At 46.3% G+C, this 57,671-nt stretch carries 30 protein-coding genes and 2 tRNA genes (2 of these 32 cut by a window edge); 11 read left to right on the top strand and 21 right to left on the bottom strand.

Annotated features, from left to right (window positions below; genetic code table 11):
* On the top strand, positions 1-1,609 hold the 3' portion of the coding sequence (locus C7460_RS07475) for a sensor histidine kinase (RefSeq protein WP_115867473.1). 1,502 nt of this gene lie to the left of the window's left edge; only the last 1,609 of its 3,111 coding nucleotides appear in the window; its start codon lies off the left edge, out of view; it ends in the stop codon at positions 1,607-1,609.
* Positions 1,610-1,670: 61 nt separating this feature from the next.
* Here C7460_RS07475 and C7460_RS07470 read toward each other — a convergent pair.
* The 3 genes from C7460_RS07470 to C7460_RS07460 form a co-directional block, all read right to left on the bottom strand.
* Positions 1,671-1,755 (bottom strand) — tRNA-Leu (locus tag C7460_RS07470).
* A gap of 106 nt (positions 1,756-1,861) precedes the next feature.
* Positions 1,862-1,934, bottom strand: a tRNA-Gly gene (locus tag C7460_RS07465).
* Between the two features lie 141 nt (positions 1,935-2,075).
* Complete coding sequence (locus C7460_RS07460; protein WP_115867472.1) at positions 2,076-2,783, bottom strand: DUF3667 domain-containing protein; 708 nt, start codon at positions 2,781-2,783, stop codon at positions 2,076-2,078.
* 148 nt (positions 2,784-2,931) lie between these two features.
* On the opposite strand from C7460_RS07460, the gene C7460_RS07455 reads away from it, so the two are divergent.
* The 3 genes from C7460_RS07455 (at position 2,932) to C7460_RS07445 (ending at position 8,852) form a co-directional block, all read left to right on the top strand.
* Complete coding sequence (locus C7460_RS07455) at positions 2,932-4,629, top strand: tetratricopeptide repeat protein (protein WP_115867471.1); 1,698 nt, start codon at positions 2,932-2,934, stop codon at positions 4,627-4,629.
* A gap of 174 nt (positions 4,630-4,803) precedes the next feature.
* Entirely contained in the window at positions 4,804-7,611 is a 2,808-nt protein-coding gene (locus C7460_RS07450) for a TonB-dependent receptor (protein ID WP_115867470.1), read from the top strand.
* Positions 7,612-7,808: 197 nt separating this feature from the next.
* Positions 7,809-8,852: a phytase gene (locus C7460_RS07445; RefSeq protein ID WP_115867469.1), complete on the top strand. Its 1,044-nt coding sequence runs from the start codon at positions 7,809-7,811 to the stop codon at positions 8,850-8,852.
* Positions 8,853-8,920: 68 nt separating this feature from the next.
* Here the strand turns inward: C7460_RS07445 and C7460_RS23685 are convergent, their stop codons facing one another.
* From C7460_RS23685 to C7460_RS07430, 4 genes are all read right to left on the bottom strand, one after another.
* Positions 8,921-9,094: a PID-CTERM protein-sorting domain-containing protein gene (locus tag C7460_RS23685; protein WP_170147925.1), complete on the bottom strand. Its 174-nt coding sequence runs from the start codon at positions 9,092-9,094 to the stop codon at positions 8,921-8,923.
* A 12-nt stretch (positions 9,095-9,106) separates the two neighbouring features.
* The gene (locus C7460_RS07440; RefSeq protein WP_115867468.1) at positions 9,107-20,428 is read right to left on the bottom strand and encodes a LamG domain-containing protein; all 11,322 of its coding nucleotides are present in this window, start codon (positions 20,426-20,428) and stop codon (positions 9,107-9,109) included.
* A gap of 403 nt (positions 20,429-20,831) precedes the next feature.
* Complete coding sequence (locus C7460_RS07435) at positions 20,832-21,575, bottom strand: copper homeostasis protein CutC (RefSeq protein ID WP_115867467.1); 744 nt, start codon at positions 21,573-21,575, stop codon at positions 20,832-20,834.
* Positions 21,576-21,735: 160 nt separating this feature from the next.
* Positions 21,736-28,596 carry an Ig-like domain-containing protein gene (locus tag C7460_RS07430; protein WP_115867466.1) on the bottom strand — a complete coding sequence of 2,287 codons (6,861 nt, stop codon included), beginning with the start codon at positions 28,594-28,596 and terminating at the stop codon, positions 21,736-21,738.
* 215 nt (positions 28,597-28,811) lie between these two features.
* Here C7460_RS07430 and C7460_RS07425 point away from each other — a divergent pair, with 215 nt between their 5' ends.
* The 3 genes from C7460_RS07425 to C7460_RS07415 all read left to right on the top strand — a co-directional run bounded on the left by C7460_RS07425 (position 28,812) and on the right by C7460_RS07415 (position 33,406).
* Positions 28,812-31,937: a histidine kinase dimerization/phosphoacceptor domain -containing protein gene (locus C7460_RS07425; RefSeq protein ID WP_115867465.1), complete on the top strand. Its 3,126-nt coding sequence runs from the start codon at positions 28,812-28,814 to the stop codon at positions 31,935-31,937.
* Positions 31,934-32,635: a LytR/AlgR family response regulator transcription factor gene (locus C7460_RS07420; protein WP_115867464.1), complete on the top strand. Its 702-nt coding sequence runs from the start codon at positions 31,934-31,936 to the stop codon at positions 32,633-32,635. Before C7460_RS07425 ends, C7460_RS07420 begins: the two co-directional genes overlap by 4 nt.
* Before the next feature lie 81 nt (positions 32,636-32,716).
* Positions 32,717-33,406, top strand: a complete 690-nt coding sequence (locus C7460_RS07415) for a LytR/AlgR family response regulator transcription factor (protein WP_115867463.1) — start codon at positions 32,717-32,719, stop codon at positions 33,404-33,406.
* Here the strand turns inward: C7460_RS07415 and C7460_RS07410 are convergent.
* Positions 33,399-36,956 (bottom strand): ligand-binding sensor domain-containing protein, encoded by a 3,558-nt coding sequence (locus C7460_RS07410; RefSeq protein ID WP_115867462.1) that lies wholly within the window; start codon positions 36,954-36,956, stop codon positions 33,399-33,401. The two genes, C7460_RS07415 and C7460_RS07410, sit on opposite strands and share 8 nt — an antisense overlap.
* Positions 36,957-37,255: 299 nt before the next feature.
* Here C7460_RS07410 and C7460_RS07405 point away from each other — a divergent pair, with 299 nt between their 5' ends.
* The 3 genes from C7460_RS07405 to C7460_RS07395 all read left to right on the top strand — a co-directional run bounded on the left by C7460_RS07405 (position 37,256) and on the right by C7460_RS07395 (position 39,525).
* Positions 37,256-37,480 carry a hypothetical protein gene (locus tag C7460_RS07405; protein ID WP_115867461.1) on the top strand — a complete coding sequence of 75 codons (225 nt, stop codon included), beginning with the start codon at positions 37,256-37,258 and terminating at the stop codon, positions 37,478-37,480.
* A gap of 99 nt (positions 37,481-37,579) precedes the next feature.
* On the top strand, positions 37,580-37,825 hold the full coding sequence (locus C7460_RS07400) for a hypothetical protein (RefSeq protein WP_147302878.1): 246 nt from the start codon (positions 37,580-37,582) through the stop codon (positions 37,823-37,825).
* Positions 37,826-37,887: 62 nt separating this feature from the next.
* Positions 37,888-39,525, top strand: coding sequence for an ABC1 kinase family protein (locus tag C7460_RS07395; RefSeq protein WP_170147923.1), 1,638 nt, complete (start codon positions 37,888-37,890; stop codon positions 39,523-39,525).
* Here the strand turns inward: C7460_RS07395 and mutS are convergent.
* The gene (gene mutS / locus C7460_RS07390; RefSeq protein ID WP_115867458.1) at positions 39,522-42,131 is read right to left on the bottom strand and encodes a DNA mismatch repair protein MutS; all 2,610 of its coding nucleotides are present in this window, start codon (positions 42,129-42,131) and stop codon (positions 39,522-39,524) included. The genes C7460_RS07395 and mutS overlap by 4 nt on opposite strands.
* Positions 42,132-42,194: 63 nt before the next feature.
* Here mutS and C7460_RS07385 point away from each other — a divergent pair, with 63 nt between their 5' ends.
* On the top strand, positions 42,195-42,728 hold the full coding sequence (locus C7460_RS07385; RefSeq protein ID WP_115867457.1) for an RNA methyltransferase: 534 nt from the start codon (positions 42,195-42,197) through the stop codon (positions 42,726-42,728).
* Between the two features lie 6 nt (positions 42,729-42,734).
* Here C7460_RS07385 and C7460_RS07380 read toward each other — a convergent pair whose 3' ends face one another.
* The 12 genes from C7460_RS07380 to C7460_RS07325 form a co-directional block, all read right to left on the bottom strand.
* On the bottom strand, positions 42,735-43,316 hold the full coding sequence (locus tag C7460_RS07380) for a hypothetical protein (RefSeq protein WP_147302877.1): 582 nt from the start codon (positions 43,314-43,316) through the stop codon (positions 42,735-42,737).
* 111 nt (positions 43,317-43,427) lie between these two features.
* On the bottom strand, positions 43,428-46,553 hold the full coding sequence (locus C7460_RS07375) for a glycoside hydrolase family 2 TIM barrel-domain containing protein (protein WP_115867455.1): 3,126 nt from the start codon (positions 46,551-46,553) through the stop codon (positions 43,428-43,430).
* Positions 46,554-46,765: 212 nt separating this feature from the next.
* Positions 46,766-49,213 carry a TonB-dependent receptor domain-containing protein gene (locus tag C7460_RS07370; RefSeq protein ID WP_245986234.1) on the bottom strand — a complete coding sequence of 816 codons (2,448 nt, stop codon included), beginning with the start codon at positions 49,211-49,213 and terminating at the stop codon, positions 46,766-46,768.
* The gene (locus C7460_RS07365) at positions 49,206-50,531 is read right to left on the bottom strand and encodes an HTTM domain-containing protein (protein WP_245986232.1); all 1,326 of its coding nucleotides are present in this window, start codon (positions 50,529-50,531) and stop codon (positions 49,206-49,208) included. Before C7460_RS07365 ends, C7460_RS07370 begins: the two co-directional genes overlap by 8 nt.
* Positions 50,532-50,542: 11 nt before the next feature.
* Positions 50,543-51,637: an imelysin family protein gene (locus C7460_RS07360; RefSeq protein WP_115867453.1), complete on the bottom strand. Its 1,095-nt coding sequence runs from the start codon at positions 51,635-51,637 to the stop codon at positions 50,543-50,545.
* 65 nt (positions 51,638-51,702) lie between these two features.
* Positions 51,703-52,833 (bottom strand): DUF4856 domain-containing protein, encoded by a 1,131-nt coding sequence (locus C7460_RS07355; protein WP_115867452.1) that lies wholly within the window; start codon positions 52,831-52,833, stop codon positions 51,703-51,705.
* A 147-nt stretch (positions 52,834-52,980) separates the two neighbouring features.
* On the bottom strand, positions 52,981-54,570 hold the full coding sequence (locus tag C7460_RS07350; protein ID WP_115867451.1) for a PepSY-associated TM helix domain-containing protein: 1,590 nt from the start codon (positions 54,568-54,570) through the stop codon (positions 52,981-52,983).
* 9 nt (positions 54,571-54,579) lie between these two features.
* Complete coding sequence (locus C7460_RS07345) at positions 54,580-54,861, bottom strand: hypothetical protein (RefSeq protein WP_115867450.1); 282 nt, start codon at positions 54,859-54,861, stop codon at positions 54,580-54,582.
* Positions 54,862-54,863: 2 nt separating this feature from the next.
* Positions 54,864-55,196 (bottom strand): hypothetical protein, encoded by a 333-nt coding sequence (locus tag C7460_RS07340; protein WP_115867449.1) that lies wholly within the window; start codon positions 55,194-55,196, stop codon positions 54,864-54,866.
* Position 55,197: 1 nt separating this feature from the next.
* Positions 55,198-55,932, bottom strand: a complete 735-nt coding sequence (locus C7460_RS07335) for a DUF4198 domain-containing protein (protein WP_115867448.1) — start codon at positions 55,930-55,932, stop codon at positions 55,198-55,200.
* A gap of 67 nt (positions 55,933-55,999) precedes the next feature.
* Positions 56,000-57,235: a DUF4374 domain-containing protein gene (locus tag C7460_RS07330; RefSeq protein ID WP_115867447.1), complete on the bottom strand. Its 1,236-nt coding sequence runs from the start codon at positions 57,233-57,235 to the stop codon at positions 56,000-56,002.
* A gap of 8 nt (positions 57,236-57,243) precedes the next feature.
* Positions 57,244-57,671 carry the end of a TonB-dependent receptor gene (locus C7460_RS07325; RefSeq protein WP_115867446.1) on the bottom strand. It continues 1,933 nt past the right edge of the window, so only the last 428 of its 2,361 coding nucleotides appear in the window; its start codon lies off the right edge, out of view; its stop codon occupies positions 57,244-57,246.

Raw genomic sequence — 57,671 nt, 5'->3', positions numbered from 1 at the left:
TTACAACGAAATCTTCTATCAGGGTAAAACCTTACTAGGCACCACAGATGGGATTCGTGAAATCGCCGGGGATCAACTCACTGCTTCGAAAACCTATAAGCTACCCGCATCCTGTGCAGTATATGCCTTTTTGGAAGATCGAGATGGCAAACTCTGGGCAGGCACTAATCAGGGAATTTTTCACCTGGACGAGAATGGATATCAACAAATGTCTACTAAACACGGACTTGTGGGCAATGAAATCAATCGCAATGCCTTTCGGCTACTTTCTAATGGGCAGATGGCCATCGGCACAGATCAGGGGGTTTCCTTTTTCGACCCTGTCACTCCCAAGGTGCCAACACCTCAGGTGACCATATCGCATTATCAGGTAAACGGAACAAATTCAGACCAAAACTCGCTTGGGTACGACCAAAACAATATTCGATTTCACTACAAAGCTGTTTCGTATTATGACGAATTTCGCATAGAGTATCGATTCAGACTATTGGGGCTAGAAACTGAGTGGCAGCGAGTCCCATACCACAGCCAGCGTAGCGTACTCTACGGTAAACTAGAGCCGGGGTCTTACCAACTCGAAGTTCAGGCTCGCATCAAAGGCCAGGAGTGGGGTGCATCAGCATATAGCCAAACACTAACGATCGCACCAGCCTTTTGGGATACCATTTGGTTTGAGGTGCTGCTAGGTGTGGTGGCCGCCCTGATCCTTTATATGTTCATCAGGTTTAGGAGCAAACAACTCAAACTGAGAAACAAGCTACTCCGAACTAAGGTAGAAGAAAAAACCAGCGAACTACATCGCCAAAACCAGGAACTTGTACAGGCCATCCAGGAGCTAAAAGCAGCTCAGGGGCAGCTCATTCAGTCAGAAAAGCTAGCCTCTATGGGACACCTTACCGCTGGAATCGCCCACGAACTCAACAACCCCCTCAACTACATCAGAGGCGGAGCAGAATGCATTCTAAAAAACCTGGAAGAACTGAACGGGCTAGCCAATGGATTGTCTGCAAATGGTCAGCTCGAAGAATATCGTGAAATATTGGATGAAAGCCGGGAGCTAGCACATGCTATCGTCTCGGGAGCTAATAAGAGTACAAGCATTGTAAAAAGCCTGAGTGCCTTTTCGGCTGACTCACAAAACTTTTATTCGTTTATAGTACTGGAAAAAGAAATCGAAAATGCCCTGACACTCCTCAATAACCAAATAGGGTTTCGGGTAACCGTCAATAAAATGCTGGCCAACATACCTCCAGTAGAATGCTATCAGGCCAAAATCAACCAAACCATTGTCAACGTCCTACTCAACGCACTGCAGGCCATCGAAGACAAGGGTGAAATTACCATAAGACTTTTTCGAAAAGACCTACATCACATTTCCCTGGAAATCACCGATAATGGAGAAGGCTTGAATGCCTCAGATGCTGAGAAAGTGTTTGAACCCTTTTTTACCACCAAAGACAACAACCCCGGGCTTGGACTTACCATTGCCCGGTCTATAGTACAGGAGCATAAGGGGGAGATCACCTTTGAGTCAACTCCTAATGTGGCAACAAAAGTGTGTATCACACTGCCTATCAATCAAACCTTTCATCCGGAATTGGAGGAATAAGGTTTTTAATAATAAACTGCTACAAACAAAAAAAGCAGCTCAAAAATGAACTGCTTTTCTGTACCTCGGATGGGACTTGAACCCATACGACCGCAATGGTCACAGGATTTTAAGTCCTGCGTGTCTACCAATTCCACCACCGAGGCATTCATCTGCATTGCAGATGTTGGCTATTGGTAAGCCAAATTTTTAAGACACAAGTGCCTTTAAACAAATAAGTCCTGCTGCGACAGCTGTCGGGCAGGACTTCTGAGCGGGAGACGGGATTCGAACCCGCGACCCCAACCTTGGCAAGGTTGTGCTCTACCAGCTGAGCTACTCTCGCTTGTAATTTGTAAAACCATATTTTCAAGTTTTACTCCCTTCCGTTTGAATGGGACTGCAAATCTAAATGAACCCTTTTATTTTACAAGAACTGTGCTAAGATTTTTTTATTTTTTTAAATGCCTCCAAGTACAATGGTGGTCTACGAACTTATACCACTATATATCCCAGCTGCTACCATAGACATTAGCACAATATAAACCAGAGTAGCTAACAGGTATGAGGTAATATATTTCAAAAAAGCTATTACAGTGTATTGACCTATCCATGTGGCCACCAGCCAGATGTAATAACTCATAGAGAAGCCAAAAAGAAGCCCCAGCATCCAATTAGCACCAAAAGTACTCGCCAGCCAAAGCCAAAAAAGTGTTAGCAGATTCGCCGCACAGATGTTAAACGTCTGCATCACGATATGCTCCGCATAATTGTATCCAGCCTTTCGGTGAAAGAGGTATGAAAAAAGCGCGTAGACCGGAATGCCTGCCCAAAGAAACAGATTGTACCAATCGATCACCAGGCGCTGGACCTTCTCTACAGCCTCCTCATTGCCCGTATCCAGGCTAGCACTTATCCAAAAATCCTCCAGGCCAGTGATCCCCATTAGAAACAAGCATACCGCCGTAGTGACCAACAACAACCTAAAGACATTGAACACTTTCACTCTACCCTCACCCAAATAAAAGCTGACCAGATATCCGGGCCTGGTGAAAAGCAGCCTAAGTGTGAATAGTAGTCCATGATCCAAATCAAATGCACTGATCATGTCTCTGATGGTTGAGGCAAAAGTGATCCGCTTTACCTCCCGCTCTTGCTTGATGGTGATGGGGTATACAGGACGTTGCTTATTCATCCGTCAAAAATAGAAGAAAACAACTTTTCTGAAGCTTCAACCCTCTCAATTTAAACTCAGCATTAAATTCTGATTATCCTTTTAGAATATCATTACGGCAGTCAAAGCGTCGAGCTATTTTCGATGATTTAAGCACTATCAGACGAACATGTCACTTCTGGAAAAATACCGCTTATCCTGGCCCATCTTACTATTAATGGCATGGGGGATGATGCGCTGCGGATCAAAAACTTCAGATCAAGACTCATTTTCTAATAGGCCAGATATAGAAAGCTTATTACTTATTGCCGGACAAAACCAGAGCCTCCACCCGGACACTGCATTACTACTTGCCAGGCATGCGCACACCCTTTCAGTAAATGAAAAGTACGAACCCGGCATTGCCAGGTCCAGCTTGCTACTGGGAAACCTGCTCTATGAAATGGGCCGACTAAGCCTGTCTACCAGGCATTTGAAAAAAGCTTCGAGGATTTTTGAAAAATATCAGCTTAACCCTGAGTTGGCAAAGACCGAAAAGCTACTTGGCAGAGTGTACCAGCGCTCCGGAAACTATGCTACAGCACATCAATACTTACTCAAAGCTCATGGGCGATATACAGAACTGCATGACCAGCCGGGTATGGCTGCTATGGAAGGCGAGCTAGGCCACTACTACGAAAAGATTCAATTGTATGATAGTGCGCTTTACTTTCAGCAACGAGCTCTAAAAAGCTACCTCACATTAGGGGATTCTGCAGGCATTGCTCAGATTCATGACCACATTGGTAGTATCTACGAAGACCTCACAAACTTCGACCTTGCACTTACTCATTTTGAAATAGCTCACCTTCTCAATACAAAGTCAGGAAACCAATCTGCTGCTCTAGCTAACCTCAACAATATTGGAGACTGCTATCGCAAAATGAATGAACATGAAACGGCACTTAGGTATGCACAAAAAACATTGCAACAGGCTGAACGCCTCCATCTGGATTATCAAATAAAAAGTGCATGTCGTGACCTGTCTAAAATCTATGCAGCAATAGGCTACCACAAAGAAGCACTACACTACCTCAACCGTAGTTATGAACTAACAAGTAAGCTGTTTACCCAGGAAATAGCCCAAGAAATAGCCAATACTGAATCCATCTATGAACTTGACCAAAAACAGCAGCGCATACATCTGCTTGAAAAGGAGCGCCAGTTTAACAGACTTCTTACATTCTTAACCACTATTGGCGCGATAGGCTTTGGACTGTTGGGGTCACTAATATTTTATCAGCAGCGGACCAAAAATGAGAAAAAACGCAAACTGCTGGAAACTGCCAATGAGCTAAACGCCGCGGAGGTAAAAAACTTTCAGCTTACAGAACAAAAGCTCCGCGCAGACCTGGAAAATCAACGCCTACAAGAAGAACGTTTGCAAAGAGAACTGGAACTCAAAAGCAAGTCGCTCACCAAAAGCGCCTTGCACATGATTCAAAAGAACGAGTTTTTGCAGGAAATGCGCCAGAAACTAAAGGACGTCCGAAAGACTCCTCCTGAAAACATGGATCTAAAGCTTAAAAAGCTCATCAAGTCCATAGATTACAACTTTACAATGGATGATGATTGGCAGGAGTTCGAAATGGTATTTCAGCAGGTACATTCAGCGTTTTTTGTGAGGCTAAAACAGCTCTACCCAAACCTCAGTCCCGCAGAAGTAAGACTCTGCGCCATGATTAGACTAAACCTTCACTCCAAAGACATGGCTGCCATCATGGGCATCTCACCAGACAGTCTGCGAATAGCCCGGTATCGCCTCCGAAAATCCCTGGGACTAAAAAAAGGAGCCAACCTCTACGCCTTCATTATCAATATAGGCTAATTAACTCTTTAGTAACACACAACCAATTGATTTTAAGAAGCTTACAATCTCTTGTTGCTTTTTTGTTGATCTATAAACCACAACATGTTGACGTTTTGCTGAGGGTCATTTCACACCCACTTAACATGCCACCACTAACCTTGGGTCATCAAACAAACCAATTGATCACTTCTTATGAAAAAACTATTACTTCTTACATTGATTCTCTCATCATTGGTATTTGTGGCAAAGGCACAAAATACCCTGAAAGGAAGAGTATTGGATGAAAACGGACTGGGTCTTCCCGGTGCTACCATCCAGTTAGCAGATCTGGAAAACACGGGAACCGTTTCGGACGCAGACGGGTACTACTTACTCAGCAATGTACCAGAAGGTACCCATCAGCTCAAAGTATCGTTTATCGGCTATGGCCCTGTGACTCGACCTGTTACTTTAAATCAGGAAATAACTTCTGTAGAGCTGACCATGCAGCCAGGAGTGGTACTGGAAGAAGGCGTATTGGTCTTGGGAGACAGACTAAAAGGCCAGGCCAAAGCACTCAATCAACAACGCACCAACCAAAACATTACCAATGTAGTCGCGGCTGATCAAATCGGGAGGTTTCCAGATGCTAACATCGGTGACGCCATGAAACGAATACCCGGCATCACCATGCAAGGAGATCAGGGAGAAGCACGAAACATCGTCATCAGAGGCCTGGCACCACAGCTCAACTCTGTAATGATCAATGGAAACAGGATACCTTCTGCCGAGGGTGACAACCGCAACATTCAGATGGACCTCATACCTGCAGATATGATTCAGACTATAGAGGTCAACAAAGCTATCACTCCAGATATGGATGCAGACGCTATCGGCGGTTCTGTAAATCTGGTTACCCGATCTAACCCGTCTGGTGAGCGAATTTCCGCTACGTTGGCCAGTGGTTACAATGCACTATCTGAAAAGCCAATCTGGACAGGAGGGCTGATCTACGGCAATCGTTTCTTTAACGACAGACTCGGGGCTGTTGTGAACGTATCTTATAACGACCACAAATTTGGCTCTGACAATATAGAGGCTGAATGGACGGAAGGTGATGAGGTAGACGCCTACATAGAAGAGTTTCAAATTCGTACTTATGAAGTACAGCGTACCCGTCGCAGTGCGTCTATCAACCTGGATTACAAACTCAATGATCGCCACAGCGTATTTTTCAATAGTATGTACAACTGGCGGGACGACTGGGAAAACCGCTATGTACTTGTACTCGCCGACATAGAAGAGCCCGATGCTAATGGTGTATCCTTTGTGCCAACACTCGAGCGCGAAACGAAAGGTGGCCTGGGCAGTAACCGCATCGACAATCGAAGACTGGAAGATCAGCGTGTGCGCACATTTTCTGTGGGTGGAAATCACCTGCTCGGTAACGCCTCGCTTACCTGGATGGGAGCATGGTCTCAGGCATCAGAAAAGCGCCCAAATGAACGATATGCTGTATTTGTAGCAGAGCCCGAAATAGAAGTGGATGGTGAAGATGAACCTCAGGGAATGCTTTTCTATCAAGACCTGTCAAATCCTCGTAAACCAAAATTCACTGTTGCACCAGCCAGCGGATCGGCCCTGAGCGGCAATGACCCACAGATCCAAAGCTTGGAGTTGTTTGAACTCGATGAACTAACCGAAGAACATCAGTTTACTCAGGAAACCGACATTAATGGACGTATAGATCTGAAGATACCTATTCCTAAAAAAGGATATATCAAAGTTGGAACACGCCTGCGTCATAAAGAAAAGGAGCGCGACAACCAGTTTTATGAATACAGCTTTTTCAATGATGAATTTGAAACGCTGAACAGCGTGCCATTACTCCAAAAAACAGATGATAATTTCTTGCCAGGTGATTATGCGGCTGGTTCATACGCCTCGAACAAATGGCTGGGTGGACTGGATCTAACCAACACTGCCAGATTTGAAGAAGAAGATAAACCCGATGAATACCTGGCTGAAAACTACACCGCTCAGGAGTCCATCATAGCTGGCTATGTAATGAGTGAATATGCCCTCAGCCCTTCTCTAACAGCTACCGCAGGTGTACGTCTGGAAGCTACCTCGCTCAAATACACGGGCAACGAAGTAGAAAACGAAGAAGATTTTGTGCAGTCTATTTCCAATTCGGATAGCTATGTAAATCTACTGCCAGGGGTACATTTCAAATATGACGCCAACGAAAACCTAATCGTGCGTGCTGCCTGGACCAACTCTCTGGCAAGGCCTAACTACTTTGACCTGGTACCTTATGTAGACAACAGGGTGGAGGACGAAGAGCTTTTCCTGGGCAACCCGGAGCTACAGCCCACCACGTCTATGAACTTTGACCTGATGGTGGAAAACTACTACAAAAGTGTAGGCCTCATCTCTGCAGGATATTTTCACAAGCAAGTTGATGGATTCATCTACACCTCCTATTCTGAAAACAATGATGGTTTTGAGGTATATCAACCTAAAAATGGTGGTACCGGCACCATCCACGGAGTGGAAGCATCTGTTCAGCGACAGTTAGACTTTTTACCAGGCGCACTCAAAGGTCTCGGCGTATACATCAACTATACCTATACCTCCTCCACTGCGGATGGAGTGGCCAATGAAGACGGTGAACTTCGTGATGATTTGGGCCTTCCAGGCACTGCAAAACACCTATTTAATACTTCATTGTCGTTTGAAAACAAAAACCTGATCGTGCGAGCGTCACTCAACTACTCGGGTGACTATGTAGACGAAGTGGGTGGTGAAGCCTTTAGTGACAGGTATTACGACAAGCAAATGTTTCTGGATGTAAACGCTTCCTATGCGTTCACCAAAAACTGGAGAGTGTTTGCAGAGGCGAACAACCTGACAAACCAGCCTCTACGGTATTACCAGGGATCCAGAGATCGTACCATGCAGCTGGAGTACTACAATATGCGCTTCAATGCTGGTTTAAAATTTGATTTGTTCAATTAATCAATTGGGGCACGGTAGCGGCCATGCCTCCATTTTTTTATTCTATCAGGTACTGCGCCTGTTATAAATCACATTGCAATCACACATGAAATGAGCATGTTGCTCAACCCAAATATTGATCGGACCGCCGAAGCGGAAACACCAACCTCAATGATCAAACCTGGGAGACCAACCGTTCGTTTCACAACTTTGAACACATGAAAATATATCCAATTTTTGCGCTAGCTTTAGCAACTTTATCCTGCTCAGCTCCTGCTCATAAGCAAGATGAAATCAAGCCTCAATACATCACTGATCAGGTACTACACGATAGTGACGACCCAGCCATTTGGGTACACCCGACGGACCCCTCTCAGAGCCTCATTCTGGGTACTGATAAGCACGAAACGGAAGGTGGACTTTACGCTTTTGACCTGAAGGGAAAAATGAACCCCGAATGGAAAGCCTTTCCACTCAAAAGACCGAATAATGTAGACATTGCGTATGGGTTCCAATTGGACTCAACAAATAGAATAGACGTGGCAGTGTGCTCCGAACGCGGAGCAGGGGGTATCAGAGTATTTAAACTTCCTGAACTCACTCCTATAGATGGAGGAGGACTGTCGGTGTTTGAAGACACCCCTGAATACAATCAGGTAATGGGTGTGGCTCTATATAAAAACCCTCAGACTGAAGAGCTTTTTGCTATTGCCAGCCGCAAAGCAGCACCTGAAGGTGAACCTTACCTCTACCAATACCAGCTCATAGCAGATAGTGGAAAAGTTCGTCATGAGCTAGTACGAAAGTTTGGTGCCTACAGTGGAACCAAAGAAATTGAAGCTATTGCTGTGGACGCAGCCTTAGGTTATATATACTATTCTGACGAGCACTTTGGTGTGCGAAAATACTATGCAGACCCTGAGCGTGGTAATGAAGAGTTGAGTGTTTTTGGTACGGAAGGTTTTGCAGATGACCGGGAAGGTATTTCCATATACAAAACAGGGCCTGATACTGGTTATCTATTGGTTTCGGACCAGGGAGCTCATCAGTTTAGAGTATACAGCCGCTCAGGAACTACAGAAAACCCCCATTTGCATACTGAGGTGGCAATATTGCCTGTCACAGCACAGTCTAGTGACGGATCAGAAGTGGTGGCAGATAGCTTAAACCCGGACTTCCCAAAAGGACTTTTTGTGGCCATGTCTGATAATAAAACCTTTGAAATTTACGATTGGCGAGACCTGGCTGAGCGATTAAAATAGTCTTGCCAACAATACGAAAACAAAAAACCCACGACCGATGGTCGTGGGTTTTGCTTTTACACCTGTTTTTAATTTCTGCTTTTTAGCACCTTCCGTATGCCATAGGCTCCTCCAGCTGCTAGCAGCAAGCTCAGCCCACCATCTATCGGAGTTTTAGGTGGTGCACCCTGCGCCATCAGCGGCAGGGTACATAGCACCATCAGCATTATCAGTATTCCTGTTGGTTTTACTATTGTCTTCATCTTTCTAGGCGTTTAGTCAATGATTAGTTTGCGGGTATGCGTAGAGCCATCCACTAGCTGAATATGAACGAGGTAGACCCCTTCCACTTTCGGCGCAGCAAACGAATACTCCGTATGATCGATGTGATTCATCTCCGTAGATTTACCCATCAGATCGATCAGCGTGATGGAAGTAATGTATTTACGAGATGATACCCGGATGTCCGATGCCTCGCGGCTGACCACTACTTTGTTGAGTAGGGTAGCTGTGTGCAACACATCCAGTTTGCGTAATGCCAGGCTAAACCTACGATCATTGGCATTGTCATCGAGGTACACATATACTGACTGACTCTGGATCGGATATTCCGTATTTTTAGCCTTATCTACCAGTATCACTTCATACCCGTCTGGCACCTGCGATTCGGCTTTCAGCTCCAGGGTCACATAGCCACTACCATCGCGCTTATACCCCACCGGAATGATCACCTCGTCGGCCAGGGGAACTCCCTGAATGGCGTACGGCACCTTCTCAAGTACAGAATAGAACTGATGCCCTGTTGCCGTCATGATCTTAGGTGCGTCATAGAAATGATCCCGACCCAAGGTGGCGTCTTCAGGGAAACCAATGAGTGTTTCGCTGTAGCGACCTGCTCCATCCGTCATCCCTACCCAGACTTTAGCCATTTGCTTTTTGTCCTGTCTGAAATAGGAAGCGTCCTGATTGTATCCGGTATTTCGCATGGCTTCAGTAAAGACCACATTGGCAGGTGTAGTGGCATTCGCCAAACGCTTCGCAAAGAAGCCTTGCCCAGTCAATACGTGCCCATTGAAACGATTGCCACGTGGATTGTTTGAAATCTCACCTACAGCGTTCATGGTCATGTAGTCAGAGTTGCTTCCACGCTCTCCGGTATTTGGGTCGTCCCAAAGGCTAATGTGGCCCTCGATGACTGTCTGGTTGGCGGTTAAGAATGCATCCACATCTATGGACGTACCATATGGGTTGGCCAATAAATGCCAGCCCGCATTGGTGCTATCTGCAGCCTCCGGTGTGTAGGTCAGGTTTTCCACCGTGATGGTACCCACATTTGGATTCCCTTCGAATACCAGCTGCTGTGTATTAGCCGATGCATACCCATGTCCTGGCACGAGTTCTTTATCCGCATAGTTGATCCAGCGCTTGAGCCCTTCGGTATTGCCAGCCTCATATGGGTTCACTTCTTTGTACCCCCAGGTGATGCCTGCAATGGACCCTTTGATATCCGCTGACTGCTGTACCGGGCTACCCATCATCGAATAAGCGGCCGTTTCGTGACGCATATTTCGCTGGAAGGTAATGTCATTACCCGTGTAGGTTTGTCCTTCATAGCTAAGGAAATCTGACCCTGACTGAAGCGTGATAGAGCCATTGTTGCTGATGTTACCCGCGATTTCCAGTACGCCATTTTCTGGCACCGTAATCACGCCTCCATCGGCTATTTTCAAGTCTTTCACGCGAAGCTCGGTAGTCACTTCATAGCTTCCTGCAATCACCACATCATCGGTAGTGCCAGGAGCACCATTGACCCATTCACCATTTTTGTAACATTTGCCTTCCAGCAAAGTAAGGTTGAGCGTCACAATGCTGTCGCATCCCATGGTATTTTGGTAAGTAACCTGATAGCTTCCGCTAGTGGTAAATTCCGTGCCATCGAACGTATAACTATGACACGTTTCTACATCAAACGAGCTGTACTCCGGATCGCTCTCCGGATTGACTGTCAGGTGAAGATTGATGGTGGAATCACATCCCGCTGTGTTTTCAATCACACGCTGATAGTCTCCACTCGTCTCATAGGTAGATCCATACCAGGTAAACGGACCACACGAAACCGCTGTGGTATCTGACGAAGTAGGCTCGTTGATCGTCAGGTGAAGCGTGACGGTAGAGTCACAGCCTGCCGAATTGGTGAGCAAATGCTCATAATCTCCACTTGCGGTGTATTCCGTACCGTACCAGTCGAAGCTGCTACATGCTACCGCCGTAGTATCTCCAAATGTAGCCTCATTGATGGTGAGGTGTAGCGTGATGGTAGAATCACAACCCGCACTATTGGTGATGATACGATTGTATTCTCCTGAGGCGGAATAGGTATTTCCATACCAGTCAAAAGACTTACAAGCCACAGCGGTGGTATCGCTTACAGAAGACTCCAGTATCGTCAACTGCACGGTGACCGTAGAGTCACAACCCGCAGCTGAAGAAAGTGTCTGCATATACGATCCACTAGATGTGTAGCTGGACGCATTCCATTCATAAGCATCACATGCTGTGATGGCTGTATCATACGTCACACTGTGGTGGATGGTAAGATCCAAAGTCACCAGCGAGTCACAACCGTACAATGTCTTTCCAGTCCAGGTTGGTGTATTGGTAGATGCTGTGTAGGTCGTACCTTTCCAGGTATAGCTGTCACATGCTTCTACCACATGAGTATGCTCCGGCTCTGGGAAGATGGTCAGGTTGAGCCTGGCTACTGAATCACAGCCCAAACTGGAGGTCAGTGTATCGTAATAGGTCCCGGTCTCAAAATAGGTGTTTCCATTCCAAAGGTAATCTCCACAACGTGCCACCGTACGTGATGAGGTCGTTTGGCCAATGTTGACAGTTATGGCATCCCCCACCTGCACATCGCAGGTGTTGGACGCACTGCCTACAGTCTGGGACTTATTACCTATTATTCTAAACACCTCGGTATGTGCTAATCCGCCTGTGGTCATCGTCAGCTCAGATCCAGTACCACTGGTAGGCCCGGCGAAGACCGAGTCTTCATTGTTTACCAATCGGTAATCCACTCCAGATTCGGTAGTAGCTAAACTGAAGGTAATCTCCTCACCAGGGCAAGTGTTGGTGGTACTTACAGAGATGTCTGAGTCTGCCACATCAATGATTGTGAGGTTTAGGTAAATGGCACTATCACAGTACACTCCACTTTCCTTATTAAACAGAATGGCTGGATCACTTTCCGTATAAGTCATGCCATCGATCCAGGTATATGAACCACAGGTCACCACAGTATCATATCGGGATGGTGCGGCTTCTACCGTGACAGTGACATACTCGCGTGCAGAGGAGCACCCTTCACCTTCACCCTCAATAGCCGCTCGTACTTCAAATTGGTGTGTACCCACTTCAAGCTCTCCAGTGTACGCGACTGTATCGCGAGATATGGTACTGTAAGTGGTTGAATTCATCCAGAGAATGTCATTGCCGATGAATTTGCCAGTCAAGCGAACGTTCTGTGGACCGCAGACTGTGGTGTCCGGCGTAATGGATACTACCTTAGGAACAATGGCTGGAATTATGATTTGCACACGTTCTTCCGATTCGCAATTGCTGCTGTACGCCGAAGCATAGAGTGTATCGGTACCTGTAAATGCAAAATCAGACAATCCACCGTATCGATTTATAGGCTCACCTCCAGTAGGTGTCTCGTACAAATAATAGTCATCCGCTTCAGGGTTAAGGTCGATATTAAAGTTGATATCGCTATAGCTCGCGTCACCTCCTGCACATGTAGTATCCGCAGATGCAGACAAGATTTTAGGTGCTCCATTGACGTCAATTTCTACCGGATATCGGTCACAGCTACCACCGACTCCTGCATAGAGCACAGTATCGTTTGGCAGGAAGATGGTAAAAGGACTTCCTGAACCGATGGTGTCTCCATCCATTTCCGAAGCATACCAATAGACCGTACCATATGAAACCTCAGCATTTAGGGTAACTGTATCGCCAATGCATGAAACTTGCGGAGATCCACCTCCACCTGGTTCACCAAATCCTCCTTCACCAGGGAAAAATCCACCTTCTTCTTCACCTCCACCAGAACTGGTAGGCCATTCCTCATCCATACTGACGATGTATGGCATGTCCTCTCTTACATGAATAGTAAAAGGCTCCAGGAAGTTTATGGTAGAGTCCCGCTCCACACAATAGCCAGTCCTTAATAGCTGAGGTTTGATGTTCGCAGCCTGGTTTTTGATGATAGCATTTGGTCCACGTTGGGAAGTAAATTCGCGTGTTTGCAAATCCATCTCCTCAAAATTGGTATAAACCAGAAGCCCTTGCTCATCGCCTGTCAAACACTGATCATGTAACGAATCAATTTCTGTGGCAGAGCGCTCGTGATCCCAGATTCTAAATTCGTCCAGGCCAGCAAAGCCAGACACCTCACTCAACGTACGTGTCAACCCAACCCGGAGGCTAGATCTTTCATTGTTGATGTTTCCGGTGACAGCAGAATCCAAAGAGGCAGCAAGGACACCATTGTAGTAAATCTTAAGCCCTTGTGGACTGGCTGTAGCCGCCACGTGTACCCATGGAGAGTGCGTGGTAGGGAATGCAGGGAAGGTAAGCTGGCGGGCTGTGTCTCCATTAGCCACCAGGAAGTAGCCATTGTTCCACTCAAAATTCCGCTCATTAGCTGGCTCGTATCCTCCGGTAGCATTGTTGTACTGCATACCCAGTGTACTAGAAGGATTAAAACTATAACTACCGCGTACCCAGGCTTCTACAGTAAATTCATCTGTATAATTCAGTTGAACTGTGTCGTAGCTCAGGTGTTCTCTGGTATCATGACCTCCAATTGCAAAATTTGCCGCATCCAATACTTCATCCACAACCTTAATCTTGTAGGTTTTGGTCTCAGTTGGATACATGTAAAAGTCTGTTCCCGCGTAAAAATTCGAGTACCTGCTTGAGGGAGCAAAATGACCATCTTCACCTTTTTCAAAAAGTCGATGTTTCACTCCATAAAGAGCCGAATCGATTGAAATTAATGCCTGGTCCATGTAACAGACCGTATCCGGATAGCTTACCGTATAATTGTAGAAATCTTCATCATTGACAAAAACGTGGGAAATCAACGTATCTGAGAAACATCCCTCGTTTTCAGCATAGGTGAAATAATAGTCATCTCGAGCTGCATATTCCAGCTCAAACTGAGCTCCTAGCCCTAAAAATGTGCTGTCAAGTGAGTTTAACCAGTATACCTGACCTGCTGTCGTTTCTGCCTGTAGTGTTAAAGTTCCTGCGCCATTTTTGGCCTGATCAACAGTGCTCACTTTAGGTACTTCGTGGACAGTCACGGTCTTCGTACCTGAAGCAATAAAATCGCATCCTTGCTCTATGCCCACACTTCGGTAGATCTTTTCGGAAGGCACACTGGTATCCGGGGTATAAGTAGCCGCATTAGCAGCCCCCTGAATATTCTTCCAGTTGGTTTTTCTAAACAGTCTGTCATTACCGTTTTTGATTACCAACTCACCTGAAAGTGAGTACAAAGAAACAGCAAACGTATTGGCTAATGTACCTTCATCTTCCCATACCGATCCATTGAAACTGTAAACTTTCATTTCAGTATTTGAAGACGCCACAGCGTAAAGCTTACTTCCTACTGATTTGATGTCCAACACATTGATTGCTTCTGTACCCAGACCTGAGCTCACGTCTGACCAGGAATCATTTCCAAGGTATTTGGAAACCTTCATATTTCCAGAAGCCGCTTTGAAAGCCACATAAATGTCTCCATTCCAGGATGCCAGCATAAAAGTGGAACTGTTGGATGTAGGATCAGTATTTAGCGTATCTACCGAAGTGATGTACCCCTCACTATCATGGTTTACCCACCTCAGCTGGTTCTGTGATTCATGCCGGATGATCAGTAAGTTTTTACTACTCTTGATGGTCAGATCATTTCCATTGGTAGCTTTATGAATTCTCTCTTCAGCTTCAAATAGGAAGTTGACATTTAATCCTTGACGTGCTGCATAGATTCCACCATCATACCTTGCACCAAACAAGAATCCATCATTCAAAGAAATGGAGTTGAAGTAATTGTCTCCATGGGATTGGAATGGATCATATTCTGCTGTAGGCACATGCCAGTCATTTGTATGTTTGGCCCATTTGTAGGCTTTGAGCTGGTCTCCTGTAGAAAAAACAATGTATAAATCACCATCAGGATAGGCATCCAATTGATATAACTGATCTCGCGGAGACCATGCATTTGGAGTAACAGACAGGCGCTTCAGTGCGGGTTCCCATTTGTCGGTGATGGTATTGAGCTTTGCAAAAAACAAATCTGAAGTGCCAGATTTTTTGTAGACGGTGTAAAGTCCTTCGAGATCGCCAGTCTTTACCAGAAAGAGTCTATGCCCATACGAACCTTTGATCATCTCTACACCGGAAGTACAGCTGTAGTAATCCCAGATACCAATGGAGTCATTGACATCTTTCATCTGCCAGATAAAATCGACCGGATTATCCGGGTCGCTGAATGGAGAAGTAAGCTGTAGTGGCTCACCGGCACACACCTCAAACGTTTCATTTAAGTCGTTAAACTTCAGTGCCGATGACTTAATCTTGGCCAGCACCTTCACACTGATTTCGTTTCCTGAGGTATCCGAAGCGGTGAGGGAGAGTTCTCTGGTGCCTACATCTTCGCAATCGAATGTAGTTTGTGAAGCAGTAACAGACTGAACTTTACAGTTATCCACAAAATAGCTTGTCAGCACTGAATCTGACAGGGTTACCGTATTCGAAGCAGGTAAGTCGATGTAAACGACCTGATTTAACAGTCTGGGAGCTATTTGATCAATGATGGTAATATTTGCCGTACAGGAAATCGTATCACCCGCTGAATTGACACTTGAAATCGTCACCTGGTTCACGCCCAGGTCCGAACAATCAAATTCAGTTTGACTCAACGTAATGTTCGAAACAGAGAAGCATGAGTTGATGATGTCATCAGCAATCAGCTGGGCTTTGCCATAGGCGTTGAGCGCCAACGTGGTGTCCATACATGCTAGCTCGGTTTCAAAGTCATCGATCACCACGAGCTGCTGCGTACAGGACACCTCATTCCCGTTGTTGAGGTTTTTCAGTGTGTACATCACCTCATGGGTGCCCACCGGATACGAAGTGAATGCATTGGTACTAAAGTACAAAGAAGGGTTCTCGGTGAATACAGGCTGCTCTATTACTGCACTGAGGTCTGCATTTGGTGCTGAGAAATTCTTTATCGTAAAATAGCCTTCGGCCACACCACCTTCTGTCAGCCCGATGAAAATTCGGTCCCCCTCAACTACCGTTTGCGAAAAGCTTCCAGTTTGAATCGCCTTACTCGCTACATCAAACCCTGCGGGTGTGTTCTGAGAGTACTTGAACCTATCGTAATCGTTTTTGATGATAAAAGGCCTGAAATACTCTCCACTTTGGCTTTGGTATTGCCAATCGAATGATACCGTACCGTCGCAATTGATAGGAATCTCCACGTACATATCATTGAAGGAAATACCCCTGCTTATGGAGACAAAAGTGATAGAGTCTGGAGCGAGCTCTTTTCGCAATCTAATTTTATCATTTATGCCTTTTACATTAAGCTTAGATACGCCGAATGGACCGGTAAAACCAGTAACAGTAGTGCACGCACCTGCTACATCTACCAGACATGAAGCTACATCCGAGCGATGCAGTGTATCTGCCGGAGGACAAGTCATCACCGGAGTGGTGGCATCCTGTACTTCTACCACAAAGACACATTCTGACATATTGCCACTGGTCTCCACATAGGTCAAGGTGATGTAATTCACGCCGTTATTGAGATTAAGCGTGACTGAGTCATCATATGCTAAGCTCGGGTAACCCTCCAGTGCCACCTCTCCAAGCGCAATGGTCTGGTTAGAATTATAGGTGACCGACTGAGAAGCTTCCGATGATAAAAACGTGGCGCCTTTCACAACATATCCCCAATACCCACCGGCTGCCAAAGCTTTCTTCGGAGCCAGGGTGTATTGGTAGGTATAGTTTATGTCATCGGTGTTTTCCACAACCACACTTTTAGGACACGCTATTTTTGTCACAGAGTCTCTTACCTGTACCGTATGATGGTAGGTGTAGGTCTTGGTTCCATAGTCTTTTTCATGGTAGCCCAAATGCACCGTTCTGAAATAGGTTTGATTGGTGGCAGGACCTACCTTCAATGGGATATTAGCTCCTGAGTTTTGAGAAATAGAGTCTTGCTCATAAAGAATAGTACCCTGATAGGCATCACGTACTTCGTAGTACCACATGTAATCAACCTGATCACAAACAACACTCACAGGACTTTCAATTGGAAACTCCAGCACTTCTCCATCAAAGTTTCCTTCGATCACACTTACGTTTAGCTCTTCTGCCACCACTGAAGGAGCCGGGGAGCTTTGTACATAAAGATCCACCTTATAAGACACCTCATTGGTGTTGCCTGATTTGTCAACAGACCAGATTCTCACATTGGTGATGCCGGGATTGAAGAATTCGGTCTCATTCCACACATTGGCATCAAAAGCCGGGCGCCCCTGCAGCGTAACAGTGCGCTCTGTGGCACCTGTAAGCTCGTATGTCCAAGTAGTGTGGGTTCCGTTTTTGAATGGATTGGTGATCTCAAAATCCCTGGTACACGCACCATTCAGTGATGGTAAAGCCAACTGCACGTCTGAAGGTGTGGATATCAATACCGGAGGAATAGTATCTACCACTACCAATACCTGCTCACAAGTGTAGGTCTGCCCCAGGTACTCTGTAGTTCGGTTGATTTGGCTGATACCAGGCGCAAAATCTCTAAGTATTGACCCGCCAGATACCGCATTGTCATTGTATGCTGAAGAACCTGCGGACTTGAAAGACCAGGTGAGTTGGTCGCTACAGACTGAGGACAATACTGGGTCTACCTGATATTTGAAATCAAGCGCGTCTGCTGGTACAGATAAATAAACGGTATCCTCGCATACAGCCGGTTGTGAATATTCATTGACCGTAACCGTGCCTACTGCAAAGCGTTCAGCTCCATCAAGCGTGTAATACACCGTATCTGCTATGGTTTGATTTACATCCTCACAAGAAAATGCGTATTTGGTCACATAGGCATTGCTTATGCTACAAATGCCGTCTGCACCATTCTCCAATAAATCCTCTGGAGTCACATACGCCACTCCTTTTTTCGGATCCAAATCCACACGTATGTCTCGTGCTACTGGCTCGTCAGGAGAAGCAAATTTTATGGTCCGTTCGAAATCCGTGTAATTTCCTGAGATATCGTATATCCGCACAGTGACCGGGTGCTCCTGTCCAGCATCAGCACAATCAAAAGGTATTTTTCTCACCCAAGCTCCATTCTGATAAAAAGGAGTGGAGTATTCATAATGACTGATTTTGACGTTATCCTTTCCTTTGGCTAATAAATGGTCAGAGCCCTCGATATGGGTTTTTATGAAAGAACCTTCAGCTCCCGGAACCTTGAAAGTGAAAGGGATCAGAATAGGATTTCCTCGAAATACCCAGTCAGGGTCAAGTTCTGGTTTTATAGTATCTATTACATGCAAGGTAGATTTCCCATGAGCCGGAATGTCAGCCAAGCCAGCAGATGTCCACTCCAGCTCGTAAGTACCTACACCGCCGACTCCATTGGTAAAGTCAAACACCTTTCCGTAGGGCGTCTTATACGAAGATAAAACCACCTCCGGGTTGCAAGTTCCGGTAATCCCTGGTTTGGTCAGCTCCTCCAGGGGGACTGCCCGTTCATGGGGCTTGAGGTAGTAAGTCTGCTCATGTCCTTCGGCTATTTCAGGGGTAGGTATCGAGATTTTGATTTTGACCTCCCCTTGGTCATAACTATTCGTTTCCTGATCGTAGACCCGAAAGTTCCACATGTATTCTCCCACGTCAGCGCAGATGAATCTCCCACTAGAGTGACCTTCTCTGCGATTTGGCCGGGACAGGCTAAAACTGAGCCCTTCTGGTCCACCACAATAATTTTCAGAGCCAGCATCAAATACTTCTTTGAGGTCTACATCTAAAAAGCCGTTTTCATTCAACTGAAAAGACTGAGGCCAATTTTTGTATTTCAACTTAACAGGCTTGGGTTTATCCCTTGTGTATTCAATATAAACTCGATCCCATACAGGAGAACCATTTATAGGATATTTACGGAATGCCACGACTCCTCTATACGTGCCCAAAGACATAGCAGAATCATTAGGAGTAAGCCTGACGGACATTGCCTCTCCCGGAAGCAGGATGTTGTCATTGTCACGATCCCCCACGGTCATTATGAGATCTTTATCAGGGTATGAGTCGTCTGAAACATGAATTCGCTGCAGTTCTGGGTGAAGTTCAATAGACTCATTGCTTTCGTTAATTACTTCAAGCAGTTTCGATTTGGGATAAGGCAAATCTGAGGGACACTCCATGCTGCCCTGAAATCCAAACTTCGCCGTTCGGCCCATTCCATCTCCAGGATAATGCACATAATTGGGACCTCCAAATAGATACCCATCCTCAATTATGTAAATATTTGAACCGGATACCACTTGGACATCATCTATACCTATAAAAGACCCATTCCAACCAACCTGATTTTGTGTAGCAACCTCATAGGCATCAAGCCCCAGTGTAGCAGCCTGGTAAATTTTGCCGATAGGAGCTTTTTTCATCTGGCTCTCCAATCCATCAATCGCTATATCCTTGGCTTTTTCCAGTGCCGCCATTGCCAGTGCCTCTTCCAGTGGAGGCAATTTCTTCCTCACACGACAGTTTGCATAGCCTCCATTGTCGTATCGATACCAGAAGGCAATATGAACGTTGTGCAGCTGGCCTTTAGGCAGCCCCACAATGGGAACTTCGATATTAGTCCAGTTGGTAGGATAACCATCTACCGTCAAGCCATCATTGATTACCTTCAGTAGAATCCCAAAATCACCAGTAGCATCCACGGCTCTGCCCAAGGTTGGCCCATCGTCATCGGCTATGGCTAGTCTAATCTCTAGTCTGTTGGGACGATTGCAGCTGGTTACACCTTGTAGGTTGAAGTCTGCAAGGTCTGCGATACGATTTTTCATACTCACACTGAGTGCCTTCGTTCGAAATTTTAGAACATCACCATGTTTGACATCCTTTATCACTGGTGACACCAACCATTTACTGATTTGCGCACCGTCCCTGTCAGCTTCCGTATAGCCAACAGACGCATAGTTATAGTCCCATTGAAAATACCCCATCAGGTATTCCGAAAAGGGCAGAAATCGCATGAGAAGATTGTAAGCAAAAAATTGAGCCAACTCTCCAGGGATATCACTATCGCTTTCTGGTCCAATATACCCTTCCGCGAGCCCGGAAGTGGCCCAGTGGTTGTTATAAGCGGCAGGGGGATAGGTATTGTTCTGGATATACCATCCTCTCATATCGTTGCGGGTGAACGTCTCGTGAAATTTTTGAGCAGACAACCCAATGGTAGTGGCTATCAGTAAACAGGTCAGGATAAATTTTTTCATGGCAGTAATATGTCTAGCGGTTGTAAAAGAAAAGCACCCTGCCGGCTGATCGCAGCGGCAGGGAAATATCCAACATAGTGGATAATTGAGCGGTTGAGTGATTAAAACAGTTAATCATTATCATAATAGAACTATTCCAAGGTGGAATTACACTCAGGAAATATAGTTGGGAAATGGTGCCGAGACTAAAAAATGTTGAGTTTGACCAGTTTTTGTATGAGTTTGACACAGATCATGGCCAGATTTACCGATTATCACCCAAAACAACCTCGCACCCGGCATCCGTGCCGCTCGATTTTGGTCACTAAATAGCCCATAAAAGTGTCGATGCTTGATGCCGTCTGACAAGCTAAACCCTGCACTCGGTATATAGATAATTACACCTCCTGGAGACTTGCAAGGTTTAGCTATCCAAAAGCTTTCTGAAGGTGCTAATCATTTTTTCATCTGTCACTTTCGTGCAGTATTCCGCATCTTGCAAAGCTCCCATATGGATATTGGCGTTGCGGTATTTCATTTGGCTGTCTACGATTTTTCTGCCACTTACATGTGCTTCGCTTGCTCCCGTACGCTGCAGAAGCTCCCTGATATTGTAATCACGCACACCACCTCCCGGCAGGATAGCTATTCGGCCCTGCGCATGGCTCACGATGTTGGCCAGCGTTACCGCCCCCTCTATCACATCGGGTGCCAGGCCAGAGGTAAGCACCCGATCTACCCCCAGGTCAATCAGGTCTTCCAGGGCTTTTTTCCAATCTTGTACCATGTCAAACGCCCGGTGAAAAGTTACGTTTAGAGGCCTTGATTGACCAATCAAATCAGCTAGCACGAGTTTGTCTACTTCAGCATCTGCGGTCAGGCAGCCAAAAACCAACCCATCGGCTCCCAGATCTTTGGCCATCTGGATATCACGCTTCATGACGTCTAGCTCCTCTGGGGTATAAAGAAAGTCACCTCCTCTGGGCCGAATCATCACCTGCAGGTCAATCGTAATAGCACTGCGAACCGCCTGGATCATGCCGGCGCTGGGAGTGGTGCCGCCTTCTACCAGGTTGGCGCAAAGCTCTACACGATCTGCTCTTCCTTTTTCTGCAGCCACGGCCGATGCTACCGAATCAATACATACTTCTAACAGTCTTTTGGTCATAAGAAAGCCCTTTGCTCCATATTAGATTAAACCGAAATATCAACACAAACATACTAGTAATCCGCAGCTGCTAAGGTATTGGTCTAAGTCTATAGCATAAAAAAAGGCTGCCCATCCCGGACAGCCCCTCAAAACTGTAGATACAGTTTTGCCGCCTCAGTTATTGTTTGATGAGCTTGCGGATAGCTGTGCCCGATCCACTTCGAATCTCCATGAAGTAGATATTGGCTTTGAGGCTTTCCACATTTAGCTCGGTCTGGTCTGTGAAGTTTTGCTCCTGCACTACTACACCACGTACATCCATCAGTCTGAGAGTAGCCGCTCCCTGTACCGTTACCTTAACGAATGTTGTAGCAGGGTTTGGATAGACCTCCAAAGCAATCTCATCCGCTGCACCCAGTATTTCTTCTACCACGAAGGAGATACCTTCCTCACTCACAGCAGCAGAGATTTCTAGTGGTGTACCTTCCTCATCCATGGTGAAGGAGGAGCCTTCGAGATCCGCCTCGATTCCAGTTAATGCCAATTCCAGGCGATAATCACCAGCAGGTATGCCTGTAATTTCAAAGTCTCCATTGGCATCTGTAGTGACGGTAGTCATGAGCTGCTCATCAGAGGTGCGGATCAGCGATACCCCCACATCTTGAATGCCTTCACCTTCCAAAATCCTCCCGGTCACTATACGACCGCCACCACTTGTTGACCTTACCACTCTTCCCGAAACGCTTCCTTTTCCGGTCATTTGACTGGCTCCTTTAGGCACCATCTGAATCTGCATGTTCGGAAAGTCATAAGATACTGCCAGCGATTGTAGGAAATTTGCAGTATTACCGAAGTAAGTAGTTTGATAGTTAGCATCCTGAGACACTATGAAAACCGTATGCAAACCAACTGGCACCTCGATAAAAAACTCTCCTTGTGAGTTGAGTGAGGCTGTAAATGATTTAGGTTGACCGTTAACAATGGAGCTGATTGACACAGATCCAGCAGTAAAAGGGGTTCCCTGGTCATTCACCACTACAGTACCTGCAAGGGTAATATTCCCTTCTTTCTCTAATGTCCAATTGTGGTACGGATAAGCCAACGGCGTATGCCTCCATACGGTGCCACTTGCTTGGGATATGTCCCAACCTGCATCCTTGAACGTTTCGTGTGTTCGTAGTTCGGTTTGAGTTTTAAGTTCAGCTTCATTATGAGGTTCTTCATCACCAGTTATCGATAGCATAAAACTTCCGATGGATGACCCACGCTTTGCACCGATACTCATTTCTGGCGGTCGAGTTATAGAATAACAATTTTTAATTAGTCCTTCCGTACTATTTCCGACCATTACAGAACCCAAATTGCCTGTTAATGAACTCCATGAATAGCAATCTAATATTTCGCCTTTATTGCTATCAACCAATGGACCGCCAGTCGCAGTTACTATACTGCCTATCGAAAAAGAACTTTTTATTTTACCACTTGCATAGTTGATGGAGATTAATCCTCCTGAATATGAACCCTCGACATGCGAAGATGAGTAAGAGTTTTCAATAAGGCCGTGATTAAGGGACACTAAACCAGCAGAGTAACTCTCGTAATATCTTATCCATCCCAAGTTTACACCTAACTGCCCTAATGCCTTAATACTACCTGATGTAAACGCAGTTTTAACCTTTCCGGTCTCTCGATTAATACTAACAATCCCTCCAACGTGGGCATCTTCTCTGCTTGAACTTCCGTACAAGTTCATAGAACTCGAGGAGCCCTCGATTACACCGCTATTAGAACTTGCAATTCCACCTATATGAATTATACCAGAATCACTTGTATAAACATTAATTGTACCATCAGTCGATGAGTTATAAACCTTTGCATTTGTGCTTGAAATTCTACTCACGATTCCTCCGACATCACAATGAGTATCCTTACCCGAAACCGAAATATCCGCATATACGTCACATTGATTAATTAGACCACTTCCATCCAATTCTAAAACCAAGGCTCCCAACCCATTTAAGGGGTTACTTTCTGATACTCTGATATTTCCTTTAAAACTGACTCCTTCAACCAAGCCCAAACACCTTTTGGCTAAAACTCCAAATTCTCCTTCTATGTTGGAATAATTATTTGATATGGTCAGGTTAATAACTTGTGCTTCTGATTCAATTGTTCCAATTAAGGATCTGGATAAAGCAAAGCCAGTACCCTCATCCCGCACAACAAAATTTGCCAGCTCAAATCCACCTCCATTATAACTACCACTGAATGTGGTTATGGGAACAAATGTCTCACCTTTAAAATCTATGTTAGCGGTCTGAGCGAAAACTTTACCCCAATCTTTTGATCGCTTAGTGAGCAATATAAAATCTGCCTTATTGGCTATTTGGTAAGGACTAGCAGTTGTTCCCTCGCCTCCACTATACAATCTAACAGCATCAATACTTTTAGAAAACGCCTGATTGCCATTACCGGCTAAATCAGTGAAAGCATTTTCATTAATACTTAAACTGACGATACCAGATTGAGCAGGAGTAACAGTTACCCTAAAGGTAGTAGCACTTTCGCTTACAAAATCACTTTTCGAGGCATTGGTCACCTGGATATCCTCCAATGCGAAACCTGTAACGTCCTCGTTCGTAACTATCATGATTGTTACTGGATCAAGTACATAAACTTCAGCAGGAGCATCCTGTAAAGTAATTGTCGGACGCTCGGTATCGAATTTCACATTTTTGGTAGTAGCTGTTGCCACCGTATTTCCAGCAAGATCTGTATAGTCCTTCACTGCAATGCTCACATCTCCAGCTGAAGCTGGTGTTACCTGCGCACTATACATGTTGCCACTTGCAGTGATCGCTCCCAGTGTTCCATTTCCTATCGTCACATTCGTCGCATCCAAGGAAGCCACGGGCTCATCAAACGAGAAGGAAACGGTGAATGGATCCGTGCTATTCACGGCCACCGGCGCATCTATGGTCAGTACAGGAGCCTTACCGTCATATTTCAGCTTGAAAGTCTCCGACAGGGTGCTTTCATTGCCAGCAAGATCGGCAAAAAAGCCCTGCCCCACACCGAATGAAAGGGTCACCTCTGAATCGATGGCTACCGGCGTAAAGTCTGCAGTATATACTATACTGTCTTCAGTAGCTAGCTCATTCATATTAAAGCCCGGGGCTGATAATATAAAGCCTCCTCGTTTTGTCACTTTTTCACTGAAAGTGAGCGTGAGTGGAATAGGACTTGCATTGGTAGGATCATTTGCCGTAGAGGAGATCACCACTGTAGGGGCTACATTGTCAATAGCCACTGTAAAGTTCTTGGCCGCATTCGTATTGCCTGCGGCATCAGTGACCACACCTGCTGCCACCGTGATCACAACCTGCTCCACGCCTTCATTTGGAGTAACCTCTAACCCATAATCCATTTGTCCATCGGAGTCCCAGTCTTCAGCCTGAAACTGAAAGGTACCGCCTACTACAGTAAAATGCTCTTCAGCAAGTGTGACATTTTTATATTCACTAAATCTGATAAACCCTCCGAATACTCCTGAAGCCGATACTATGGGCTGATTGGTAAAGCCTACAAAGCGAACTACTGGTGCTACATCATCAAAAACAGTGATTGCCTGAGCGCTTTCAGTATTGAGGTTTCCACCTGCATCAGCTACTTTTCCTGCTTCTAGGGCAACACTTACTTCATAGCCCGTGTTGGCAGCATCTGCCGGAGCTTCAGGTGTGATTTCTGCCGTATAAGTGATGTTGTCCGTAGACGTCAGGCTAGCCACGCTTCCTCCTGTAATGGTCAAACTGTCAGCCACCAAATCGATTGCTTCACTGAACGTGATGGTCGCTACCAGTGGGCTTACATTCGTCGTGTCTGTTGTAAACGAAACCTCCGCACTCGGAGCAGTGACATCATAAATGAAGCTCAAGATGTCAGAGGCAGCAGCATTTAGGTTCCCCAGCACGTCTTCCACACTGTCTTTTGGCAACTGCACGGTGACGGTTCCTTCTGCTACTGGCACTACATTGAAGGTATAGCTGAGGCTATCAAAATCAGTCGCCAAGGCTTCGATGGTGGCATTGGTCACGGCAAAATCCGATGCCTCCAGACCTCTGGTCTTTTCATCAAAAGTGATCACCATAGGAATGGTGGCGGCATTTGTAGCTCCAGTTGCCTCGAAAGCGGTAATCTGAGGACCCGTCACATCGTAGGTGATGGTGACGGTTCCTGCCTTGTTGGGATTGCCAGCCCGGTCAAAGGCTACTCCAGCAGGGATATCTATGACTATTTCTTTGTTGACATCTGGATTGTCCAGGTCAATGCTTAGGAAGTAAGATGCTTCGTTTTGTGCAGGTGACATAGCCGTAGAGATTGTGTCCCCTGTAATGGTAATATCTGATCGGGTAAAGCCCTCCATCTCCTGATAGATTCCCCCGAGCACTTCAAAACCATCTGCAAAAATGACCTTAACAATCAAAGGCTCCACATTGACGGGTTGGTCAAAGCCTACAGGCTCCGAATATAGCCCATTAGCGAAAAACACATCCGGGTCGGTGAGGTCTATATCTAAAAACCCTGAAACCGTATCACTTTTATTTTCCGTTGCATCTGTGGCAAAGGCTTTTACCGTGTATTCTGCTTCGGCCAAATCTGCTGCAAGCGAACCTGCCGCCACAGACCAGAAGCCATTGCCACCATTGGTAGCACTCAACACTTGCTCATTCACAATCACTTTGACGGTAGCCTCCGGATCATCGATGGTTCCTGTCAGCGCAGGGTTTTGATTATTCGTGAAAATAGAGTCCACAGTGACTGTCGGTGGAGTCTCATCATCAAACAGCAAAGTAATGACTCCAGTGCCGAGGTTCGCATTTCCGGCAAGGTCAGTGACTACTCCAGCAGCAACCTCTAAGGTAATATCCTCTGTGCCGGTTGGCGTGATCTTAAACAAATAAGAGTGGGGAATCCCTTCAAAAGGAGCCAAATCGCTTGCCGTTGCATTGGTCAGGGTAAGGTCTGAAAGCTCGAACCCAACCACCTCTTCAGAACTATTAAAACCATCATCTGTGAACGCAATAACTGCATCCACACCACGAGCAGGAATCTTTTGGGGTATCTCCATTCCTGGCGTGGGAGCAGCCACATCGTAGCTCACACTAACAGTTGTCGCAGCAGTATTGGCATTACCTGCAGCGTCCGTTACCCCGCCAGCAGCTACATCAATAGAGATGTCTCCCTGACCATCAGCGGTGATGTCTGCTGTAAACGTACTGTCATTTACGGTCTGGACGTTTGCCAGTGTAGCATTTGTAAGTGTAATATCTGCACTCTCAAATACAGATACCACTTCACTAAACGCAAAGGTCACGGTGAAAGCCGCATCATTAATCGCTGTGGGTGCATTTTCTATAGCTACAGTGGGTGCCGTGATGTCATAGTTGATGATCAATGAATTAGAAGCTTCATTGGCGTTCCCGTTCAGGTCTCGAGCTACGGCAGCCGCTATTGCTGTCGTCACATCCCCTTCAGCTGAAGGGACCACATCAAAGGTGTATTCAGAACCACTTACGGCTGCAAAATTGCTTTTGGTGCCATTGGTCACGGTCACATCATCCAGTACAAACCCGGTAACGTCTTCGCTAAAGGTAACGGTCATGGGGAATGTGCCTGCATTGGTGGTATCTGCCACTGAAGATGTAATACTCACTGTCGGAGCAGTAGCATCTGGCACTTTTTGCTCATACACCTGAGCAAACCCAGTGGCCATGGATCCATAAGAAGGCGCGCCTGCTGCTACGATTTCTCCCGCACCAGCAATAGCCACTGAAGTACCAAAACCTGTGGGCGTAGGACCCGCTATGGAATCCAACACTTTCACCCAGGCATCTACCCCATTCCATTCATGGATTTCTACACGCCCATTAGGGGAGATGTCTGTTACAGTGGTAGGTGCACCTATGATTACACGTGACCCATCAGCGGATATTCCTACGGCCTTACCAAACTCATCAGCCTCAATTAGTGCGCCTTCACCTGTCAATGAAGGAATGCTGTCTCCAAGCATCTGCCAGGTACCGGCATTGTATTCATATACTTTCACGTACCCGTAATAAGGATCAAATCCATAAAAATCCTGAGGTGCTCCTGCAACTACCCGCTCCATGTCGGCGCTTACAGCTACAGATTGACCTAAAACATCATGAGGTGCACCAATGATCTCTTGGGCACCGGACCAGCTTCCACCCCAGCTTCCATCAGCATATCTAAAAATTTGAATTCTTCCAGCATTGTCAAAAGAGCTTGTCACCGACTCATAGGCTGGTGAGCCCACGACGAGCACACTGTCTGTAGCTGATACTTCCAGGCTTACTGTGGTACCTAAAGTTTCTGACTGAGAAGCTACTATATCGGTACCTATCTGGACCCATGCCGAGCCAGACCACTTGTAAACTCTGGTAGCTCCTGCAGTACTATTATATCCCGGCGCACCCACTGCCATCACTTGTCCATCGGCTGAAAGGCTCACTGAGTTCCCAAAATTCTCACTGTTAGAACTAGCATTGAGTGTACTCCCTTTTTGCACCCAGGCCCCTCCACTGAGTTCAAAAACTTTGACATACCCAGATGGAGCAAAGTCATCGTAGTGCAGATCACTAGTGTTAGCACCTACGGCTAATACCGTACCATCAGCGCTAAGGCTTACCGAAAAGCCAAAAGAATCACTGGTGTTGTCACCAATAAGGTCCGAACCTACTTGCGTCCAGCTCAAGCCAGACTTCTGATAAACGCGTACCAAACCCATGCTGGAATTGGCACTGGATGCCCCTAAAGCCATCACCGTCCCATCCGAAGACAGACTGATGGAGGTGCCGAGCCCTTCATTGTCAGCCCCTATAAAATCAGTTCCTATCTGCACCCATTGCTCTTGAGCGGAAAGGACAGTAGCTACTCCGATCAGCAGTGCGGAGAGATAATACTTCATTGTTTTCATCGTAGTGAGCAAGCGCTCTGATAGTCGTTGGGAAACTCTCATATTAGGCAGAAATTAAAATCGAAAAATTGAATGACCTGAATAGAATAATTCTAAGTAATAGTTTCACTGGATAAATATAGATGCTGTGCCAGCCCACCACGAAAAAATGTTGAGTTTGACCAGTTTTTGTATGAGTTTGACATGATTCAGGTCTCGTCAACTTATATTTAGGCTCTAGCCACCAGTATAACCGTACCGTTTTCAGCACCAACCTGATGAAACCAATCTTTGTTATTTTTATCATGCTCCTTTGGAGTGTTCGTGTGATTGGCCAGTCTTTACCGCCCTGGAAACCACTTCCGATCCCTGATACCTTGGTGGCCTATCAGCGCACTGCTCCTGTGATTGCTGATACGATAGCGCGGAGCTCTCATTCCTCCCGTGTAAAAGAGGTATACTTTCCAGCTAAGTTTAGCTTCCACGGGACTACCCGCCCAGAGAAAAAAGACATAGACTTTACCAGCTACAAGCTGGAGATGGATGAGCGAATCAAACTACCCGGTGGAATGGCCTTCAAGGATGTTGCTACCAAAAACATCAAGTACCTCGATAAATACCATGGATTACCCAGCAACGAAGTAACATCCATCGCCAAAGCTGCCGATGGACGTATATTTCTGGGTTTGGACAAGGCGTTGGTACTGTACAATGGTGTGGAGCTTGAAGTGTACAAAGGAATCGAGCAGTTTCCCCTTCAGCAAATCCGAAGCCTTTTCCTGGACACTAACGACAGACTATGGATCAGCACAGAACGCGGATGCGCTTACATTTATAAACAAAACCTTTATGTGCCTAACAAAGGAGAATTTGGACCTACGCACTTGAAAGGATTCAATGAAAACATAAAAACAGGGGAGCTCTTTGTGTTTACCATTTACAACGGTTTTTTTATTTGGAAAGCGGGCACCTGGCACCAGTATTTCGATTCGCTTCCCGTAAAGTCTGTGAGCTCTGTCATCCGCAGTACGGACAAAAAGCTCTGGGTAGTACATAGCCATGATGGTATTTCCTACATCCAAAATGACAGCCTGTTTTTCTACAACCGGAAAGGGGTATTTGACACGCCTCGAACAGCATTTGAATATGGGGGTGAAATCTATTTTGGGCACTTTACCGGAGATCTGCTGAAATACAGAAACGATTCACTCTTCTACGTAAAGGTGGACGAGTCGTCCAATCATAAAAATTACTCCTTTGCGGCAAACTCCCATGGACTATGGATGAGCGACTATGGCCAGGGTGTAAGGCTACTCAAAACGAATGGCGAACTCATGACTTTTACCATAGAAGACGGGTTGGCTCATAGAGTGTCCTATGCCTTGCTGGCAGACGATTTTGAGAATATATGGGTATGTGATCCCTTCAAAGGACTATCGCGCATAGATCAACAGCTTTTTTACAAGCTAAAAAAACCAATCCAACCTGTAGTAAGCCAGATGGTACCTCATGACCAGAACATGTGGTATTTCACCGGGGGCAATGGGTTTTATCAGGAAACGCCGCATCACTACATCAAATACTCAGGAGCAGGCAACCATTGTGAAAGTGGAATCCCAATGAACGAGGATAGCGTCTGGATATCTAGCGCCGACCATGGGCTCACCCTCATGAGTAACAATCGATACACCTTTTACACGATGGTAGAAGATGTGGAGCTGGATTCTACGATCTATACCATCCAGCTAGACAAAGACCGAAATATCTGGGGACTAAATATCTCCAATCAGCTCTACCGCTTCAAAGCAGGCACCTTTTATTCCTTTGAGAATCAATGGAAAAACATGAATTTTGTGAAGCTCGTCAAAACTCGAAGCGGCATCCTATACGTGCTCACTGCCAATCAGGGCGTGCTTGCCATCAATGGGAGAAAATACCGTCATCTCAGCACCCAAAACATCCTTGCGTCCAATAAAATCAAACATGTGTTTGAAGATGTCCAATCGAGGCTTTGGTACTGTAGCGACATGGCTATCCAGATGGTGGACTCGACGGGCAGAAGCTCAGAGCTAAAAATCTCCGAAGGCCCCAATGACATCCATGACATCCTTCAACTAACGGACAGCACCTACCTGCTTGTATGTGATGCAGGCCTCATATACATGAAAGAAGATTCCGATAGAAGCTTTTCGCAGCGCCTGTACCACAAGTCCCATGGGCTTAATTTGGTAGGAAACTCCTGTATCAGCCAATCTGCCGCCGGTGAGGTCATCATCAGTGGTGGCGACCACCTGCTCACGTTTGATCCTTATTTTCTTAAGCATAAAGTGACTGCACCGAAGCTAAGTTTGAACCGTATAGTGAGTAATGACTCGGTGCTTGTAGCCGGCAACCTGCAGGTGGACCAGCAAACACCGCTAAAGTTTGTGTTTAACAACATCAGCTGGGGAAGCGAAAGCCTTCTGTATTATAACCTAAGCAGCAGCAGGTTTGACTCAGACAAGTGGAATAAAATCGCATCGAACAGCCTACAGTTTAATGGACTGAGCCACGGAGATTACGAGCTCAGAGTCTATGCTACCACTCAAGACGAGGCTCAAAGCGAACCGCTAACTTTCAATTTTCGGGTTTTACCCTATTGGTATCAAACCTCGTGGTTTTATGGCCTTTGCACCGTTTTAGTAGCCAGTAGCATCTTATGCTACCTGGTCTACCGGGAGCGACAAAACAATCAAGCCAAACAAAGGCTGCAACAACTGGTGAGCCAACGAACCCGGCAGCTGGAAGAGGAAAAAACCCAGGTGGTAAAGCAGCTCTATGAGAAAGAACTTTTGCGCCAGGAAGTGCATCATCGAGTAAAAAACAATCTCACCTTTCTCAAAAGCCTCCTGTACTTACGCGCCAGCGCTTCCACCAATGAAGAGGTGAAAATGATCATGAACGAATGCCAGGCCCGAATAGAAACCATGGCTCTGGTGCACCAAAACCTCTATGATGTAGAAAACACCAGTGAGGTAGATTTTGCCGCTTTTATCAAAGAGCTATTCGTAGAGCTACACACGCTTTTTGACACCAATGAGTCCGTGAATATAAATGTAGCCGCTCGAGATTTACGCCTGGACATGAAGTTGTCTATTTTCATTGGACTAATTTTGAACGAACTCATTACCAATTCTTTCAAATATGCATTTAACGAGGATTCCAAAGGAGAAATAACCGTCAGTGCAAGAGAGGAAAATGGAAATGTATATATTGAATACGAAGATAGCGGTGAGGGAATGGAAAGCTTTCTGGCAGAGGAGGCTTCAGGTTTTGGGTTTAAAATCATCAACATTCTAGTCCGTCAAACGGATGCTACGCTAGTGTATAAAAACAAGAAATTTCTGCTAACGATTCCGAAATGAGGGAGACATTCAAACTACTCATAATTGAAGACGAGCTCATGATAGCCGAGATGATCAAAGAAATGGTCACCGAACTGGGCTATGAAGTGTTGGCCATAGCCAAAAACTATAAGGAGGCCACTACTCAGCTAAAACACCATGCAGACACGCTTGACATGATCATCCTGGACATCAACCTCAACGACGAAAAAAACGGAATAGATCTGGGACGAATGCTCCATGAGGCCTACGAAATCCCATTTATCTACCTGACATCATACTCCGACAGTATCACCATCAAAAAAGCTGCCCAGACCAAGCCAGCAGCTTATTTGCTCAAACCATTCAACAAGGGAGATCTTTTTGCAACCATAGAAATCATCCGATCTCGCAAAGCCAACACTGATCAAACCATCCTGGTACGCGAGCATGATATGAGCGTAAAAGTGGCTATCCGTGACATCTGCTTCGTAAAGTCCGACAATGTTTACCTGGAGATCTATACCTCTGCAAGAAAGTATGTTACCCGGAGCTCGCTGGAAAAATTTCTAGAGGAAACCAACCACCCTAACTTTGTGCGGGTACACCGCTCGTATGTGGTCAACCTAAACATGGTTCAGGCCATTAGTGGCCAAAACCTTTTGGTCAATGAAGTAAAAGTACCGGTATCACGAAAGCATAAACATGAGCTTTCGGAACTTTTTGATAGCGAAGGATAGTCAGTAATCCAACTGAATCAATTGGTGGTTTTGTCCGATATTTGTTACCATCGGATTTACCCAACAGCTAATTTTTCCGAAATGAACGATAGAGCAGGTTATCAAATACTGGTAGTGGATGACGAGGAGGCCATCGGAGCCATGTGCTCCAGCCTGCTAAATGAGCTTGGATATGCCGTAGTGGGTATTGCCGCATCTTACGATCAGGCAGTACGGGCTATCGACGAAAAACAGCCAGATCTGGTCATCCTGGACATAGATCTGGGTGATAGTAAAAATGGGATAGACCTGGCTGATCACATCAACGAAACAACAAAAACACCTTTTCTATACCTCAGTAGCTATGCAGACATCAGTACGGTAAGCAAGGCTGCCAAAACGATTCCTCAGGCTTATTTGATCAAGCCATTCACCAAGGAGGATTTGTTCACCACCATTGAGATCGTTCGAAACAAAAACAAAACAGACCAAACCATCCAGATAAGCTCGGGCACTTCTACCATCAAGATCTCAGCAAATGATGTTTCGCTAATCAAATCGGACAATAACTACATCGAAATTTTCGAGAATGGCAAACGGCACATTGTACGGAGCTCACTAGATGCTTTTCTAAAAGAGCAGGAGTATGACAACTTTGTGAGGATTCACCGATCCTATGCCATCAACTTACTCAAAGTAGACTCTTTTAGCCGACAACACGTAATCGTCGGTAATCACAAATGCCCCATTTCGAGAAGCTATAAGCAGGAGTTGATGCAGCGTTTTAGCTAGTCGACTCCATTTTCGAAAATGCTATAATGATGGTAGTGCCTTCTCCTGAAGCACTCGACACGTCTACCGATCCTTTGTTTAGCTTCACAAAATCGTGAACCAGTTTGAGCCCCAGGCCTGTGCCTTTCTCCCCGTGAGTTCCGGTGGTGCGTTTTGACTCATTCATATCGAAAATACTTTTCAGCCTTTCTTCGGATATCCCAACACCAGTGTCCTGAACTTTGATAAATACGTCTTCCGACTCTTCATAGGTAAACACCTTAATACTGCCTCCGGCATTGGTAAACTTGATGGCGTTGCTCAGTAAGTTGCGAATGACGATTTCCATGCTGCCCTTATCTATATGGACCCTCAGGTCAGCAGAGATATTGGCTTCATACTGCAGGTCTATCTGCTTTGCCTGTGCATACGGTTCATAGAGGCACACCACGTTTTCTATTATTTCATCTAAGTACTCAGGCTGTAGCTCTATTTTCTTTCGGTTGGACTCCAGCAAACCCCAATCGAGTACATTATCCAGTAGCTCCACAAAATTTTGATACATGGTGTCAAACTCTGTAAACGCCGCTTGTACCTCACCATCATGAGTACCCAGTTTTTGTTTGATCTGGTATACCACTGCAAACAATTTCGTGAGCGGTGAACGCAAGTCATGCCCCACTACAGAGTAAAATTTGCTTTTTAGGTCATTGAGCTTTTGCAGCTCAAATGCCTGAAGCTCTATTTCTTCTTTCTGATTGTTGAGCTGGGCGTTTACATCTTGTAGGCTTTCGTTAGATGCTTTCAAATCTGCTGTTCGGCTGGCTACGGTCTCCTCCAGTTCTTTTTTCTGGCGCATTAGCTTCTTTGTACGCCACGAAGTGTAGCTATAACCTGCCAACACCAGCAATCCAAAATATATCAAATATGCCCACCACGTCTGATACCATGGCGGCAGGATGGTAAATTCCAACGCGGCTTCTTCACTCCAGCGGTCTGTTTTTCCGCTAGCACGTACTTTAAATGTATACCTACCGGGAGGTATGTTGCGATAGTCAGCCTTCGTATCCGGAGAAGGGGCCGTCCAGGCAGTGTTGAGCCCTTCCAGCTTATAACTATACCGCAGATCATGAGCGGCCTCCCAGTCTATAGCTGAGTAGTAAAATGTCAGGTGATTTTGCTTGTAAGCTATTTCCGGATTTTCGGGATAATTTTCAAACGGTGCAATACTCGCAAAACGGAGCCCACTTGTAGCTCCTTCATTTAGCTTTCTGAAGTTCGTATACTCTCCGTTGATATCCAGCTGGCGGATATGGATGGTTGGCGCTCCAGAAGGCATGCTGAATCGGTTTAGATCCAAAACCGTAAGCCCTTTTCCACTACCCAGCCACAAAAGGTTCCTGCGATCCAGACAGATGCTATTCGCAAAAAAATCAACCCCCTTAAGTCCATCTCCCTGGGCATACTTGATGAAAGCATATTGATCCTCTGCAGTGGACACGAGCTGGTTTAAACCATTTTCTGTTGACACCCAGATATTTTGATCTCTATCCTCTCGCATAGCCCAAACCAAATTTTCGGACAGTCCTTCTTCCTCGGTAAAGTATCGAAACTCCTTGCCATCATATTTGCAAAGCCCGGCACCGCCCGACCCAAACCACCAGTGCCCGTTTCGGTCTTTGGTAATTGACCCTACTGGTGCTAATTCAAAACCCTCCTGCTGCGTATAGTTGGTAAATGTTTTTCCATCAAATACACTCAAACCACCATCCGTACCAATCCAAAGCATGTTGTTCCCATCACAGAAAATGTCATTGACTACATTATGACTCAGACCGTGCTGTTGTGTATATCGGTGAAAGTCTCGACCATCGTATTTTACCAGTCCGGCACCATCCGTACCAAACCATACATTACCATCGGCATCTTCGCTGATACATCCGATGTATTCCTTGCCCAGACCATCATTGGTATCAAATTTTTCAAAGGTCTGCCCATCAAACCTGCCCAGACCATTGTAGGTAGTACCCACCCACAAGTCTCCGTTGCTATGCACCAGCAATGAAGAAATGGAATTGCCAGCAAGGCCATCGTCCATGGTATAGTTGTGAAAATTCTGACCGTCATAGCGGTGAAGCCCGCCTCCATCTGACCCAATCCAAATATTGCCTTCATGGTCTTCTTCAATGGCATGTATATAGCTATTTGCCAAACCATTTACATCACTGTAATGCTTAAAGCTATTAGGTGCCAGTGTGCTCACACCGCCTCCATTAGTGCCAAACCACAGATGCCCCGCACGGTCTATGCAAGAGCCATACACATCTACATACAAGCCTTCCTGCAGTCCATAGTTGATCAGTTGATTTCCTCGGATAAGGTTGGTGCCACCACCATCTGTACTCAGCCAGATGTTGCCATGAGCGTCTTCCTCTATGCATCGGACCACATTGTGATTGAGGCCCACATCAGTGGTATAATGGGTAAACGAGGCTCCATCAAACCGATTGGCACCTCCACCATTGGTACCTAGCCAAAGCTGACCCGATGCATCTTCCAATAACGCAACTACCCTGTTGTTGCTCAGCCCATCGTTCTCGGTGTACTGCGTAAAAACCTCCCCGTCAAAGCGGATTAAGCCTTCCTCAGTTCCTAACCAAAAAACACCTTCTGCATCTATATGAATGGCATTCACGGAGCTATTCATCAAGCCTTCAGCTTCGGTATAGTGGTAAAACGATTCCCCGTCAAACTTTGTAAGACCAGCATCAGTACCGATCCAAATGGCTCCATTACGGTCTTCAGCCAGAGATAAAACGTTTTCGTGAAGCATGCCATCAGCCTCGGTGAGATGTGAAAACCCATGCCCATCATACTTGATCAGGCCATAGCCCAGGGTTCCAAACCAGATGTTGCCATAGGAATCTTCCAACATACACCAGCCCATAGCTATGCCTGGTGACTCAGTAAAATGCGTAAACGTTACCCCATCGTATCGGCTAAAACCTACCTGATGCCCAAACCACAAGCTACCGGATCGGTCCTCCAGCACAGAATACACATAAGATGAAGCCATTCCCTGATCTACATCCAGGTACCGAATGTTTTCTGTTGCATCGTCTCTAAACCGTGGCCTGTGGGCTTCCTCTCTGAGAATAGGTCCGGCATCCAATGTCTGCATATGAGCAGGAATGGTGACGCCAGTCTTTACGGTATCACCGGTTCCATTCACCATAAAATGTGGTGGTCCTGCTGCATTCCAAAGCTTCAATGGCACTCTTGTAAGCGCTTTATTATCAACAGGCCATTGCTGCAGATTGGTCAGGCGGTGCACATTTGGGTGCGCTGGATAGGGCGTTTTCCCTTTACTGGAATCAAAAAGTACAGCCTGGCGTTTTACATCTCTGGTGATATAAGGAGCCTTCGAAAGACTATCAACTCTTGGATTTACCACGGCACTTTCTGACTTGGAAGGCCTTTCCTTCTCGTTTGGAACATCCACATCACCCGATTGCTGACAAGCAAACATTGGTGCCAGCAACACCAGGACATACCTAACCACTTTCTTCATTCCGCTTAAAAAATTAATCAATGGTTAAGATATGGCTATTGGTTCATTTAGAACAAATTCCATGCTGAGAATAAGCTTCACTTTAAACATATCAGGCCGCGACAGTACCTCTTGAATTCACTTTCCAAATCATATTTCTCACAACGCTGCTTTAACTGCATGCTTATCCTCCGTATTGACCGGTTCATCGACATATTTTCCTGCTCGTAGGATATCAACCCAAACGATATTTGTTTTAAAGGGAATGTTACTAAATTGTTAACAAGAAAGAACGACCAACAACCAAACCTTACCAGAAAATGTATCAACCAAACCGTATAGCACAAGATCACGAACTAATCCTTGCAGACTTTTCTGAAGACGAACTAAAAATGGGCCTGGAATGCTCTCTGAAGGTAAAACATCATCTGGAGAAACAGGTGAGAGATTTTTCCAAAGTGAAGTATATGAATAACCTCGATGCCTTAGAGGCTATTATCACCAAATACGAAATTGCGCTGGCTCAATACAAAATGGCTCAATAATCGAGGTAATTAATTTAGAAAATTAACATACAATTAAATCCAGGAACTGGGTTTCATTCGTAAATATTGGGAAAAGCTTTTCCCAATATTTCAATGCATATGACACCCAACACCTGCGACACTTCCACCCAACCCGAGCAATTCGAAGCACTAGAATGTGCACTAAAGATCCACAATCACTTAATGGATCAGCTCATCAGGCGACCCTCTCAGTCTTTATCACGCCACGTGCGCAACCTCCAATGCCATATCGAGGAGCTCGAACTCGAACTCAACCTAACAAAGATCACAGACAGTTCTGGTAAACCAATCCATCAGATGTTTGAAGATGCAGATACCCCTTGAATTCTTGGGAAATTTCTCACAAAAACCCTCCCCAGGTGTTAATGTCCTAAACGAACATGACATTGAAGCACCTAACAAAATACAAAGACCTCCTGTGGTTTCTATGGAAACATGGCGACCAATCACTCCTCAGCAGCTCAGGCATCCTTTCGGAAATTCCGGATGCCCAACCCAGCGAACAGCCCACTGACCTGGACGAAGACCAACTCATCAAAGACATAGCAGACCTGGGACCAGCGTTCATCAAACTGGGCCAACTACTCTCCACCCGGCCCGACTTGCTACCTCCTCCATACATTGAGGCCCTCTCAAAATTGCAAGACAACCTGAAGCCTTTCCCCTACAGCCAGGTGGAGTCCATTGTAGAAAGTGAACTTGGAGTACGCATATCCAAAGCTTTTGGCCAGTTTGACCCTCAACAAATGGCTGCAGCCTCACTGGGGCAGGTACACCGTGCCTCTTTGCGAGATGGTCGACCAGTGGTGGTAAAAATCCAACGCCCCGGCATACGCAAGCAGGTAATGGAAGAACTGGAAGCCATAGAACAAGCGTCTGCGTTCATCGAAAACAACACTACACTGGGTAAAAAATACCAGCTCAACCGCCTCTTTCTTCATTTCAGACAAACCCTCATTCGGGAGCTCAACTACCTCAAAGAAGCTGAGCATATGAACCTGCTGGAGCAAAACCTGTCTGAATTTAAGCGCATACTCATCCCCCAGTCGGTAGCTGACTACACCACAGATAAGGTGCTCACCATGGAGTTTATCGATGGATGCAACATTTCTAAAATATCCCCACTTCGAAAGCTCGAAATAGACGGAGAAGCTATCTGCGACGAACTCTTCCGCAGTTACCTCAAACAAATCGTGGTGGACGGCTTTATCCACGCAGATCCTCACCCGGGCAATGTGCATCTCACCGAAGACAACAGGATAGCGCTGCTGGACATGGGCATGGTAGCGCATCTTTCAGACGACCTGCGCAAAAATTACTTGAAACTCATTCTAAACATCAGTGAAAACAAAGCCGGAGAAACGCTAGACATACTCATGCGCATGAGCTCTGCAGGGGAGGAAGCCGATCCCGACCGCTTCAAGCAGGAGATGACCACCCTGATTCAGGAAAACCAACATGCTTCCATCAAAGACATAGACACTGGTCAGGTGCTTTTTCGCATGATACAGACTGCTGCCACTTGTGGATATCAGCTACCCATGGAGCTTAGCACCATCGGCAAAGCCTTGCTCAATCTGGACCTGGTCGCCCACACGCTAGCCCCCGACTTTGATCCCAATGCGGCCATTCGCAAAAACGCCATGTCGCTGATGAATAAGATCATGCTCAAGGAGCTGGCACCACAAAACTTCTTTTCTACCCTACTGGAGGGAAAAGAGCTCATTGAAAAGCTACCCGAGCGGCTCAACAAGCTCATGGACCGGGCGGCTAACAATGAGCTGAAGATAGGGGTAGATGCCTTTGACGAAAAACGCATGATGAAAGGTTTCCAAAAGGTAGCCAACCGGATTACGCTGGGTCTAATACTAGCATCTTTGGTGATCGGCTCATCCCTTTTGATGCGTATCCAAACCGACTTCCAGTTGTTCGGCTATCCGGGCTTTGCCATCATCAGCTTCATCATAGCAGCTGTAGGCGCCATTGGGCTGGCAGTACACATCTTCTTTTATGATGAGTCCTAGCTTTTGCCTTTGAGGAGCTCCTTCATCTCATTGACTTTGAGAAGTGCCTCTACCGGAGAAATGGTGTTGACATCTACTTCACGCAGCATTTTGAGCACCTGCTCAAAGCGCGGGTCAGACTCAAACAAGTTGAGCTGAAACTGGCTGCTAGGCACCTCGGCCAGTTTTTCCTTTTCATTTTCTGAAAGCTTGTCAGCCTCCAGGTGCTTCAGGATGGTATTGGCACGAATCACCACCTGATTGGGCATCCCTGCGAGCTGGGCGACATGGATACCAAAACTATGCTCACTGCCACCCTCCTGGAGCTTCCGAATAAAGATGATCTTGTTGTCCAGCTCTTTTACCGCCACGTTGTAGTTTTTCACCCGTGGCAGGTCGTTGGTCAGCTCATTGAGCTCGTGGTAGTGCGTAGCAAAAAGTGTCTTGGCTTTGTACTGCGGGTGGTTGTGTAAAAACTCCACAATGGACCAGGCAATGGAAATACCATCATACGTAGAAGTACCCCGGCCGATCTCATCCATCAGCACCAGTGATCGGCTACTTAGGTTGTTGAGAATGCTGGCAGTCTCGGTCATCTCCACCATAAAGGTAGACTCCCCGCGCGAAAGGTTATCTGACGCACCCACTCGGGTGAATACTTTGTCGATAAGCCCCACACGTGCGTAGCCAGCAGGCACAAACGACCCCATCTGGGCCATCAGTACAATCAAAGCAGTCTGACGCAGCAATGCCGACTTACCGGCCATGTTGGGACCAGTGATGATCATTACCTGCTGCGACTCATCGTCGAGGTACACATCGTTGGGGATGTAATCCTCCTCTGGAGGCATGTTTTGTTCGATCACCGGGTGACGGCCGGCTTTGATATCCAGGGCATGATCCTCGGCGATGGTCGGCCGAATGTACTTGTTGCGCCTGGCCAGGAAGGTAAATGAGGTAAGGCAATCGAGGGTGGCAATGGCGCGGGCATTTTGCTGTATCAACTCGATGTATTCTGCAGCAAACGAAACCAGCTCCTGGTAAAGCCTGTTTTCAATGACAAAAATCTGACTTTCGGCATTGAGTATCTTCTCTTCGTACACTTTGAGCTCCTCAGTAATGTAGCGCTCCGCATTCACCAGGGTTTGCTTTCTGATCCACTCTTCCGGCACCTTGTCTTTGTGTGCATTGGTGACTTCCAGGTAGTAGCCAAAGACTTTGTTGTAAGCGATCTTCAGCGAGGTAATGCCTGTGCGCTCCATCTCCCGCTCCTGGATGCCCTTCAGGTAATCCTTGCCAGAAAATGCCAGCTTGCGTAGCTCATCCAACTCTTCGTTTACACCATCTTGTATAATGTTTCCCTGTGTAGCGTTGATGGGAGCATCGTCCTTTAGTGCAGTTTCGATGTTTGAAAGCAGCGTCTCACACTCATTGAGCTGATCGAGGTATTGCCCGAAGACCGGGTTTTCAGATTTCTTCAGCTCATCACGGATGGGCTTGATTTGCTTAAGGCTTTTTTTGAGCTGCACCATTTCGCGAGGGTTGATGCGGCCTGTGGCTACTTTAGAGATGAGGCGCTCCAGATCCCCAATTTGCTTGAGGTATGCACACACCTCGTTGAATATTTCTTCTTCGTGAGTGAAAGCCTCTACTGTAGACAGCCTGCGCTCAATCTGATCCTTATCTTTTAGCGGCAGCACCATCCACTTGCGTAGAAGCCTGCTCCCCATAGGCGTCTGCGTATGATCCATGATGTCGATCAGTGCAGTGCCGTCCGCTTGCGACGGGTGGATGAGCTCCAGGTTGCGTATGGTAAACTTATCGAGCCAGACATATTGCTGCTCATCAATGCGCGAAAGCTGCCCGATGTGTTTGACTTCTTTGTGTTCGGTTTCTTCCAGGTAGAAAAGAATGGCTCCGGCAGCAATGATCCCCGACTTCATATCTTCCACGCCGTATCCTTTCAGGTTTGGCGTATTGAAATGACGAGTGAGTTTTTCATAGCCATACTCCTGACTAAAGATCCAGTCTTCCAGGTGAAAGTTGATGTAATCACCATACACCTTGTCAAAGCGCTCTTTTTCTGACTTGGAGTATAAAATTTCAGATGGCTGAAAACCCTGGATGAGTTTTTCTACATACTCAGGCACACCCTGAGCCACCAAAAACTCGCCGGTAGAAAGGTCCAGAAATGACACTCCACAGGCCTTTTCGTCATAGTGTATGGAAGCCAAAAAGTTGTTGCGCTTTTGCTCCAGCACATTGTCATTGAGGGATAGGCCTGGGGTAACTAGCTCGGTAACTCCGCGCTTCACAATGCCCTTTACCGACTTGGGGTCTTCCAGCTGGTCACAGATAGCCACACGGTTGCCAGCACGCACCAGGCGTGGCAGGTAAGCATCCAGCGAGTGGTGCGGAAATCCCGCCAGCTCAATGTGTGATGCCGAGCCGTTGGCACGCTTGGTGAGCACGATATCCAGCACTTTGCTGGCTTTCACTGCATCCTCGCCAAAAGTCTCATAAAAATCTCCTACTCTGAACAACAACAACGCCCCCGGGTACTTCGCCTTGATGGCGTTGTATTGTTTCATCAGTGGGGTTTCAGAACTTTTTTTGGATTTCGCCATCCTGTGGATTGGTGGTAAGTTTGGAGTTGAATTCGAACAGCAATATTAAGGAAAGACAAGCGCATGAGAAAACTAAAAAATGAGGAGTTGGGCAGAATGGATCCTGAAGAATTTAAAGATGCCAATAAAGTAAATGCCTGCATTATTTTAGATGACATCCGCAGTATGAACAACATTGGCAGTGCATTTCGTACTTCCGATGCTTTCCGTATTGAAAAAATTCACCTTTGTGGCATCACAGCAAAGCCACCTCACAGAGACATCAACAAAACGGCCCTGGGCGCTACAGATACGGTGGACTGGGAATACCACGAAGATATCCTGAGCCTTACGGAAAAGCTCCGCTCCGAAGGGTATGAAATCGTAGCAGTGGAGCAGGCCGATCAAAGCGTCTCATTGCTGGACTTTCAGCCTCAACCAATCCAAAAATATGCCTTTGTTTTTGGCAATGAGGTTTTTGGGGTAAATGATCAGGTAGTGAGCCAGGCAGACACGGTACTGGAAATACCCCAATATGGTACTAAGCACTCTCTGAATATATCTGTAAGCCTCGGCATAGTGGTATGGGACTATGTGAGCAAAGTAAAGTGCCTATAGCCTAAGCTACAGCCCCACCAGCAAGCCGACTGCAAAAATGAGTCCTCCGGGACGCAAAACCTGTAGCAGGGCCTTTTCGCTGGCATTTGGCTGATAGGATCCTTTAACCCGATAAAACTCCTCGCCACCAATAGGCACGGCATATCCTGACTCAATAAAGAACATGAGATGATCCTTAATCGTCCAGTTTCGGTTAATCGTAAAATTGAGAGTGCCTACCTGCAGGTATTCCAAATGTGCTTCGTTTACATTGCCATTTTGATCGGTAAATTCCAAGTGAATGTCTTCAATGCCCGGGCAGTGCGAGTAGCCCAACCCATACCCCCAGCCTTTCTTCTGATAACGTTGGTATTTCATCCCTATGCTCAACTTGCCTCCCCAGGAGCCAAAACCAAACCCTGCTCTCATACCAACCTGAGAGCTGAGTGGAAGCTGAAAGCCTATGCCCAGCAGACCGGAGTGGTTGTCGATACCAGAGCTTAAGTCCAGGTAAAAATCAGAGTGATCGTCTACCTGGTGATTAGGAATATATTGCCCCCAAACAGTGAGTGTAAGGGCCAACAGGATGGCTGAGAAAAAATTGCGCATAGCAATCATGAGGATGGTGAAGTGCGAATATCCGAAAAAAACTAAGAACACCACCCAAAACACGGCATCTTCACCAGGAAAATACCCTTGTTTTGAGTGGTGCTCTCCACACTAGTTTTTTGGCATCATCAGAAACTGATAGCTGGAAGGCTCAGCGGGAATCTGATACTGTGGATGAGGCTGTGCTCCCCAGCTCGTATCTCCTCCTACACCCATTTGTGCCTTATCCAGGTTGAGGTTGACCAATGCGCGTGGCTTCACGTCGGTGGTGTGGCGTTGTGCTTTTTTAGCTCCGGCATCAAAATCAGAAATCGTATTGTGCAGTGCACTAAAGCCTAGTGCCTCATTTACCGCTGTAAAACGAATGCCCAGACCTTGCTGATTCGTGACTGTCACCCAACGTGTATCGGTACGGTAGCCGTTTTCCTGAGGGCGCACATACGGGTGGTATAGATCAGCAGCTGTGGCCTGGTATACACCCAAAAACGATCCGGTATTGCGGTCTTGATAGTTTTCGTGGGGGCCTCTACCATACCATTTCACCTGATTATAGGCCTCTTTTACCGAAAAATTGACGCCAAATCGAGGCATGCCGGGAAGGTCATCGCCCAGGCTGATTAGATCAGCGGTCACGAGAATTTTACCTTCAGGTGAGATTTCATAGGTCATTGCCATATCACCAGACACATCCGGCAGCTCATATACTACCTTCACCAGTACATTGGTATTTTTCACTTTACCACTTGCCGGCTTGTCGGCAGCTGTGGCCTTGATGGACACGAGCTGCTGGTTTTCGCTAGCCTGCTTCCACACCTTGCGCTTCCACTGCATCCCAAATCCATAATCATTGTCAGTAGGCGCACGCCAAAAGTTAGGTTTCAGCGGGCTAATCAGTACATTCCCAAATCCATAGTCTAGCTTTTCCAGGTAACCTGATTTCTGGTCAAAGGAAACTGTAACCTCCTCAGAGGATACAATAAGTGCTTGGGTGTCCTCCGTCACAGTAAGTTTCCCTTTTTGCGTCCCCAGCTCTTTCGGGAAATTATATGCTGTGAGCACAAACTCTTCACGGGCCACATCGTGACCTTTCGGCACAAGAGGAGCTGCACTGATCGTTCGTGCCTTTACTTGTAGGATGTATTCCTTCTGGTCCGAAAGCGCAGGAATAGGTAGCTGCACATCCGCTTCAGCATGAGGCGCTACGTCCAGTCGATCCAGCGCTCCATCCAGAACAACTTCGCCGTTTTCTAGCAGTGCCCACTCAAAGGCAAATGCAGACAAATTGGTAAAATCATAGCCGTTGTAGATAGTGAGCTTTCCCTTTTCATACGCTTTAAACTTCACATATTGGTAAACTTTCTTCACCTCCAGGAGCGCAGGGTGGATTTTCCGATCAGGAAATACCAGGCCATTGATACAGAAATTGGCATCATTTTGTAAGTCCTGACCGCCAAGATCTCCGCCATAAGCCCAGTAGGTCTCCCCATTGGCTGTTTTGGCTTCCAAGCCCTGGTCTACCCAATCCCATATGAAACCTCCCTGAAAAAACGGGTATTGCTCCATCAGGTCCCAGTAGTCCTGCAAGTTGCCCACACTATTGCCCATGGCATGGGCGTATTCGCACTGAATGTATGGCTTGGTGGGATTTGAAGCAGCATATTCACGCATGTGCTCAAGTCGAGCATACATAGGAGCAATGATATCCGTATTCCAATCCTTAGTTGCACCTTCATACTGCACCAGACGCGTGGCATCATGATCTTTTAACCAACGATAGGTTGCCTTAAAGTTTTCTCCATTGCCCGCTTCATTTCCCAGTGACCAAATGATTATGGAAGGGTGATTTTTGTCACGCTCGTACATTCTGCGGGTACGGTCTATATGCGCTGCTTTCCAGTCCTCACGATATGCCGGGTGTGGTACCGTGTCAAATTTGCCCTGGTTGGTGGTACCCATGCCGTGCGTTTCTATGTTGGCCTCATCGATTACATAAAAGCCATACTTGTCTGCCAGGTCATAAAAGTGCGAATCCTTAGGGTAATGGCTTGTGCGAATAGCGTTGAGGTTGTGCTGCTTCATGATGCGCATGTCCAATTCGGTAAGTTCTTCACTCACCACATGACCTTTTTCCGGATCGTGATCATGGAGGTTGGCACCTTTCAGGTAGATAGGTACTCCATTAACCAGGAGCTGCGCATCTTTGATTTCCACCTCCCGAAAGCCTACCTGCGTAGTGATAAAGTCTTGTACATTGCCTGAGGCATCCTTTACAGCTATTTCCAACGTATACAGGTTGGGCTGCTCTGCCGACCATTTCTTCACCTCTTTGATCAGCGCTGTGACCATGCCTTCGGCCTGATCCTCGGCAGGTACTTCTATGCTCACATTTTCATCTACCAATACCTCCTCGGCATCCTTTAGGACTACCTGAGCATTTAGTTTGCTATCTGAGTCGGACTTGTTCCATGCGGTTAGGTTGAGTGCAAACTCACCATCCTCATAGGTAGCATCAAGGCCTGAAATCACCTTGAAATCCCACAAAGCAACCTCATCAGTGGCATAGAGGTAAACGTCTCTATCAAACCCACTCAGCCGCCAAAAATCCTGATCTTCGATGTAACTGGCGTCTGACCAACGGTACATTTCTATGGCGATATCGTTGGTGCCAGCCTGAAGGTAGTCCGTCAGGTCAAATTCCGCTGGAAGTTTACTGCCTTCGCTATATCCAACCTGCTCGCCATTTACCCATACATACAGTGCACTGCGTGCTGCTCCGATGTGCAGATAAACTTCTTTACCGTCCCAGCTTTCGGGCAACTCAAAGGTGCGCTTATAGCTACCCACCGGGTTGTAGTCTGAATCTACAAAAGGAGGATTTTTAGGAAATGGGTAAGTGACATTGGTGTAAATCGGAATGCCATAGCCCTGGAGCTCCCAGTTTCCCGGCACCTCTATAGTACCCCACGAGGAGACATTGAAATCAGGTTGATAAAAATCCTTTGGCCGCTGCTCGGGTGTCTTCTCCCAGTTGAATTTCCAGGTGCCGTTTAATGAAAAGTAGTTGGCGGATTGCTGCCAACTGGCATTGGCCTCCGCTGCATTCGCATAATGATAAAAATAGGTGTGAGGCTCCAGCTTATTGATTGCAAAGACCTCTGGATCTTGCCATGGAAGCTGCTGCGCCATGCAGACAAGCGAACATAACAATCCTACTGAAATGGATAATAGGGATTTCATACGTGTAGCGTTTTTAAAAAATAGATACCCAACAGGGTACCGTGAATTCCGTTGATCGTAAATGTATGAACATCCGTAAATATTACGCTAATAAGTTTCGGCGAGAAAAGGTAAAGGAATGATCTACCCCCCTCTATGGCGAATAGTACCCCGCTATAATTTGAGGTTTAGACCGATATTAAATTACCAGTTGTGCCCGGATGCTTCCAACATTAAAACTGAAACTCCAGGCCAAGATAGAAATTCCTTGGCTTGGCAGGAATTATTCCAGGACCGGGGTATCCTGCAGCCCGGCGCGTAAAATACTGCTCATCGGTCAGGTTATTGATGCCGGCCTCCAGTGTAAGAAACTTATAGGTATAGTTGGTAGAGATATCCATCACAAAATAGGAGGGGATGGTACCTTCTACAGCTGTAGGCACAGGTGGGTTGTTATCGGTATTGGATGCGTCAGAGTAGTGCTCCCGTACATAGGTATACATGTAGGAGAGCCCAAAGCGATTGCGTTTGTACGTGATACCGGTTTTGATATTGACCGGTGGCACCAGCTCTACTTCATTGCCTTGTATGCCAGGCTCAGCATTACTCAGGTAGCGTGAGTAGATCGCTGCAAAGTTGATAAAAGCGGTAAGTGTCTGTTTGTCTGGGTCGAGGGGTGTTTGAAACAACTCTATCAGGTCGCCTTCCAGATAGGATTCCAAACCGAAAATGGCTGCATCAGCTACATTGGTACGAAAGCGGAAGGTACGGTCTACCAGGTAATTGAACCTGGGATCTGGCTCTTTTTTCAGCACACTACCTATGCGGTTTTTGTAAGACAGGTAAAACAGCGAAACGTCATAGCGGAGCTTGCCCTGATTGGCACCTCGCATCCCCAGATCTGCATTAAAACCGCGCTCATCGTCGATGTTTTCATCTACTTTTAGAGAGGGGTTATCCACTCTGATGTCATTGAAATTGATGGCCCGGAAGTTTTGAGATATGTTGCCGTACAACTCCAACAGCTCATGGTGCTTATAACTCATCCCGATGCCCAGCAGTGCAAACGAACGTGGCTTCTGTTTATCTTCGGATACTTTTTCCTCATAGATAATGTTGCCGGCCAGATCTTCACGCCTGTCATAGTAGTAGCCTACTGCATCGGTACGGATGTGCTCAAAACGCACACCTGGGGTCACACTAAACTTGGGCGTGAAGTTGAACACGTTTTCAGCAAATAGGGCGATGTTTTTACTGGGAAACTCAAAATCAGAGTCTTCAGGTTCGCCGGGGTTTTGAAAGCTGAAATTGGGTTCGGCGCCCGCATAGCCTTCGCCTTGCTCACGGAGGGTTTTGCCAAAGTACAGCCGGTTGCCGAGCAACAGCACCGAGCGCTCACCTAATAGTGGATAGTGGTAAATCACCCGAAATTCATTGCCCCAGTTTTGGTAGCGGTCTTTGAGCAAATCTCGTGGCTGCTCCGGATCATCCGGACGGTCTATACGCCCCAGGTTTCCTACGGCATACCTGTTGGCGCCCAGCAAAAAGCTGCGGTTGTTGAATTTGAGCCTGGATGATACGCGGTAGTCCCACTCCATAGCAGTGAGGTCCCAGCCCACATCAAACCAGTTTCTGGCACGCTTAGACTGAGTAGGGTCCTGATAAAATTCACGATCGGTCAATCCTCCGGGCTGCTGCGCCAGGAATTTCATGTGTGTATGCTCCACCTTTACCGACAAAAACGGGTTAAAATTATAAGTAAACGATCCAAAGAAATTGTGCTGATCCTGCTGTGAATTGGGCCTCCAGCCATCACTGGTTTTGTATTGGTAAAAAGTATAATAATTGAGCTTGCCTACAGTGCCTCCCAGGCTATTGAAGCTACTAAAGAGTCCAAATGACCCCACAGTCTGGTTGCTGGTAAGTTCCACTTTTTTGTCTTCTGGGCCTTCTTTAAACTCAAAGTTGAGCATGCCGCCAAACTGCGTACCATACTGGAGGCCTGCAGCACCCCGTACAATCTCGATCCTGCGCAGTGCCTGTACGGGAGGCGTATAGTAGCTTTCGGGGTATCCCAGTGCATCTGCGGATATGTCGTATCCATTTTGGCGCACATTAAAGTTTGAAGTTCGGTTGGGGTTGAGCCCGCGGCCTCCAATGCCCAGGTTGATACCCGCACCATCATTTTCCCAAATATTGAGGCCGGGCACACGTGAGTATACCTGGCGGCCTACGTTGGCAGCCTTGTTGCCTATTACCTCGTCTATGCGGATAACTTCCGTTTTCTTGGCCTCATAGATGGCTGAGCCGGTCACAGACTCCAGCCACCCGATGCCCAGCTCTTCGCCGCGTGCATCCTCTACCATTATTTCGTCCAGCTCCGTGGAGAGCTCCGATAGCACAAAATCGATGCGATGCTTGCTGCCGACAGAAAAAGTAATATCTCTATAGGCTGCCTCGTAGCCCGGCGAAAATGCCACTACTCGATAAGCCCCCGGCTTCACTTTAGCGATTTGGTAAGTACCATCTTCACCTACCATGGCCTTGATGCCAGTGCCATCTACAAAAATAGTCCCTGACAGAGCTTGCCCTCGCTCGTCGGTAAGTATACCAGCAAGCTGCTGTGCCCAGCCTGGAAATACCACCACACACATTACCGCTATCGCCAACGCCCTAATCATATCTGCTTATCCAGGTTTTGTGTCTCCAATCGTTTCTTACTTCTGTCAAATCCACCTTCGGGTCAATAAATTGCCGGTTCGGTCGACCATTCAATGTGACATAAACTTCGGCCGTGATCACAGGATCTGTGAGCCCTTTGGCCTTGTAAATTTCTTCTAGCATATGTGCGTATTGCACAATCATGTCAGGTTGAGTAGCCATCATTTTTTCCTGCTGCTGGGTGAGGTACTCATAGTTTGGCACCAAAAACGCCTTTTCCTGCCCTTTGTCTTTCACATAAAACGAAGCCTGCCCTGCCTTCTCCATCAGCATCACACGCCATGAAAAACGGTAGCCCTCTTCGGTCCAAAACAGGTCACCGGGATACGCCAGGTAACGCATCGGCAACAGAAACTGTACTGCAAAATAACCTATAAAAAGCCATTTTATCGCTGGAGAAACGGCCGCATTGCTTTTGGGGAGAGGGGCTTGCCATCGTGTCCAGTTTTTGAACTGCTGCAACACACGCTGGTGCGACTCTGGAGAGAAGAAGACCGTAGTAATGGCTATCATGATGAAGGGAAACATCCCAATAGGAAATAACCACCAGGTCATCAGGTGAAAGATCACTACCGTGACATAGGCAGGCACCCGGCTTTTTTTCCATGAAAGCCAAAACGGGATGGTAGTATCATAGACCATCCCAAACCAGCTAAAAATATATGCCGTAAGCTTGTAGCGAAACAGCTCACCAATCACAGGCTGATAAACATTGGCCGCCAGCCACATTTTCATGGGCTGCGCACGCAGCAGCCAATCTGAGTTGATTTTAGCAATGCCCGCAAATACATACAGTATGGCCATTTGCAAGCGAAGTACTTGGATGAATATGCGGGGCGCTTCTGCAGTGGGTTTGGTGCGGCCAAACCTCACATCCCATGAGAAATCCTTGTGTGCTGGAATAAAAATCAGCAAAAAGCTGAGCAGGCTTACAAAATAGTAATGGTTCAGGTAGTTGGTCTTATCGAGCAGTTCCACATACGTGAAAAGGAGAAAAAATGCAGTGGTGGCTACCCGATAGTATGCACCTACCATGATCATCGTTGCGGCGAGTAGCATCGCTCCAAACACTACATACATCCCGTCGCCCGGCACTGGTTTCAGTCCTTCGATGAATGGAAAATACAGCTTGGGAGCTATGTACAAATCATAGATCCAACCATTGATCCAAAAGCGCAAAATGGACACTACCATCAGTGCCCCAAATAAAAGCCGAAAGGTTACCAACGGAGCGTTAGTAACCTTTTGAGATAAAGAGTTGCTATATCGTGTTGCCAATGCCAAGCGCATCAGTCCCCATCATTATCCTGATAGGTGATGACTACACCCATGGAGGATGCCATTTCCGTTTTAAACAGTACCACCAACTGTTGCATTTGTGCGAAGAGGTGTTCTACGGCTTCTTTGTTGGACTGAATCTGTGCTGGTAACGGGTCCTGAAGCTGAGCTGCGGCAGACAGCACCACCTGAAACTGCTGATCGATACGGTCCGCCAAATCTTCGTTTTCTGTAGTAGTGGCTTCTATACCTTTGAGGTAATCGTCAAATCCCGTGCCTTCACCACCTGTATAAAGTTGGTAATATGCCTGGAGGTTAGCATTGAGTAGCTCCACAGAATACCCGGCATAATAAGCTTCTACCGCATGCAGTACAGGCTCACCTAACGAGCGAATACCTACCGGGATGCCTACTTTGCCGTCTCGTGTGTTTCGCTCAAAATTTAGATTGAGCGCATTTACCATTTTTGACACTGAGCTTCCCACGTCTACACCAAACGACGACTCACTGGTAAACTGCGCCTGATAATTGTCCCCTTCTGCGCTCCATTCAGCAAGTACGGTGGCACTTACTTCAGCTATTTGAGCAGCCAGGTTGTCCATATATTGTGTGCGATTAGCGGAGAGACTTGCAATCAGCTCTTCATCACTTAAGTCTTCTGAGTAAAGTAAATACCCCAATGCCTGAAACCCACGAGCATCAGCATTGGCAAGGGTACGCAGGTCATAGCTACCTGATGAAATGTTTTGTTCTATCTGACGTGTATCTACCGGATAGATGTTCAGTATGCCTGATAGGTTGTTAGCCTCAGCCGGACCAAACTGAAAGGCAGCACAGTCTTGCCACGCCAGTCTTGCCGCTTTCAGGCTGACTCTGACATCAGTAAGCAAGTCCAGTGTAGGCTCACTGGTAAATGCCTCCATGTCAGACTGTAAAGAGGCCGTTTGCTCTGCCAGGTTTTGATATGCAGGCAATATGAGATCATCAGCAAAGTTTTCTAGCATGGGTCCCTGGTCAAAATCATTCATTTTGCCAAGAATATCTGTGTCGGTATCACAGGCAGTAAAAATGACCGCTACAAAAAGGATGTGTGCTAATGATCTCATAAAGTGCTGCAAAGATGTCTTATTTATATCAAATCTAAATAAGGAATCTATTTGTTTTTAATTGCTTACAATTCGTCTGCAATATCTTTTAGCGAAGGGTAAGTGGCTACTAGTGTAGATTTTGCCTTGTTTAGCCCTTCCACTGTCACCGTCCAGAAGTCTCCATCCGTACCGAAATCTTCCTCCAAGATTACTTCGATTTCAGCTGTAGAGATTTGCTTGTATGGGCTATACTTCAGCGCCAGCACAAATCCATAGCCCTCAGACAGGTGGTGAAAAAGGTTGCCCTGATCGGCATTGTTCAAGTCTGTAATGGATTCATTGATGTAGTGGATCGCTGTAGCAGCAGCCGTGATTTCAAACTGCTCATAGATGATGTCACGCTGGGCATCACGCTCGTCATAGTCTTTGTTTACGATAGCTGTTCTCCCTTTCAAAAAGGCGTCTTTCAAAGCTGTGGCACTACCCAAATAGCTTTCACGCCCGTAGGTATACTTGCCCCAAAACTGGTTGTCACCTTCCGTATCAAACTCAGGGTTAACACCCCAGTAGCCAAAAGCTTCATCCCAGTGATGCTCCATAGCCGTGTAGTTCTTGCCTTCGGACAATTCTTCATTTTCTACATCATTCCCAATCTTAGCGTCTGTGAGGTAGCTGTTGTAAATCTGATGTAGGAATGTAGCACCCATCAAGCCTTTTTCTATGAGCTGGGTATATTCCCACCCTTTTTCATCAACCAGTATTTTGTTGTCTGGGCTTCTGGCAATCAAACCTCCCTGACCTTCGGCTGCATCACCAGCATCTACGCTCACAGTTGCTGCAGAAGAAAGGATGTCTTTGAAAAACTCTACGTCAGCTACAAAGGTCTTATTCTCCAACTGCTTGGTACTTGCGTTGAGTGTAGCATCTTCGAATGGATCGTTTTCGTTGGCAAACATGTTGAGCAGCTTTTGCTCATCAAGTGTAGCTCCCTCATGTGAAGTAGCGATATAGCTCTTTAGCTCTGCCAGCATGTTGAGTCGAGCAGTTTGTCCTGAGTAGTCTACAGAAGACTCTCCATTGCGTGTAAACTCATAAGTAGATGGCACTGCTAGCTGATCATCTTGTGGCTGTGGATCATCACTATCCTCGCAGGAAGCGAAAAGGACCAGTAGAGTGATTGCGAATAAGCTGGTTAGTTTGTTTTGTATTTTCATAAGTGTGAAACTATTATTTGGATCAGTTCTAAATAAGGGCAAAGTTGCATCAGGATGAGTGCCGTATCAATCGCTATAGGTAGGCAAATATTTAGTAGCTAGCACTAGCTATCTATCACTAGAAGTAGTGATTTCATAATTGGGTGTTTAGCTTGTACCCCCTGATTTCTTATTTGTTGGGACATCAGCGCTTCGCAGACCGAATACCACCATCAGCACTATAATTGACGTAATGAGCCAGAAAGCATCTACCACGAACAGTTGAATTTGCTGTGCATGGAAAGTATTCCAAATCCAATTTTGTGTGATGCATCCATTTACCACAGGTACGAGTAGGCCCATCAAACCACCTGAGAGCAAACAGTATCTTGTTGTGAAAAATCGGTTGCCTTTGATGGAAAAAACTACAGACAATAGCAACCATGGAATCATAAAAGCCTTGTATATCAGCAGATAGTGTTCTGGATTTCCCGGGCTTCCGAGCAGCTTTACTACTAAAAACGAAAACGCAGTAACCGGATACATGCTAAGCGAAATGGCCACAAAAATGTTAGCCACCCGGTGGTTTGCTTTACGCTTCCAATCGTCATTGCTTTTCTTATCACGAGCCTCTACCCAGATCAGTACTCCAGAAAGAATCACAAAACAGGTAATTATCCCAAATAAAAAGTAAAGTACTTTCAATGCATAGCCCCCAAAATTGCCATAATGAAGCTGGATCATTAAAGATTGGAAGGCAGAGACAAAGGGCGGCTTATGGAAAGGTTCATGCAGCACCCGCATTTTTTGTAGATGAAAATCATACACTATCTGCCCAAAGCCCAACATTTTGTGTTTCACCTCAGGCGCTACATTTACGATCAGCTGCATGCTGGCATCTCCATAGTTTTGGATTTGGACTTGATCCACTAGTACATGTTCCCAACGCCCAACCAACTCATTCATCAGCTCATTATAGCTAAAATCATAAGGTGTAGGATTGTATTCAAATGGTTTGGGGTCTACGGATACTTCCAATGCCTCAGCTGCCTTATCACTCTGGCCTTCGAAAAAATACTCTCCAGCCATGCCAAGCATCACCGTGCCCCCAATGATCAGGGCGGCGCCTGTCATGGCGTACACAAATTGAAACGGTAACCCAAGAACACCCAGAGCTGTGTGTGCATCGGTCCATATGGTTTTGAGTTTTTTCCCTGGTCTAAACACAAAAAAGTTGGTGACAATCTTCTTCCAATGGATAATCACCCCAGTGACTATGGCAAACAAGAAAAACAATGCCACAAACCCAGACAGCAAATAACCATAAGGGTACGGAATCTGAGCAAAAAAATGAAGCCGGTAAATAAACTCCCCCAGTGTAAAATCTTCAAAGTAGCTATAGCTTTTCTGGGTAACAGGATCGTGATAAAAAAATGCTCTGCGGCGGGCACCAGGAGACACTGATGTATCTGCCGACGGAGAAATATCCACCGTGACTCTGCGCTCTTGATGAATCTGGCTGAGCGTAACAGTACGACCATATAGCTCATGACGTGCCTCCAGGGTATCCATGAGCGCATCAAAGTCTACGGCCATTAGGGTGTGGTGTATGATGGGCTGATCACGCTCCCAGTTGATAATGTCATCACGAAAAAAGCTAATAGACCCGGCAAAAAAAATGACATACAAGGCCACACTAATGACCAGGCCACTTACCGTATGCGTATGAAAGAGGACGTTATAAATGCGTTTGCTCATCTGTGGGTGTCAGTTTAAAGCATAGCAAATAGCAGCCAATACCAATACGCCAAAGAGGTAGATGCCCCAGGCAGTCCAGCCATTCTTAAACAAAAAGGGTACAATGAGTAGGCCACACCACAGCACAAAGCCTGCAAATTTCAGCGTGATCAACACTGGGCCTACGGGTATCCAATGGCCTGCGAGCATAAATAATAAGCTGGTGAGCATATACCCGCCAATAAGTCCAGAAGTGATTTTGGCCAATCGCTGATGAAAAGAAGCGGACAGGTATTTCTTGTTTGCAGGCATATCTATAGGGCCATTTCTAAGCAAAAGGAAACCACATAAAGCACTAGCACCATCCGTCTGGATACCAACCTCAAAGGGGAAATAAGGACCACTAAACTACCCAATACAGAGATGGTCATCACAAAAGCCATACTGCCGGCGCCTACTCCCAGGGCATATACATAAGATAATAGCCCGGAAAACAAGACACAGATACTCACAACTTTCATTTGCTGACGGTAGCTTCTGGCCCAACTTTCCAATTGGTTTTTAGATGTCCCCAGTGCTGCACGATCCGAAGATTGATAAGCCAGCCAAAACCCGAGCAATGATACCAACGAGCTAATCGTAACCATACTAGAGCGTAATAGCATAGGTGGCACAATGCCAAACAAACTCATAATCTTCTCCGCGATATGTACCGGGTACCTGCTCGCTATAAGTCGTCTCTATCGTATAGGTGGTAGCCCAGGGCAGGCGAAAACTAATCGTTCCAGTCTCATCAGATTCCAGCTTTTTTGACCACAGGTCAGCCACAAAAATCGTCACTTCCTGATCTGCAAATGGCTCCCCTTTGAAGTATACCTGAAGGGATACTTCGCTATTTTGCCTCGCTACCTGATCGGTGGTATTTACCAAAGCAAGTCCGTTACTGTTGGTCGGCTGAGTAGCCAATACTTGTTGCCCTACTACCACTTTGGCTGTAGCATGATAATGTGTTTTGAAAATTCCAAAGTCATATTGAGTATAATCGATTACCGGGATCTCGTCATTGTTCATCGTCACCGTGTAGGTGCCCTTTTCTTTAGGGATGAAGCTCCCCACAAATGCATTCTCGCCCGCCTCCACGTCGATATGCTCTTTTTGCCCGGATGGGCTCACCACCCAAAGTTTAAAGTATTTCACTCCGGCAAATGTCTCGCTATTGGGGTCTTCTATGGCACCGTAGGTGTATTCACCAAAGTAGACTTTCACCTGGTGCGACTTGTTGAGCTTGCCTATTTCAGGAGTTTCTATCCAGAGGTAGTGGGCCATACCCAGGTAGCTCATCAGACATAGTAGTAGGGAAAAAAGTAGGGATCGGAAATTCATGGATTTGGATTTTAAACCACCATCACAAGACTGAGCCTTGTGATGGTGGTGAGGAACGATGATTGGGTTATTCTTTTAGCGAAAGGATCGCCTTGGCATAGTTGCCGTCTACAGTGGCACCTTCTACGGCGGTTTCGCTCTGCGTATCTATTTTGTAAATGCCAGCATAGCTGCTATTGCTTACTCCAAGGTATACCGTATTGCCTTCCACCAGATGAGGGGTATTCCATCCACCACCACCTTTTGGTACATTGTCTAGCAGGGTAAAAGTGCCGGCATGCAAGTCCACTATGCCCGTAGAGAGCAGCGGCGAAGTAGAAGTAGGTGCATATGCCGCCCACAGGTAATCAGCATTGGTTTCTTCTTCCTGAAGCACACGCACCACAGCTTTTCCATTTCCGGCATAGATCAGGTCATTGATCTTATACCCTCCGCTGAGTGTCTCAAAATCGATGTAAAATGAATCATCAAAAGCTGTCTCACCGCTACGAATCCTTAGAATGGCCGAGTTATTAGCTGGCACGGGAGCAAACCCACAGGCAAGAGAAGAAGACGAAAATGTGTAAATATCTCCGTTTTCATCCATCTCCAGAGCGTTGTGGCTATAGTACCTGCCAATATTTGCTGCACGCTCATCGGTAATCTCTTTTTCAAAAGTCAAGTCTGGATAACTAAATACAGCTACACGAGCCACATTTGCTGAAGGTGTAGAAAAATTGCCATTGGCATGAATGTGATAATATGAGATAAAAAGCTTATCGTCACGCACCTTCATGTCTGTAGGAAAAGCCAGCAAGCTATCCGCCTCAATGTCACCAAACGTAGTAGAAACAGTTCTGGCAATAGCCATGGACTGCAAATCCACCACAAAGATCTTCTTTGCAGAAAAGCCAGCACGTGGGGAACTTGTAATTAAGAGCGTGTTTTCATCCACGAAATCGTAGGCATACGTTTGTTCATCCAGAAAAAAACTTTCCCCTTTAGCAAGCTGCCCATCTATGAGCTCATAGGCAATAAACTCAGGAGCAGATGTATAGCCAGTAGCTATAATCTTGTTCTTTCCTTGCAGAAAAGTCATCCATACGGGCTGCTCAAAACCATTGTTGACTGGAGAAATTACTCCTTCATCCAACGAACTGGCTATTGCCAACACATCCGATGCAGGGTCGGTAGCAGCTTCTATACCCACGTAATAATTGGCCTGCACCGCAGGAGTGTCAGGACCATCCTCTACACAGCTCCACAGTATCATGCCTAGCATTAGGGCAAGCAGACCATTGAGATATTTCTTTGTGTCTATCATTTGTATGTTCAATTAATAAAGTATCTGAATTTTAAATTGTAAGTCCTGCCAGGTCGGAGCTGAAGGAAGTTGTCATATACTTCAGCATCCCAAAGGTTGGCAATACCAAAAGAGGTATTGTAGCGTCCATTTTTTATGCTATAAACTATGTCCAGGTTAGTGGTCCATTGCTGGGGTACGGTATCTTTTCCCTGGCTGGCCAGATTGGGCCAACGGTAATAGAAAGCACCCACATAGCGCTGAATTATTGAGGCCGACATCTGGTCATGCCCAAAGAAGCCTCCTCTTCGGTATGACACTGTCACATTACCAAACAGGAACGGCTCATTTGGTACCCGAACTTTGTATTGTGAATTGGCTACACCTTCTGCTCCATTTCGCCATTTGTTTAGGTCCCGCTTGTCTAAATAGGTGCCATTGGCAGCAAAGGCCAACC

It is taken from the genome of Marinoscillum furvescens DSM 4134, assembly GCF_003386095.1.
GTDB classification, from domain to species: domain Bacteria; phylum Bacteroidota; class Bacteroidia; order Cytophagales; family Cyclobacteriaceae; genus Marinoscillum; species Marinoscillum furvescens.
This window is presented reverse-complemented; position numbering and strand designations above follow the sequence as displayed.

Bases quoted from the DNA above. Each gene is read 5' to 3' on its own strand.
- C7460_RS07460 (WP_115867472.1), bottom strand. From the start codon at position 2,783: ATGAATAAGCAACGTCCTGTATACCCCATCACCATCAAGCAAGAGCGG.
- C7460_RS07455 (WP_115867471.1), top strand. From the start codon at position 2,932: ATGTCACTTCTGGAAAAATACCGCTTATCCTGGCCCATCTTACTATTA.
- C7460_RS07450 (WP_115867470.1), top strand. From the start codon at position 4,804: ATGAAAAAACTATTACTTCTTACATTGATTCTCTCATCATTGGTATTT.
- C7460_RS07445 (WP_115867469.1), top strand. From the start codon at position 7,809: ATGAAAATATATCCAATTTTTGCGCTAGCTTTAGCAACTTTATCCTGC.
- C7460_RS23685 (WP_170147925.1), bottom strand. From the start codon at position 9,094: ATGAAGACAATAGTAAAACCAACAGGAATACTGATAATGCTGATGGTG.
- C7460_RS07440 (WP_115867468.1), bottom strand. From the start codon at position 20,428: ATGAAAAAATTTATCCTGACCTGTTTACTGATAGCCACTACCATTGGG.
- C7460_RS07435 (WP_115867467.1), bottom strand. From the start codon at position 21,575: ATGACCAAAAGACTGTTAGAAGTATGTATTGATTCGGTAGCATCGGCC.
- C7460_RS07430 (WP_115867466.1), bottom strand. From the start codon at position 28,596: ATGAGAGTTTCCCAACGACTATCAGAGCGCTTGCTCACTACGATGAAA.
- C7460_RS07425 (WP_115867465.1), top strand. From the start codon at position 28,812: ATGAAACCAATCTTTGTTATTTTTATCATGCTCCTTTGGAGTGTTCGT.
- C7460_RS07420 (WP_115867464.1), top strand. From the start codon at position 31,934: ATGAGGGAGACATTCAAACTACTCATAATTGAAGACGAGCTCATGATA.
- C7460_RS07415 (WP_115867463.1), top strand. From the start codon at position 32,717: ATGAACGATAGAGCAGGTTATCAAATACTGGTAGTGGATGACGAGGAG.
- C7460_RS07410 (WP_115867462.1), bottom strand. From the start codon at position 36,956: ATGAAGAAAGTGGTTAGGTATGTCCTGGTGTTGCTGGCACCAATGTTT.
- C7460_RS07405 (WP_115867461.1), top strand. From the start codon at position 37,256: ATGTATCAACCAAACCGTATAGCACAAGATCACGAACTAATCCTTGCA.
- C7460_RS07400 (WP_147302878.1), top strand. From the start codon at position 37,580: ATGACACCCAACACCTGCGACACTTCCACCCAACCCGAGCAATTCGAA.
- mutS (WP_115867458.1), bottom strand. From the start codon at position 42,131: ATGGCGAAATCCAAAAAAAGTTCTGAAACCCCACTGATGAAACAATAC.
- C7460_RS07385 (WP_115867457.1), top strand. From the start codon at position 42,195: ATGAGAAAACTAAAAAATGAGGAGTTGGGCAGAATGGATCCTGAAGAA.
- C7460_RS07380 (WP_147302877.1), bottom strand. From the start codon at position 43,316: ATGCGCAATTTTTTCTCAGCCATCCTGTTGGCCCTTACACTCACTGTT.
- C7460_RS07375 (WP_115867455.1), bottom strand. From the start codon at position 46,553: ATGAAATCCCTATTATCCATTTCAGTAGGATTGTTATGTTCGCTTGTC.
- C7460_RS07370 (WP_245986234.1), bottom strand. From the start codon at position 49,213: ATGATTAGGGCGTTGGCGATAGCGGTAATGTGTGTGGTGGTATTTCCA.
- C7460_RS07360 (WP_115867453.1), bottom strand. From the start codon at position 51,637: ATGAGATCATTAGCACACATCCTTTTTGTAGCGGTCATTTTTACTGCC.
- C7460_RS07355 (WP_115867452.1), bottom strand. From the start codon at position 52,833: ATGAAAATACAAAACAAACTAACCAGCTTATTCGCAATCACTCTACTG.
- C7460_RS07350 (WP_115867451.1), bottom strand. From the start codon at position 54,570: ATGAGCAAACGCATTTATAACGTCCTCTTTCATACGCATACGGTAAGT.
- C7460_RS07345 (WP_115867450.1), bottom strand. From the start codon at position 54,861: ATGCCTGCAAACAAGAAATACCTGTCCGCTTCTTTTCATCAGCGATTG.
- C7460_RS07340 (WP_115867449.1), bottom strand. From the start codon at position 55,196: ATGGTTACGATTAGCTCGTTGGTATCATTGCTCGGGTTTTGGCTGGCT.
- C7460_RS07335 (WP_115867448.1), bottom strand. From the start codon at position 55,932: ATGAATTTCCGATCCCTACTTTTTTCCCTACTACTATGTCTGATGAGC.
- C7460_RS07330 (WP_115867447.1), bottom strand. From the start codon at position 57,235: ATGATAGACACAAAGAAATATCTCAATGGTCTGCTTGCCCTAATGCTA.